60 protein-coding genes and 1 tRNA gene (2 of these 61 cut by a window edge) are annotated in these 53,839 nt (G+C 60.3%); 30 read left to right on the top strand and 31 right to left on the bottom strand.

Going from position 1 to position 53,839, the window contains the following annotated elements:
- On the top strand, window positions 1-200 hold the final stretch of the coding sequence (locus ACQY1K_RS01145; RefSeq protein ID WP_430258079.1) for an aminopeptidase. Its footprint begins 1,054 nt before the window's first position; only the last 200 of its 1,254 coding nucleotides appear in the window; the start codon falls outside the window, past its left edge; the stop codon is at window positions 198-200.
- 43 nt (window positions 201-243) lie between these two features.
- Here the strand turns inward: ACQY1K_RS01145 and ACQY1K_RS01140 are convergent, their stop codons facing one another.
- From ACQY1K_RS01140 to ACQY1K_RS01130, 3 genes are all read right to left on the bottom strand, one after another.
- Window positions 244-579 carry a hypothetical protein gene (locus tag ACQY1K_RS01140; protein ID WP_430258078.1) on the bottom strand — a complete coding sequence of 112 codons (336 nt, stop codon included), beginning with the start codon at window positions 577-579 and terminating at the stop codon, window positions 244-246.
- A 123-nt stretch (window positions 580-702) separates the two neighbouring features.
- Complete coding sequence (gene xseA / locus ACQY1K_RS01135) at window positions 703-2,316, bottom strand: exodeoxyribonuclease VII large subunit (RefSeq protein ID WP_430258076.1); 1,614 nt, start codon at window positions 2,314-2,316, stop codon at window positions 703-705.
- 71 nt (window positions 2,317-2,387) lie between these two features.
- Window positions 2,388-4,193, bottom strand: coding sequence for a hypothetical protein (locus tag ACQY1K_RS01130; RefSeq protein WP_430258074.1), 1,806 nt, complete (start codon window positions 4,191-4,193; stop codon window positions 2,388-2,390).
- Between the two features lie 152 nt (window positions 4,194-4,345).
- Here ACQY1K_RS01130 and ACQY1K_RS01125 point away from each other — a divergent pair, with 152 nt between their 5' ends.
- The 4 genes from ACQY1K_RS01125 to ACQY1K_RS01110 are packed head-to-tail and all read left to right on the top strand — an operon-like array spanning window position 4,346 to window position 6,797.
- Window positions 4,346-5,347 (top strand): glycosyltransferase, encoded by a 1,002-nt coding sequence (locus tag ACQY1K_RS01125; protein ID WP_430258073.1) that lies wholly within the window; start codon window positions 4,346-4,348, stop codon window positions 5,345-5,347.
- Entirely contained in the window at window positions 5,344-6,042 is a 699-nt protein-coding gene (locus ACQY1K_RS01120) for a class I SAM-dependent methyltransferase (protein WP_209902880.1), read from the top strand. Before ACQY1K_RS01125 ends, ACQY1K_RS01120 begins: the two co-directional genes overlap by 4 nt.
- Before the next feature lie 12 nt (window positions 6,043-6,054).
- Window positions 6,055-6,417: a transporter gene (locus ACQY1K_RS01115; RefSeq protein WP_192087644.1), complete on the top strand. Its 363-nt coding sequence runs from the start codon at window positions 6,055-6,057 to the stop codon at window positions 6,415-6,417.
- Between the two features lie 8 nt (window positions 6,418-6,425).
- A complete protein-coding gene (locus tag ACQY1K_RS01110) occupies window positions 6,426-6,797 on the top strand; it encodes a hypothetical protein (RefSeq protein ID WP_192087645.1) in 372 nt (123 codons plus the stop codon).
- Here the strand turns inward: ACQY1K_RS01110 and ACQY1K_RS01105 are convergent.
- The gene (locus ACQY1K_RS01105) at window positions 6,794-7,780 is read right to left on the bottom strand and encodes a Gfo/Idh/MocA family protein (protein WP_430255745.1); all 987 of its coding nucleotides are present in this window, start codon (window positions 7,778-7,780) and stop codon (window positions 6,794-6,796) included. The two genes, ACQY1K_RS01110 and ACQY1K_RS01105, sit on opposite strands and share 4 nt — an antisense overlap.
- Window positions 7,781-7,971: 191 nt before the next feature.
- Between ACQY1K_RS01105 and ACQY1K_RS01100 the strand changes: the two genes are divergently transcribed.
- Genes ACQY1K_RS01100 through ACQY1K_RS01090 form a run of 3 tightly spaced genes read left to right on the top strand, consistent with a single transcriptional unit; the run spans window position 7,972 to window position 10,257 of the window.
- Window positions 7,972-8,922: an aldo/keto reductase gene (locus ACQY1K_RS01100; RefSeq protein ID WP_430258071.1), complete on the top strand. Its 951-nt coding sequence runs from the start codon at window positions 7,972-7,974 to the stop codon at window positions 8,920-8,922.
- Window positions 8,923-8,982: 60 nt separating this feature from the next.
- The gene (locus ACQY1K_RS01095; protein WP_430258070.1) at window positions 8,983-9,978 is read left to right on the top strand and encodes an aldo/keto reductase; all 996 of its coding nucleotides are present in this window, start codon (window positions 8,983-8,985) and stop codon (window positions 9,976-9,978) included.
- A gap of 54 nt (window positions 9,979-10,032) precedes the next feature.
- The gene (locus ACQY1K_RS01090) at window positions 10,033-10,257 is read left to right on the top strand and encodes a DUF3072 domain-containing protein (RefSeq protein ID WP_062454087.1); all 225 of its coding nucleotides are present in this window, start codon (window positions 10,033-10,035) and stop codon (window positions 10,255-10,257) included.
- 107 nt (window positions 10,258-10,364) lie between these two features.
- Here ACQY1K_RS01090 and ACQY1K_RS01085 read toward each other — a convergent pair whose 3' ends face one another.
- Window positions 10,365-10,982: a hypothetical protein gene (locus tag ACQY1K_RS01085; protein WP_430258068.1), complete on the bottom strand. Its 618-nt coding sequence runs from the start codon at window positions 10,980-10,982 to the stop codon at window positions 10,365-10,367.
- On the opposite strand from ACQY1K_RS01085, the gene ACQY1K_RS01080 reads away from it, so the two are divergent.
- The gene (locus ACQY1K_RS01080; RefSeq protein ID WP_430258067.1) at window positions 10,975-11,208 is read left to right on the top strand and encodes a hypothetical protein; all 234 of its coding nucleotides are present in this window, start codon (window positions 10,975-10,977) and stop codon (window positions 11,206-11,208) included. The genes ACQY1K_RS01085 and ACQY1K_RS01080 overlap by 8 nt on opposite strands.
- Here ACQY1K_RS01080 and pheT read toward each other — a convergent pair.
- From pheT to infC, 6 genes are all read right to left on the bottom strand, one after another.
- Entirely contained in the window at window positions 11,205-13,640 is a 2,436-nt protein-coding gene (gene pheT, locus ACQY1K_RS01075; protein ID WP_430258066.1) for a phenylalanine--tRNA ligase subunit beta, read from the bottom strand. The two genes, ACQY1K_RS01080 and pheT, sit on opposite strands and share 4 nt — an antisense overlap.
- Window positions 13,637-14,080, bottom strand: a complete 444-nt coding sequence (locus ACQY1K_RS01070) for a GFA family protein (RefSeq protein ID WP_430258065.1) — start codon at window positions 14,078-14,080, stop codon at window positions 13,637-13,639. The genes pheT and ACQY1K_RS01070 overlap by 4 nt, the downstream gene beginning before the upstream one ends.
- Before the next feature lie 26 nt (window positions 14,081-14,106).
- Complete coding sequence (gene pheS / locus ACQY1K_RS01065; protein WP_062454092.1) at window positions 14,107-15,189, bottom strand: phenylalanine--tRNA ligase subunit alpha; 1,083 nt, start codon at window positions 15,187-15,189, stop codon at window positions 14,107-14,109.
- A 152-nt stretch (window positions 15,190-15,341) separates the two neighbouring features.
- Window positions 15,342-15,746 (bottom strand): 50S ribosomal protein L20, encoded by a 405-nt coding sequence (rplT, locus tag ACQY1K_RS01060; RefSeq protein WP_062454093.1) that lies wholly within the window; start codon window positions 15,744-15,746, stop codon window positions 15,342-15,344.
- A 42-nt stretch (window positions 15,747-15,788) separates the two neighbouring features.
- Window positions 15,789-15,992, bottom strand: a complete 204-nt coding sequence (gene rpmI / locus ACQY1K_RS01055; protein ID WP_046793986.1) for a 50S ribosomal protein L35 — start codon at window positions 15,990-15,992, stop codon at window positions 15,789-15,791.
- A 197-nt stretch (window positions 15,993-16,189) separates the two neighbouring features.
- The gene (gene infC / locus ACQY1K_RS01050; protein WP_062454094.1) at window positions 16,190-16,726 is read right to left on the bottom strand and encodes a translation initiation factor IF-3; all 537 of its coding nucleotides are present in this window, start codon (window positions 16,724-16,726) and stop codon (window positions 16,190-16,192) included.
- Window positions 16,727-16,945: 219 nt separating this feature from the next.
- Here infC and ACQY1K_RS01045 point away from each other — a divergent pair, with 219 nt between their 5' ends.
- Entirely contained in the window at window positions 16,946-17,746 is an 801-nt protein-coding gene (locus ACQY1K_RS01045) for an alpha/beta fold hydrolase (RefSeq protein WP_113167008.1), read from the top strand.
- A gap of 135 nt (window positions 17,747-17,881) precedes the next feature.
- Window positions 17,882-18,496 carry a transglutaminase-like cysteine peptidase gene (locus ACQY1K_RS01040; protein WP_430258064.1) on the top strand — a complete coding sequence of 205 codons (615 nt, stop codon included), beginning with the start codon at window positions 17,882-17,884 and terminating at the stop codon, window positions 18,494-18,496.
- Window positions 18,497-18,621: 125 nt separating this feature from the next.
- Here ACQY1K_RS01040 and mbfA read toward each other — a convergent pair whose 3' ends face one another.
- On the bottom strand, window positions 18,622-19,605 hold the full coding sequence (gene mbfA / locus ACQY1K_RS01035; RefSeq protein WP_430258063.1) for an iron exporter MbfA: 984 nt from the start codon (window positions 19,603-19,605) through the stop codon (window positions 18,622-18,624).
- Window positions 19,606-19,859: 254 nt separating this feature from the next.
- On the opposite strand from mbfA, the gene ACQY1K_RS01030 reads away from it, so the two are divergent.
- Together ACQY1K_RS01030 and ACQY1K_RS01025 are read left to right on the top strand one after the other, a co-directional pair.
- Complete coding sequence (locus tag ACQY1K_RS01030) at window positions 19,860-20,966, top strand: TRAP transporter substrate-binding protein (protein ID WP_325263836.1); 1,107 nt, start codon at window positions 19,860-19,862, stop codon at window positions 20,964-20,966.
- Between the two features lie 161 nt (window positions 20,967-21,127).
- Complete coding sequence (locus tag ACQY1K_RS01025) at window positions 21,128-22,228, top strand: TRAP transporter substrate-binding protein (protein ID WP_113109343.1); 1,101 nt, start codon at window positions 21,128-21,130, stop codon at window positions 22,226-22,228.
- Between the two features lie 93 nt (window positions 22,229-22,321).
- On the opposite strand, the gene ACQY1K_RS01020 is transcribed toward ACQY1K_RS01025, so the two are convergent.
- Window positions 22,322-22,489, bottom strand: a complete 168-nt coding sequence (locus ACQY1K_RS01020; RefSeq protein ID WP_092663866.1) for a hypothetical protein — start codon at window positions 22,487-22,489, stop codon at window positions 22,322-22,324.
- A gap of 143 nt (window positions 22,490-22,632) precedes the next feature.
- Between ACQY1K_RS01020 and ACQY1K_RS01015 the strand changes: the two genes are divergently transcribed.
- Window positions 22,633-23,250: a TetR/AcrR family transcriptional regulator gene (locus ACQY1K_RS01015; protein WP_430258062.1), complete on the top strand. Its 618-nt coding sequence runs from the start codon at window positions 22,633-22,635 to the stop codon at window positions 23,248-23,250.
- 48 nt (window positions 23,251-23,298) lie between these two features.
- Window positions 23,299-24,540, top strand: coding sequence for an MFS transporter (locus tag ACQY1K_RS01010; RefSeq protein WP_430258061.1), 1,242 nt, complete (start codon window positions 23,299-23,301; stop codon window positions 24,538-24,540).
- A gap of 40 nt (window positions 24,541-24,580) precedes the next feature.
- Here the strand turns inward: ACQY1K_RS01010 and ACQY1K_RS01005 are convergent, their stop codons facing one another.
- Complete coding sequence (locus ACQY1K_RS01005; RefSeq protein ID WP_430258060.1) at window positions 24,581-25,102, bottom strand: N-acetyltransferase family protein; 522 nt, start codon at window positions 25,100-25,102, stop codon at window positions 24,581-24,583.
- Between the two features lie 17 nt (window positions 25,103-25,119).
- Window positions 25,120-25,698, bottom strand: a complete 579-nt coding sequence (locus ACQY1K_RS01000) for a helix-turn-helix domain-containing protein (protein WP_430258852.1) — start codon at window positions 25,696-25,698, stop codon at window positions 25,120-25,122.
- A 172-nt stretch (window positions 25,699-25,870) separates the two neighbouring features.
- On the opposite strand from ACQY1K_RS01000, the gene ACQY1K_RS00995 reads away from it, so the two are divergent.
- The 4 genes from ACQY1K_RS00995 to ACQY1K_RS00980 all read left to right on the top strand — a co-directional run bounded on the left by ACQY1K_RS00995 (window position 25,871) and on the right by ACQY1K_RS00980 (window position 32,179).
- Entirely contained in the window at window positions 25,871-27,118 is a 1,248-nt protein-coding gene (locus ACQY1K_RS00995) for an MFS transporter (protein WP_062454103.1), read from the top strand.
- A gap of 72 nt (window positions 27,119-27,190) precedes the next feature.
- Complete coding sequence (gene lepA / locus ACQY1K_RS00990; protein ID WP_062454104.1) at window positions 27,191-29,014, top strand: translation elongation factor 4; 1,824 nt, start codon at window positions 27,191-27,193, stop codon at window positions 29,012-29,014.
- 220 nt (window positions 29,015-29,234) lie between these two features.
- On the top strand, window positions 29,235-31,913 hold the full coding sequence (locus tag ACQY1K_RS00985; RefSeq protein WP_430258059.1) for a PAS domain-containing protein: 2,679 nt from the start codon (window positions 29,235-29,237) through the stop codon (window positions 31,911-31,913).
- Window positions 31,886-32,179 carry a response regulator gene (locus tag ACQY1K_RS00980; RefSeq protein ID WP_430258058.1) on the top strand — a complete coding sequence of 98 codons (294 nt, stop codon included), beginning with the start codon at window positions 31,886-31,888 and terminating at the stop codon, window positions 32,177-32,179. Before ACQY1K_RS00985 ends, ACQY1K_RS00980 begins: the two co-directional genes overlap by 28 nt.
- Window positions 32,180-32,231: 52 nt before the next feature.
- Here the strand turns inward: ACQY1K_RS00980 and ACQY1K_RS00975 are convergent, their stop codons facing one another.
- The 3 genes from ACQY1K_RS00975 to ACQY1K_RS00965 form a co-directional block, all read right to left on the bottom strand.
- Window positions 32,232-32,483: a hypothetical protein gene (locus ACQY1K_RS00975; RefSeq protein WP_062454106.1), complete on the bottom strand. Its 252-nt coding sequence runs from the start codon at window positions 32,481-32,483 to the stop codon at window positions 32,232-32,234.
- A 158-nt stretch (window positions 32,484-32,641) separates the two neighbouring features.
- Window positions 32,642-32,935 carry a hypothetical protein gene (locus tag ACQY1K_RS00970; RefSeq protein ID WP_430258057.1) on the bottom strand — a complete coding sequence of 98 codons (294 nt, stop codon included), beginning with the start codon at window positions 32,933-32,935 and terminating at the stop codon, window positions 32,642-32,644.
- A 126-nt stretch (window positions 32,936-33,061) separates the two neighbouring features.
- Complete coding sequence (locus ACQY1K_RS00965; protein ID WP_062454108.1) at window positions 33,062-33,250, bottom strand: YegP family protein; 189 nt, start codon at window positions 33,248-33,250, stop codon at window positions 33,062-33,064.
- A 50-nt stretch (window positions 33,251-33,300) separates the two neighbouring features.
- On the opposite strand from ACQY1K_RS00965, the gene ACQY1K_RS00960 reads away from it, so the two are divergent.
- The 3 genes from ACQY1K_RS00960 to ACQY1K_RS00950 all read left to right on the top strand — a co-directional run bounded on the left by ACQY1K_RS00960 (window position 33,301) and on the right by ACQY1K_RS00950 (window position 34,715).
- Window positions 33,301-34,209, top strand: coding sequence for an NAD(P)-dependent oxidoreductase (locus tag ACQY1K_RS00960; protein ID WP_430258056.1), 909 nt, complete (start codon window positions 33,301-33,303; stop codon window positions 34,207-34,209).
- Window positions 34,210-34,225: 16 nt separating this feature from the next.
- Window positions 34,226-34,537 carry a SelT/SelW/SelH family protein gene (locus tag ACQY1K_RS00955; RefSeq protein ID WP_430258055.1) on the top strand — a complete coding sequence of 104 codons (312 nt, stop codon included), beginning with the start codon at window positions 34,226-34,228 and terminating at the stop codon, window positions 34,535-34,537.
- A gap of 91 nt (window positions 34,538-34,628) precedes the next feature.
- Window positions 34,629-34,715, top strand: a tRNA-Leu gene (locus ACQY1K_RS00950).
- Between the two features lie 123 nt (window positions 34,716-34,838).
- Here the strand turns inward: ACQY1K_RS00950 and ACQY1K_RS00945 are convergent.
- From ACQY1K_RS00945 to ACQY1K_RS00930, 4 genes are all read right to left on the bottom strand, one after another.
- Entirely contained in the window at window positions 34,839-35,207 is a 369-nt protein-coding gene (locus ACQY1K_RS00945; protein WP_062454111.1) for a hypothetical protein, read from the bottom strand.
- Window positions 35,208-35,310: 103 nt separating this feature from the next.
- Window positions 35,311-36,159, bottom strand: coding sequence for an NlpC/P60 family protein (locus tag ACQY1K_RS00940; protein ID WP_430258054.1), 849 nt, complete (start codon window positions 36,157-36,159; stop codon window positions 35,311-35,313).
- A gap of 48 nt (window positions 36,160-36,207) precedes the next feature.
- On the bottom strand, window positions 36,208-36,561 hold the full coding sequence (locus ACQY1K_RS00935; protein ID WP_113166920.1) for a MarR family transcriptional regulator: 354 nt from the start codon (window positions 36,559-36,561) through the stop codon (window positions 36,208-36,210).
- A gap of 73 nt (window positions 36,562-36,634) precedes the next feature.
- On the bottom strand, window positions 36,635-38,029 hold the full coding sequence (locus ACQY1K_RS00930; RefSeq protein WP_430241287.1) for a leucyl aminopeptidase family protein: 1,395 nt from the start codon (window positions 38,027-38,029) through the stop codon (window positions 36,635-36,637).
- A gap of 155 nt (window positions 38,030-38,184) precedes the next feature.
- On the opposite strand from ACQY1K_RS00930, the gene ACQY1K_RS00925 reads away from it, so the two are divergent.
- Entirely contained in the window at window positions 38,185-39,036 is an 852-nt protein-coding gene (locus ACQY1K_RS00925) for a tetratricopeptide repeat protein (RefSeq protein ID WP_430258053.1), read from the top strand.
- A 175-nt stretch (window positions 39,037-39,211) separates the two neighbouring features.
- Entirely contained in the window at window positions 39,212-39,751 is a 540-nt protein-coding gene (locus tag ACQY1K_RS00920; protein ID WP_156461795.1) for a hypothetical protein, read from the top strand.
- A 5-nt stretch (window positions 39,752-39,756) separates the two neighbouring features.
- Here ACQY1K_RS00920 and ACQY1K_RS00915 read toward each other — a convergent pair whose 3' ends face one another.
- The 9 genes from ACQY1K_RS00915 to ACQY1K_RS00875 all read right to left on the bottom strand — a co-directional run bounded on the left by ACQY1K_RS00915 (window position 39,757) and on the right by ACQY1K_RS00875 (window position 48,655).
- On the bottom strand, window positions 39,757-40,695 hold the full coding sequence (locus ACQY1K_RS00915) for a type II secretion system F family protein (protein WP_062580105.1): 939 nt from the start codon (window positions 40,693-40,695) through the stop codon (window positions 39,757-39,759).
- A gap of 48 nt (window positions 40,696-40,743) precedes the next feature.
- Window positions 40,744-41,757 (bottom strand): type II secretion system F family protein, encoded by a 1,014-nt coding sequence (locus ACQY1K_RS00910; protein WP_062578693.1) that lies wholly within the window; start codon window positions 41,755-41,757, stop codon window positions 40,744-40,746.
- A gap of 35 nt (window positions 41,758-41,792) precedes the next feature.
- A complete protein-coding gene (locus tag ACQY1K_RS00905) occupies window positions 41,793-43,289 on the bottom strand; it encodes a CpaF family protein (RefSeq protein ID WP_062578692.1) in 1,497 nt (498 codons plus the stop codon).
- Between the two features lie 27 nt (window positions 43,290-43,316).
- On the bottom strand, window positions 43,317-44,606 hold the full coding sequence (locus tag ACQY1K_RS00900; RefSeq protein WP_209902840.1) for an AAA family ATPase: 1,290 nt from the start codon (window positions 44,604-44,606) through the stop codon (window positions 43,317-43,319).
- Window positions 44,607-44,631: 25 nt separating this feature from the next.
- Window positions 44,632-45,348 carry a CpaD family pilus assembly protein gene (locus ACQY1K_RS00895; protein ID WP_430258052.1) on the bottom strand — a complete coding sequence of 239 codons (717 nt, stop codon included), beginning with the start codon at window positions 45,346-45,348 and terminating at the stop codon, window positions 44,632-44,634.
- 13 nt (window positions 45,349-45,361) lie between these two features.
- Window positions 45,362-46,924, bottom strand: coding sequence for a type II and III secretion system protein family protein (locus tag ACQY1K_RS00890; protein WP_430258051.1), 1,563 nt, complete (start codon window positions 46,922-46,924; stop codon window positions 45,362-45,364).
- Between the two features lie 13 nt (window positions 46,925-46,937).
- The gene (gene cpaB, locus ACQY1K_RS00885; protein WP_062454122.1) at window positions 46,938-47,744 is read right to left on the bottom strand and encodes a Flp pilus assembly protein CpaB; all 807 of its coding nucleotides are present in this window, start codon (window positions 47,742-47,744) and stop codon (window positions 46,938-46,940) included.
- 119 nt (window positions 47,745-47,863) lie between these two features.
- Complete coding sequence (locus tag ACQY1K_RS00880; RefSeq protein ID WP_062454123.1) at window positions 47,864-48,382, bottom strand: A24 family peptidase; 519 nt, start codon at window positions 48,380-48,382, stop codon at window positions 47,864-47,866.
- A gap of 102 nt (window positions 48,383-48,484) precedes the next feature.
- Window positions 48,485-48,655 (bottom strand): Flp family type IVb pilin, encoded by a 171-nt coding sequence (locus tag ACQY1K_RS00875; protein ID WP_062454124.1) that lies wholly within the window; start codon window positions 48,653-48,655, stop codon window positions 48,485-48,487.
- A gap of 415 nt (window positions 48,656-49,070) precedes the next feature.
- Here ACQY1K_RS00875 and ACQY1K_RS00870 point away from each other — a divergent pair, with 415 nt between their 5' ends.
- The 6 genes from ACQY1K_RS00870 to upp form a co-directional block, all read left to right on the top strand.
- On the top strand, window positions 49,071-49,469 hold the full coding sequence (locus ACQY1K_RS00870; protein WP_092664131.1) for a pilus assembly protein N-terminal domain-containing protein: 399 nt from the start codon (window positions 49,071-49,073) through the stop codon (window positions 49,467-49,469).
- A 157-nt stretch (window positions 49,470-49,626) separates the two neighbouring features.
- Window positions 49,627-50,280, top strand: a complete 654-nt coding sequence (locus ACQY1K_RS00865) for a TadE/TadG family type IV pilus assembly protein (RefSeq protein ID WP_430258050.1) — start codon at window positions 49,627-49,629, stop codon at window positions 50,278-50,280.
- Window positions 50,280-50,870 carry a TadE/TadG family type IV pilus assembly protein gene (locus ACQY1K_RS00860; protein ID WP_062454127.1) on the top strand — a complete coding sequence of 197 codons (591 nt, stop codon included), beginning with the start codon at window positions 50,280-50,282 and terminating at the stop codon, window positions 50,868-50,870. The genes ACQY1K_RS00865 and ACQY1K_RS00860 overlap by 1 nt, the downstream gene beginning before the upstream one ends.
- 114 nt (window positions 50,871-50,984) lie before the next feature.
- A complete protein-coding gene (locus ACQY1K_RS00855; RefSeq protein WP_430258049.1) occupies window positions 50,985-52,205 on the top strand; it encodes a phosphopentomutase in 1,221 nt (406 codons plus the stop codon).
- On the top strand, window positions 52,202-53,188 hold the full coding sequence (locus ACQY1K_RS00850) for an adenosine deaminase (protein ID WP_430258048.1): 987 nt from the start codon (window positions 52,202-52,204) through the stop codon (window positions 53,186-53,188). The genes ACQY1K_RS00855 and ACQY1K_RS00850 overlap by 4 nt, the downstream gene beginning before the upstream one ends.
- Window positions 53,189-53,247: 59 nt before the next feature.
- Window positions 53,248-53,839, top strand: partial view of a uracil phosphoribosyltransferase gene (gene upp, locus ACQY1K_RS00845; protein ID WP_062454129.1) — the 5' portion only. It continues 38 nt past the right edge of the window; only the first 592 of its 630 coding nucleotides appear in the window; its start codon is at window positions 53,248-53,250; the stop codon falls past the right edge of the window.

Below are 53,839 nucleotides of genomic sequence, written 5' to 3'. Positions count from 1 at the left end.
GCCATATCGCGCTGGGCCAGTGCTATTCGAAATGCTTCCTCGATGGAGCTTCACTGACGCCGGAGCAGATCAGGACGCAGGGCGGCAATTCGAGCCTCATCCACATCGACTGGATGATCGGATCCGACAAGGTGGATATCGACGGCATCAGGGCCGATGGTTCCAAGGTGCCCGTTATGCGCGCCGGCGAATGGGCCTGACCCACGAGACGCGAGGCCCGGGTTTGCCGGGCCTTTGCCACTATCAACGGTAATAGACGACCTTGCCGCCATTGGCAGCAGTTTCCACCGACAGGACGTTGTGGACCGCAATGCCGCGGGCTTCGAGCGAGCGCATCAGGCTGCTGTCGGCACTGACTTCCGCCTGGGCCCGGCGCATGATGAAGTCGTTGCCGGAACCCGACCACTCGGAATACCCGTCCTTGCGGCTGGTGAGCGAGCCGGACTGGATGGCGATGACGTTGTCGTCATAGGCCTTGCCGAAGATGATCTCCGATGCCCTCGTCTGTCCGGCCAGTGCCGGAGTGCCGAAAGCTGCCGCCGAGAGGATCAGCAACGAGGTCGCGAATGCTTTTTTCATGGCCATGGTCTCCGTTTGCAACTGCCGAGGAAACGCAGCTTGCAACGCCGTGTTCCGCTAAGGTCTCTTCAAGAGAAGATAGGAAGTCTTGGCGGAGATTTGAATGGCGCTGTCGCCCAAGGGTTAGAACAGCGTGCCCTGCTTGGCAGGCTCTTCGGCTGCTTCCGGCCTCGGCAGCTTCTTTTTCGACTGAGAAGGCCGTGCGGCAGATGACGGATCTTCGGTTGGGGCCTCGCCGCCCGTGACGGCCGAGATACGGCCGTCGGCGAATTCGACGGAAATCGCCCGGCCCTCGCCAATGCCGGCGGCCCGTGTCAGGGGGTGGTTGTTCTCATCGCGGATGACGGCAAAACCGCGTTGCAGGACGTTCTTGTAGGACAGCGACTGCAGGACGCGATCCTGCGCCGAGATGGCCGAACGGCTGCGCGCGAGCGTGTGCGACATAGCGGTATCGGCATGGCGCCCGAACGATACGAGATGTTGACGCTCGCGCTGGATCTGGCCGAGCAGCCGCGCGGGCAGAGATTTCAGCGACGCTTCGAAACGCGACAGACGCCCGCGTTCGCTCAACGCTCTTCTCTCCAGGCAACGATCGGCCCGTAGCAGCCGGTCGTTCAAAGCCTGGCGTTGTTGCTGGAGCCTGCCCGTCAGGAGATCGAGGCGCAGACCGGACGAGACACGCTCGAACGCGCGGCGCTTGACGACCGTCGTGCGCTCCAGCCCGCGGCCGAGGCCAGCCGCGGCTTCATCGAACCGTCGGCGCGGAAGTGCCAGCAGCTGGTCGAGCGACGGAAGCGCGCGGACGAGCGCCCGCAGCGACTGTTTGCGGTGGTCCATCTGGCGCGCTGCGCAGCCCCGCAGTCGGGCGGCCAGGCTGGCGAGCTGAGCTTCGAGATCCGCCTTCACGGGAACAGCCATTTCGGCGGCGCCTGTCGGCGTCGGTGCGCGAACATCGGCGGCGTGATCGAGGAGCGTCCAGTCGGTCTCGTGGCCCACGGCCGAGATCAGCGGTATCCGGCTTTCGGCTGCAGCGCGCACGACGATCTCGTCGTTGAAGCTCCAGAGATCTTCCAGACTGCCGCCACCGCGGCCGACGATCAGCACATCTGGTCTTCGGATGGCGTCACCTGGCCCGAGCGCGTTGAACCCGCGGATGGCAGCGGCGACTTCCTCGCCGGACCCCTCGCCCTGAACCTTGACGGGCCATAGGACCACATGGACGGGAAAGCGATCGGAAATGCGGTGCAGGATATCGCGGATGACGGCGCCGGTTGGCGAGGTCACCACGCCGATGACACGCGGCAGATAAGGCAGGGGCTGCTTGCGGTCCTGATCGAACAGGCCTTCGGCACCGAGCTTGCGGCGGCGCTCCTCAAGCAGCGCCATGAGCGCGCCGGCGCCTGCCGGCTCGAGGTTTTCGATGACGATCTGATATTTCGACGAGCCTGGAAATGTGGTGATCTTGCCGGTCGCGATCACTTCCATGCCTTCTTCCGGCCGGAACCGCAGGCGCGAGAAGGTGCCCTTCCAGATGACCGCATCAATGCGCGAGCGGTCGTCCTTCAGCGAGAAATAGGCATGACCGGAAGAGTGCGGACCGCGATAACCGGAAATTTCTCCCCTCACCCGCACATGATCGAACGCATTTTCCATCGTGCGCTTGATTGAGCCGGAAAGCTCCGACACGGAAAATTCGGTGAGGTTCGTCGGCGATTCTTGGGCGATAGGGCTCGTCATGCCCTTTGTTCTAACCGAAGGCTGCGCCGATTTCATCCGTCTTTCCGGATCATCCGACGCTTAATCTCGCGCTAGTCTCGAACAACCCGATAGATCATGAACCCATCCAGCGGGCCTGTGGCCACAGGCTGCAGGTATGGTGGCACGTCACTCCGGGCGAGCGCGGCATAGAGGCCGTCAGGTTTCATCGCGATCAGCCGCTCGGTCTGCGGATCGCTCTTGCAGAAGGTGAGAGCCGTGACACCGGCACCATCGATAAAGGCCTTGGATTCGGCCGGTTGCGCGAGGCCGATATGCAGTTCGGTCAGCATGCCGCCCTGATTGCGGTGATAGGGCGCGGACAATGCACGATGTCGCGTGAAGCGAATGATCTCCGCGCCGCTGTTGGAGGGAGAAGCGATAACGCCGACCGGAAGGGCATTCAGCGCGGACCATGTCTGCGGCCCGCCGCATTCTCCTTCTTCACCTGCGTTATCGGTGGAGAGGATATTGAGGTCGACGGCGCCGACGCCCTCTTTCACGAGAATGCCCACGACGCCCCAGACGACCGGAACGGACGCGAGGACCGTGACGATATAGGCCGCGGCAAGACCTGGATTGTTGCGGTCCGCATTGGCCCGGACGCGGATATCGGCGATCAGCAGAGACAGCGGCAGGATGCTGAGGAGGTTGGAAAAGATCGTCCCGCGCACCTGAATGGCAGCGACGGCGAAGGAAACCAGGAGCAGAACGAGAAGCACGACGTGGGTTTCGACCTTGCTGCGGCAGGCGATGCGGGCAACGCAGACGAGAATGGCGAAAAGGCCCACGGCATAGAAGCCGCCGACGAGCTCGGGCGTGTCGCGCATTTCAGCCACGATCGAGCGTGCCTCGGATACGCCGTTCAGCCAGAGTTCGACAAGCAGCGGATCAAGGTTTGCCAGCGGATTGCCGAGGCATTCCGGCGCAATTGCGCGGGCTGCGGCAAGAAGGGCGACGCCGGCGACCGCCAGCATGGCGAAACGCAGCAACCGTTTATCGGGCAAGGGCAGGCTTGCCAGAATGAACAGGCCGGCGCCACCGATTGCCGTCAGCGAATAAAAGCCGAAGGAAAGATTATCGCAGGTGACGACCGCATAGCGATAGGGTGGCACGGTCGCGAAAAAGGCGGCGGAGATCGCAAGCGTGAGGCAGAGGCCGAAGGCCCTGGCGGCCCCGGCGAACGACCTGCCGTGCCAGGCCCATTGCAGCACGACGCAGATGCAGGCGGCCGCGACGAAAGGGACCGTTTCGGCACCGACGGCGATCGCCAGCGCCGCCGCAATGCCGGCGACGGCATAGCTTGACCGGCGATACTGCGGATCGACCAGCATGGCAGTGACCCACATGGCAAGCGCCAGCTGGACGTTATGATGATCGAGCGCGCCCGGCTGGAACTTGATGTTGGTGAAAACGAAGATCGCGCCGATGCCGAGCGCCAGATGCAGGGTGACCACGCCGCCGATCCGGCGGCCGGCAAGGCCGAGCGGGACGAACAGGAGGAAGGAGACGAAAATCGGCCAGACTGTTGCCGCGACACCTTCGGCCAGCGGCATTGCCATGAACAGCGAGAAGAACTTGATCAGTGCCGCGATCGGCAGGTCGACCAGCCGCGACCAGTGCATGAGCGTGCCGTCGGCAAGGCCGAGCCGGTACTGCGTCATGTCGAACCAGCCCTGGCCGCCGAGGAGATCGCGGACTTCAACCAGCCGCATGATGTCGTCGTTGTCGGCACCGATCAGATCGGTCGCGGTGGGCAGCTTGATGACAAGGGCCATGATCGAGATTGCAAGCCAGTAGATCATCACCACGGGCGCAAGCCTCGACGATATCGCACCGCGCCCGCTAACGACCTGCATGTCTTCCCCACCTCCGACCATGATTTCCGGGGCTTTCGCATTTTCGCCCCGAAATATTCCAGCCCGAAACCTAGCCTTAACCTTCCCAAGAAATAGTAAAGCGGTGAAGCGGCGTGTGCCGTCTGCGGTCTTCTTTGTATCGAGTGAAAACCATGACCGATGCCCTGACGGGTGATCTGAAGATCGCCGTTCTTCTGCCCTGCTACAACGAAGCATCGACGATCGAAGCGGTGGTAAATGGCTTCCGGCAGGCCCTGCCGGATGCCCACATCTACGTCTACGACAACAATTCGACCGACGGCACCGCGCTGAAAGCAATGCTGGCCGGCGCCGAGGTGATGCGCGAACGGCGCCAGGGCAAAGGCCATGTGGTGCGCCGCATGTTTGCCGATATCGACGCCGACATCTATCTGATGGCGGATGGTGACGGCACCTATTCTCCAAAAGACGCGGAAGAGCTGATCCGCACGCTCCTGACCGAGCGCGCCGACATGGTTGTCGGCACCCGCCGCGGCGTTCATGCGGATGCCGGACGCCAGGGCCATGCGACCGGCAATCGGCTGTTCAACATTCTCTACCGGACGATCTTCGGACGCGACTTCACCGATATCTTTTCCGGTTACCGCGCCTTCTCGCGTCGCTTCGTCAAAAGCTTTCCGGCCGTGTCCGGCGGGTTCGAGATCGAGACGGAAATGTCGGTGCATGCATCGCGTCTGAAACTGCCGATCTGCGAGATTGAGCTGGATTACGGACGGCGTCCGGAAGGATCGCATTCCAAGCTTTCGACCTTCCGCGATGGCGCGAAGATACTCTGGATGTTTGCAATGCTGATGAAGGAAACACGGCCCTTCGCATTCTTCGGCACGATCAGCGCTGCCTTCATGGCGGCAAGCCTCGCCTTCATGGCGCCGGTGCTGGTCGAGTATTTCGAGACGGGCCTGGTCGAGCGGATGCCGACCTGGGTCTTCTCGCTGGTGCTGATGCTGATCTCGTTTCTGGTGTTCACGGCCGGGCTCATCCTCGATTCCCTATCGCGGGCACGGTCCGAGCAGTTGCGCATCCACTATATGAGCATGCCGGCTGGCTTGATCGCCACGGCGCCTGCCGTGGCCCCGGTCCAACAACCGAAGCGCCGCCGGAGCCGTGCTGCATGAACAGGGAAACTACCAACCGCATCCGCTTCGTCATTGAGGATCTGCTGCCGCCAATCCTGCGCGACTCGAGGCTTTTTCTCTGGCTCGCCAAGCGCGTCTGGGGCGAGCATATGTCCCATCTCGCCCGGTTCCGGGAACGCGCGCCGTTCCTGACCGCCGAGGAATATGCCGAGCTTTACCGCAACCATCCGCGCGTGCATGCGGGAACCGACAATTCCGCCGCCTGCATCCGACGGATCAACGCCATGGTCGAGGGCACAAGCGTTTGCGATGTGGGTTGCGGCACGGGATCGCTGCTTACCCATATGCGCGCCGCCCATCCGGATCTGCGCCGCCTGGTCGGCGTCGATTTCGTCGTCGACGATGCGGCCGACATCAAGGGTGTCGAGTATGTGGCCGCGAAGATCGAGAGCCTGCCTTTCGCCGACGGCGAGTTCGACACGGTCGTGTGCACGCACGTGATCGAGCACGTCCTCGACTACAAGCAGGCGATTACCGAACTGCGACGCATCGCGAAAAAGCGGTTGATCATTGTCGTCCCGCGCGAGCGGGAATACCGCTACACGTTCAACCCGCATTTCAACTTCTTCCCCTATACCTACGCTTTCCTGCGCGCCGTCCATCCGGTGCCGACGGTCTATGTGTGCGAGGATATCGGCCGCGACATCTTCTACAGCGAAGAGCGGTTAGGCTGAGGAATTCGTCTCATGTTCGCGTCGCTCACCCCCGTCACCTGGATCGGCCTTCTCGGCACGCCACTGCTGATCGCCATGGGCCAGGTTCTGTTCAAGATGACCAGCAATACGGCCGGGGATTTTTCGTTGCGCGGACTTACGGCGCTTGCCGCCAACCCGATCCTGATCGCGGCGTTGGCGCTTTACGGCTTCGGAACGATCGTCTGGATCTACGTCCTCAAATCCGTGCCTCTGACGATCGCCTATTCCTTCATGGGGCTGACCTTCTGTTTCGTGCCGCTGCTGGCGCATATCGTCTTCGGCGAACCGCTTACCCTGCGTTACGGGCTGGGAGCCGGACTGATCTTTGCCGGCCTCCTGGCGATCAACGGCTGAGGCCGGGCATGCGCACCGGGATCCGCCTCACCCTCCTGCTGCTTGTGCTGATCCTTGCCGATGGAGCGCTGCTGCTGGCCTTGACAAGGGTAGTCGACATGGGAGCGCTTGCGGCACGCCTTCTCTCGCTCGGGCTCGGGATTGCCGGGACGATCTTTTTGAACCGGCTCCTTCCGGCGCCGGTTGCGCTTGCCAAGCGGCCTGGCCTTCGACCTTTGTTGGCCGTCGTCGTTCTGCTCAGCTACGGGATCTTCGCCGTGTTGACGATCCGAGCGCAACAGGTCCAACCGCTGGCGCATTTTGGCGCGTCCTGGCTGGGAGCGGTGGCGTTCCTCATCGCCGGACTTTGGCGCATTCGCCGGTGGCGGGAAGAAGACTAGACCGTCTCCCAGCCGTCGGTTTCACCGGCGCGGTAGATCGCGTCGATGAAGCGCTGGTTGAGAAGCGAGTTCTCGAGCGTCACGATGTCTGCCGCCTCGCCCATGGCTGCCTTCGCGAAAGCTTCTGCCTGGCGGCGATACTGGCGGCTGTCGGGGAAGCGGAAGATCTGCGAGACGTTGTGCTTCTGGTTGGTGAGTTCGATCTCTTCGGCGCCCCAGCGGTCGGCATTGAAGGGAGACTTGACCTCGATCGTGCCCTCCGTGCCGTGGAAGACCATGAGCTGGCGGCTCGCCATCTGGGTAGAGATGTAGAAGCTCATTTCGAATGTCTCGAAGGCTGCCTTGACGCTTGCATAGATATCCGTGCCGAAATCCGGGTCGCGCTCCACCTTGGCCTGGACTCGAACCGGTTCTTTACCGGTGACAAAGCGGGTCGCGATCGTCGGATAGACGCCGATATCCGGCAGCGCGCCGCCGCCGAGTTCCGGGATGTTGCGCATGTTGTCAGGATCGCGGTTGAAATAGCTGAAGGCGCCCTGGACATGCTTGAGGTCGCCGATCGCGCCCTCCTTCAGAAGGTCGCGCACTTTGTGCCAGACGGGCGCATAGGTGACCATGAAGGCTTCGGAAATCAGGACGCTGTTGTCATCCCTTGCCGCTATCAGTCGCTCGATCTCGCTCGCCTTCAGCGCGATCGGCTTTTCGCAGAGAACATGCTTGCCGGCCTCAGCCGCCTTGATCGACCATTCCACATGCTGGCTGGTCGGCAGCGGGATATAGACGGCATCGATCATGTCGGAGGCCAGCATCTCGTCATAGGATCCGAACGCATGTGGCACGCCGAACCGGTCCGCAAATGCGCGCGCCTTGGCAATGTCACGGCTGGCAACGGCGCTGACCACGCAGTTTTCGGCGTCTAGCAGTGCGGGAACGACAGCGTCCCGTCCGATTTTCGCCGTCGACAGGATTCCAAAACGCAACATAGTAGTGCCTCCACACATTCACAGACAGTCATTGGGAGGCTAACCTAGGGCCGCTTGGTCGGGCGGGCAACTGTCGTTGTCGGCAGTGCTGAAACCTTGTGCCCGCTTGTCGGTTTGACAGTCGATCCAATCAGCCTAGTTTCATCCTTCAGCACTCATCGCTTCCCCACGTCATCTATCTGGAGACCATCATGGACATGCGCTTGCTCGGCCGTACCGGACTTTCCATCTCGCCCGTCGTTTTCGGCGGCAACGTGTTCGGCTGGACCGCGGACGAAAAAACCTCTTTCGAGATGCTGGACGCGTTCTTCGAGGCGGGGTTCAATACGATCGACACCGCCGACGTCTATTCCGCATGGGCGCCGGGACATCAGGGTGGCGAGAGCGAGACCGTGATCGGCAACTGGCTGAAGCGCGGCACGGTGGCCCGCGACAAGGCGGTTATCGTCACGAAGTTCGGTTACCCCACCATGGGCGACGACAAGAAGCTGAAGGCGAAGTGGGTGGTGGAAGCCGTCGAAAAATCCCTGCAGCGGTTGCAGACTGACTATATCGACCTCTACCTCTCGCATTTTCCCGATGACGATACGCCGCACGAAGAGACGCTTGGCGCTCTTGCGAAGCTGAAGGATGCCGGCAAGGTGCGCGCGATCGGCTGCTCGAACTTCAGTGCCGAACAGCTGCAGGCTTCTCTCGACGCTGCGGACAAAAACGGCTTGCCCCGTTACGATGTGCTGCAGCCGGAATACAATCTCTATACCCGCAAAAAGTTCGAAGGCCCGCTTGCGGACCTTTGCATCGCAAAGGATATCGGCGTCATCAGCTACTACGCGCTGGCGGCTGGCTTCCTGACGGGCAAGTATCGCAAGGCCGAAGATGCCGAAGGCAAGACGCGCGGCAATCGCATGCACGACTATATCAACGACCGGGGCCTGAAGGTGCTTGCAGCTCTGGACAAGGTTGCCGCGGAAACCGGCGAAAGCCTGGCTGCGATTTCGATTGCCTGGGTTGCCGCGCGGCCGGGCATTACCGCGCCGATCGCCAGCGCCACCAGCCTGAAGCAGCTCGAAGCAATCCTTGCGGCCGGCAGACTCACGCTCACCGACGCGCAGATGGCGCTGCTCAACGAGGCCGGTGCCTGATCGATCCCTCCGGCGGACCTCCCGCCGGACCCTCCTCAAAGCCCAACCTGGAGAATCCCCGTGCAGACACGCAAGCTTGGAACTGAACTGACGGTCTCGGCGATTGGCCTTGGCTGCATGGGCATGAGCCATGCCTATGGCGGGCAGGATGAAGCAACGTCGATCACGACGCTCCACCGCGCCGTCGAGATCGGTGTCAATTTCTTCGACACGGCCGAAGTCTATGGTCCCTACATAAACGAGGAGCTGGTCGGCAAGGCGTTGAAGCCGTTCCGCGGCAAGGTGGTGATCGCCACCAAGTTCGGCTTCAAGATCGATCCCACTAAAAAGGACTCAAGCGCAATGTCCGGTCTCGACAGCCGGCCGGAGCAGGTGCGCGCGGTTGCCGAAGCCTCGCTGAAACGCCTCGGCGTTGACGTCATCGATCTCTTCTACCAGCACCGCGTTGATCCTGATGTGCCGATCGAGGAGACGGTAGGAGCGATGGCGGAGCTGGTGAAGGCAGGCAAGGTGCGCGCGCTTGGCCTGTCGGAGGCAAGCCCTGACATCATCCGGCGCGCCCATGCGGTGCACCCGATTGCGGCGCTGCAGAGCGAATACTCTCTCTGGACCCGCGATCCCGAGGGCGATGTGCTCGATACCTGCCGTGAGCTGGGGATCGGCTTCGTGCCGTTCAGCCCGCTCGGCCGCGGGTTCCTGACCGGCAAGATCCAGAACACGTCGGAATTCGGCGAGGGTGATCTGCGCCGCACCATGCCGCGCTTCGAGGCTGAGAATATGGAGGCGAACCTGGCGCTGGTCCGGCTTGTCGAACAGATGGCGTCGGAAAAGGGCATCACGGCGGCGCAGCTTGCTCTTGCCTGGGTACTCGCCAAAGGCGACTTCATCGTGCCCATTCCCGGCGCGCGCAAAATCCCCAATCTGGAGCAGAATGCCGGAGCGGCCGACGTCGTGCTGACCGCCGACGACGTGAAGCGCCTCGACGACATGCTGTCTCCCGACAAGATCGCCGGTGCGCGTTACGGCGGACAGGCGGCATGGACACCGCGCCGCTGATGGAACTTCGTTTCACCGAGAACGTTTAAGGAACATCCAAACGGTGAGGAAACTATGAGCGACATACATAACCCGAAGACTGACCCGGATCCCGCATCGAACACCGAGAAGGACCCGGATGACTGGGTCACCGGTGACGAGCCGATGACCGGCGCCCAGGGCTCCTATCTTAAGACCCTCAGCGAGCAGGCGAAAGAGCCCGACGCTTTCGCCGAAGATCTGTCCAAGGCCGAAGCCTCCAAGCGAATCGATGCGCTGCGCGAGAAGATGAAAATGTGAGTGTTGAGCCTTCCCCGGGTTCTGCTATCGTAGAGCCTGGGGAGGGCCTCGTCATGTCCGAAGAGCAGGCAGTGCAGTCGGTCGTGCATTCCTATCTCGATGAGGCACTATCGCCTCAACTTCGGAAAGCCCTGGTACCACTCCGAATGGTCGCCACCATGGTTGGCCATTCCGGCCTTTGTCAGGAGTCCCCTCGGCTGGGCATAGCTCGTGATCCGCCGAATCGGCCGCTCATGCCACTGGATGTTGAAGGCCCAGAGTTTTGGGAAAAAGCAGAGCGAGGCATAGGGCAGGTGATCGTGGATCCACCAGGCGAGCTTTCGCCAGTCGCCCTCCTCGCTGACATTGTCGATCAGCCAAGGGACGACGATACAGGCCGTTGCCCCCATACAGCCATCGGCATCGCGAAGATCCCAGATATGGTCCGCAGACGAGGCAGCATTGGTGGCGCAGTTCAGTCCCCTGATATTGCCGAATGCGTTGACTTCAGCTGCGCGGTAACCTGAGCGCACATGCAGCCGGCCGAATGTCGCCTGCAGCGGTTCCAGCAACTCTTCACAAAGGCGCCGCCCCGCCTCGATCGCCAGATGCGGATCGTCAGGGACATTGGCCAGGCCATAGACCGCGGCAATCTCGGAAAACAGGAAATCGCGGAAGAAGAAGTTTTCCGATAGCCTGACCCGGCCTAGCTCCTCCAGCCCCTTCATGGAATTTGGCTTGCGCACCGGCCCTTCCTTCACGATTCTTGTGAAGTTACCACGCCCGGTTGAAACCCGCAAAACCAATACCAAAAGCGAAAAGGCCGCCTTTATCCAGGCGGCCTTTGCGGGATTTGCGGCTCTCCTCGGCGATCTGCATGAGGAGAGCTACATCTATGTTCAGGACGTTCGTGCCGCATGCTATGGATATGGCGGCAGGACACAGGAATGGCGTTTCCAGCGCGCCAGTTAGGCGCGCAGAACGCCGCCGGTGACCTTGACGACATTGGCGACGATCTTCGCCGTGAGTGCCTCGAAATCCTCGTCCGTCAGCGTCTTGTCGACCGGCTGGATCAGGATCTCGATCGCGACCGACTTCTTGCCCTCGCCCACAGACGCGCCTTCGAAGACGTCGAACACGTTGACGCCCGAGATCAGCTTGCGGTCGGCACTGGTTGCGGCCTTGACGATGGCGCCGGCTTCGACGGTCGATTCCACCACGAAGGCGAAATCGCGCTTGACGGCCTGGAAGGGCGATAGCTCCAGCGGCGGCTTGGTTCGGGTCGCCTTCTTCTTCGGCTCGGCCATGGCGTCGAGATAGACTTCGAAGCCGCAGAGCGCGCCGGAGACATCGAGCGCCGACAGCGTCTTCGGATGGAATTCGCCGAACGTGCCAAGCACGATCTTCGGACCCATCTTGATCGTGCCGCAGCGACCCGGATGATACCAGGCGGGGCCACCCTGTTCGACCTGCACGTTCGACATGGGGAGACCGCAGGCTTCGATGACTGCCAGCGCATCGGCCTTGGCGTCATAGACATCCACCGGCTTGCCGCCGCCCTTGGCACCGTTCGACCAGAGGCGCCCTGCGCCGTTGATCGATGCCGTGCCGCGGCGGATACCGCCGGCAACGCGACGCTGGCCTTCCGGCGTGTCGTTCTCGTAGGTGCCGGAGACTTCGAAGATGGCCACATCGCCCAAACCCTTGTCGGCATTGCGCTGGGCAGCGGTCAGCAGACCCGGCAGCAGCGAGGGACGCATGTCCGACATATCGGCGGCGATCGGGTTGGCGAGCTTCAGCGACGGTGCGCCGCCGCCGAACAGCTTTGCCTGCGCCTCCGGAATGAACGACCAGGTGACGGCTTCCAGCATGCCGCGGGCAGCGAGTGCACGCTTGGCCGTGCGGGTGCGGATCTGCAACGTGGTCAGGATCTTGCCGTTGACGCTGCCGATGCTTTCGAGAGGCTCCGGCTTGATGTGATCAACGCCGTGGATGCGCATGACCTCTTCGACGAGATCAGCCTTGCCATCGACATCCGGACGCCAGGACGGGACCTTGACCGACACGCGTTCGCCTGAACCTTCAACCGTGAAGCCCAGACGATCGAGGATCTGGCGGCTTTCCTCCGACGAGATCTCAAGGCCGGTCAGGCGCTTGACCTCGGCGAAGGGGAAATCGACGATCTTCGGCTCATATGCCGTGTACCCGACGACCTTTGCTTCGGCAGCCGTGCCGCCGCAAAGTTCCAGCACCAGTTGCGTGGTGCGGTCGAGGCCGGGCAGCATATAGGCTGGATCAACGCCGCGTTCGAAGCGGTAGCGGGCATCGGTGATGATGCCGAGCGCGCGGCCGGATTTCGCGATGTTGATCGGGTCCCACAATGCCGATTCGATCAGAACATCGACGGTGTTCTCGTCGCAGCCGGAATGCTCGCCGCCCATGATGCCGCCGATCGATTCGACGCCGTTGTCATCGGCGATGACGACGTTGCTGGGCGTAAGCTTGTACTCGCGGGTATCGAGCGCCAGGATCGTTTCGCCTTCGCTGGCGCGGCGAACGACCAGATCGCCCTTGACCTTGGCGGCATCGAAGACGTGCATCGGCCGGCCCTGGTCGAAGGTCATGTAGTTGGTGATGTCGACCAGAGCATTGATCGGACGCAGGCCGATCGCCTTCAGGCGCGTCTGCATCCATGCCGGGCTTGCACCGTTCTTCACGCCTCGCACAAGGCGGATGCCGAAGCCGGGGCACAGGTTGTCATCATCGAGATCGATCGACAGGCCGACCGAGGTCTCGCCTTCGAGCTTGAGCTGGGGTTCTGCGCGCTGCTTCAGCGTGCCGAGGCCGGATGCGGCAAGATCACGGGCGATGCCATAGATCGAAGTGCAATCGGGACGGTTCGGCGTCAGGTTGATCTCGATCATCGGATCGTCGAGGCCGGCATAGGCGGCGAAAGAGGTACCGACCGGGGCATCTTCGGGAAGATCGATGATGCCGTTATGATCTTCCGACATGTTCAGCTCCTTTTCGGAGCACATCATGCCGTGGCTTTCGACGCCGCGGATCTTGCCGATGGCAAGCGTCACATCGATACCCGGAACGTAATCGCCCGGACGCGCAAGCGCACCGACCAGGCCGGCGCGGGCATTCGGCGCGCCGCAGACGATCTGCAGCGGCTTGCCGCCGTTCACATCTGGACCGGCATCGACGGAAAGAACCTTCAGGCGGTCCGCCTCCGGATGTTTTTCCGCCGACAGGACCTTTGCGATGACGAAGGGCTTGTAGGCTGCCTTGTCATCGACATCCTCGACTTCCAGCCCGATCGCCGTCAGGCGCTCGCAGATCTGCTCGAGATTGGCATCGGTTTCAAGGTGATCCTTGAGCCAGGACAGCGTGAATTTCATCGGTTTTCTCCTGAAGGTCTCTGCACGGTCATGGTTTCCAACCGTGGCAGGCCGTCATCGATATGGAAGAAAGGAAGCTCTTCGCGCACGTAACCGTGCACGCTGGGCGGATAGTTTTCCGGCGCATCCATGGCGCCGAGCATAAAGTAGATCCGGTCGGCGAGCCGCTCATCGGTATAGGCAATCGGTGCGCCGCAGGTCGCGCAGAAGCTGCGTTTGACGGGTGCTATGCCGTAGCTCGATCCGGTCTCGCCTGCGAAAGTCACGTCGTCGGTTTCGAACCCGACAAATGCCGCGACAGGCGCACCGGTTGCTTTCCGGCAGTCGGTGCAGTGGCAGTAACTGGCGTAGATCGGGTCAGCGATGACCTCAAAGCGGATCGCGCCGCAGCGGCAGCCGCCACGATGCACCCTCTCTTGTCGCGTGACCATCTCACTCATGGCAATTCCGTCCGCAATGGTTCCGGTTACTGGCTCAACCCACCAAACAATGTCGGCATGTCGAGCGGGCGGAAACCGTAGTGGTTCATCCAGCGGACGTCGGCATTGAAGAAGTCGCGCAGGTCCGGCATGCCGTATTTCAGCATGGCGATACGATCGAGGCCCATGCCCCAGGCAAAGCCCTGATACTCGTCCGGATCGAGCCCACCGGCGCGGAGCACATTGGGATGCACCATGCCGCAGCCGAGGATTTCCATCCAGTCGGTGCCTTCGCCGAACTTCACGATCGGGCCTGAACGGTCGCACTGGATATCGACTTCGAAGGACGGTTCGGTGAACGGGAAGAAGGATGGGCGGAACCGCATCGTCACCGACGGAACTTCGAAGAAGGTCTTGCAGAACTCTTCCAGCACATAGCGCAGATTGCCCACATGCGCCTTCTTGTCGACCACGAGGCCTTCGACCTGATGGAACATCGGCGAATGGGTCGCGTCGGAATCCTGGCGGTAGGTCTTGCCGGGAATGATGATGCGGATCGGCGGGTCCTGCGCTTCCATGGTGCGAACCTGGACCGGCGAAGTGTGGGTGCGCAGCACCTTGCGCTCGCCCTTTTCATCCGGCTGGAAGAAGAACGTGTCGTGCATTTCGCGGGCGGGGTGGCCTTCCGGGAAATTCAGCGCGGTGAAGTTATAGTAATCGGTCTCGACATCAGAGCCCTCGGCGATCGAGAAGCCCATGTCTGCGAAGATCGCAGTGATTTCATCGGTGATCTGGCTGATCGGGTGAATACGGCCGCGCTCGGCCGGAGAGGAGCGCACCGGCAGCGACACATCGAGAGTTTCGGCCTTCAGGCGCGCGTCGATCGCTGCGTCCTTCAGCATCGTCTTGCGGCTGGTGATCGCCTCAGTGACCTCGGTCTTCAGCGCGTTGATTGCGGCGCCGCGGGTCTGGCGTTCTTCCGCAGACATGCCGCCGAGTGTCTTCAGGAGCTCGGAGACGGAGCCTTTCTTGCCAAGCGCGTTGACGCGCACGGCTTCGATCGACGCCTCATCGCTGGCACCTTCGATTTCAGCCAGAAGCGAGGTTTTCAGATTTTCCAGATCGGACATGATGTGTTCCGTTGATGCTCGGACAATGAAGCGGATTCGAATGCGACTGCTGGCGGACAAAACATGAAAGCCGACAAAAGAAAAACCCGCGCCAGCTCACTGCCAGCGCGGGTTCCCCAAACTCTATCAGCTACAAGCTTGGGAAGCGCTGGTTACTTGACCGCGCTTTCAAACTCGTTCTTCGTGCCGGCGTCCTTGAGGTAGGCCAGAGCCGTCTTGGAAGCTTCGACGAGAGCGCCGAATGCTGCAGGCTCATGGATTGCCAGGTCAGACAGGACCTTGCGGTCGACTTCGATGCCAGCCTTGTTGAGGCCGTCGATGAAGCGGCCGTAGGTCAGGCCGGATTCGCGCACAGCGGCGTTGATACGCTGGATCCAGAGAGCGCGGAAGTTGCGCTTCTTGACGCGACGGTCGCGCGTTGCGAACTGACGCGAACGATCGACTGCTGCCTTTGCGGCGCGGATGGTATTTTTGCGGCGGCCGTAGAAGCCCTTGGCTGCCTTGAGTGTCTTGGTGTGCTTGGCGCGGGAAGTTACGCCACGTTTTACGCGTGCCATGTCATGATCTCCTTAAAACTGTTCCAAATCGTCGAATGAGTCTTAGAGACCGTTCGGCAGGTAGTTCTTGATAACCTTCTTGCCGTCAGGCTCAGCGAGGATCATCGTGCCGCGTGCATCGCGGATGAACTTGTTGGAACGCTTGATCATGCCGTGGCGCTTGCCAGCAGCGGCGGCAACGACCTTACCGGTCGCGGTTACCTTGAATCGCTTCTTGGCAGCCGATTTCGTCTTCATCTTGGGCATTTTGCTACTCCATAATTGTATCGGAACCACAGACGATGCGAATTCCAAGCATTTTGAACTGCCACGGCATGCCCTGCCGGACCGTTCGGACGCGCGCTTATAACCGCAGAGGATTAAAAGCGCAATGGGATAAGAAGAATGGCGTGACAACGCCGATACCCTGACCTTCTAAAGGCACGGGGCGATTGGCGTGGCGCTTACTTCGGCGCCAGCACCATCATCATCTGGCGGCCTTCGAGCTTGGGCTCGGCTTCCACCTTGGCGATTTCGACAGTGTCTTCTTTGACCTGCAGCAGAAGCTTCATGCCGAGTTCCTGGTGGGCCATTTCGCGGCCACGGAACTTCAGCGTCACCTTTACCTTGTCGCCTTCCTCAAAGAACCGGTTCATCGCCTTCATCTTCACCTCATAGTCATGGGTGTCGATGTTCGGGCGCATCTTGATTTCTTTGATTTCGACGATCTTCTGCTTCTTGCGCGCTTCAGACGCCTTCTTCTGGTTCGCGTATTTCAGCTTACCAAGATCGAGGATCTTGCATACCGGCGGATCGTTGTTCGGCGAGATCTCGACGAGATCGAGTCCGGCGTCCTCGGCCATCTTGAGGGCCTGGTCGGTCGGTATCGCACCGAGATTCAAGCCTTCGGCATCGATAAGCTGGACCTTGGGAACGCGGATTTCCCGGTTTGAGCGCGGGCCTTCCTTGACGGGGGCATCGGCTTTGAATGGTCTGCGAATGGTCGTGTTCTCCTAGATAATTTCAGCACGCAGCAACGACAATTCCTCGCTTGGCTGCAGCCGAAAGCGGAATGTCGTCATCACTGGATAGATGTCAATACCATATACGCGGGGAAAAATCACCTGCTGCAATCGTCTGACAATGTGATTTATAGATGCCCGCCTTTCAGGATGCCTCTGTTTGACGCAATCGGAGGCTGCGACGTCAAGGAGACCCACATGTCAGCGACCGCCCCATCAGACCTTATCCGCATTCCGGTTGGCACCGCAGAGACAATGCGCGAGATCGCAATTCTCGTCAGGCAGGCATCCGCTTCCAACGACAACGCGGCCTTCGTCTGGCTCGGCGGCTACCGATCGGACATGACGGGCACCAAAGCCGTCGAACTTGACGCGCTGGCCGAGACGCTCGGCGCTGAGTGCATCCGCTTCGACTATTCCGGCCACGGCGCCTCAGGCGGTGCGTTTCGTGACGGCACGATTTCCCGCTGGCTGGAAGAAGCTCTTGCCGTTCTCGACCACACAAAGCCGAAAAGCGTGGTCTTGGTCGGCTCGTCGATGGGCGGCTGGATCGCGCTTCGTGTGGCACAGGAACTGAAGAAGCGCGTCGGGTCACCCAAAGTCGAGGGAATGGTGCTGATTGCCCCCGCCCCCGATTTTACGGGGGAGCTGATCGAGCCGCATCTGACGGAAGAGCAGCGACAGTCGCTTGCTGTCAACGGCTATGTCGAGGAACCCTCCGAATATAGCAGCGAACCTGATATCTACACCCGCGACCTGCTTGAGGATGGAGCACGCAACCGAGTACTGACCGGCATTATCGAAACCGGTTGCCCCGTGCATATCCTTCAGGGAATGAACGACCGCGACGTGCCTTATGAACACGCGCTGAAACTCATGGAATTCCTGCCTGCCGACGACGTGACGCTGACGCTTGTACGTGACGGTGATCACCGCCTTTCCAGGCCTCAGGATATCGAAAAAATGAGGGGTGCAATCATGGGCCTAATAAATAAATGAGTAAATTTTGGGCTGATGCGAGAATGCAGCATTGTTAACCATAAAGCAGTTTTAATGAAGATTAACAAAACCTGAACGATTGACTTGACCCCCATTCGGCCCTTAACTTTTCGTTAGGACTTTAAGGGACGGGTCATGATGAAAGCCTTGCTGGTACGGCGCTTTGCGGTGATCCTTTTGTGCGCGCTGGTGCCTGCGGGCGCCGCAATGCCGGCTCCGCGGTCGATTGCATCGATGGTGACCGGTGACGTGACGTCGCAACCGATCGGCCATTTCGAGTTCTGCCAGCGTCTGCCCGCGGAATGTTCTCTGAAGAGCCGGTCGGCGCCCGCTCCCAAACTCAACGAAGACAGCTGGCAAACGGTTCGCCGGATCAACCTGGAAGTCAACGAGCGCTATATAGCCAAGACCGACATGGATGCTTACGGTCGGGAAGAGTTCTGGACCTATCCGACCATCTTCGCCGACTGCGAGGATTTCGCGTTGCAGAAGCGCAAGGAACTCGCCGAAGCAGGCTTCAGTTATTCCGACCTTCTGATGACGGTCGTGCGCAAGCCGGATGGAGAAGGTCACGCCGTTCTGACGCTTCGCACTGAGGATGGAGATTTCATTCTCGACAATCTTGATAACGATGTCCTGCCCTGGACAGCTACGCATTACACTTTCCTGAAGCGCCAGGCTTCGTTCAACGCAGGGCGTTGGGTCACCATCGAAAATGGCCGCGATCTTCTCGTCGGCGCTCTCCGGTAAAGCCATCCGTTCAGACGACGGTCCGCATCATCTAGCAGAAATGATAAGACCCGCCCTGCTTTGCAGCGGCGGGTCTTCTTTTTTGCTGTCGATGCGCCGGCTGCGGCGAACCGATAACCAGCGCGCTATCCGTTGCCGATCAGGATACCTGCGGCCAGGACCAGCGAGCCGCCGAACACGACCTGGAAGACAGCCTTGAAGAACGGTGTCTCCATGTAACGGTTCTGAATGAAAGCGATCGCCCAGAGTTCGAAGAAGACGATGATCGCGGCAACGATCGTGGCCGTCCAGAAATGCGGAATGAGATAGGGCAGCGTATGGCCGAGCCCGCCGATGGCGGTCATGATGCCTGAGGCAAATCCACGCTTGATGGGCGAGCCTCGACCGGAAATCTTGCCGTCGTCGTGTGCGGCTTCGGTAAAGCCCATCGAGATACCCGCACCGACCGATGCGGACAGACCGATCAGGAAGGTCGACCAGGTATCGCCCGTGGCGAATGCTGCCGCAAAGATCGGCGCCAGTGTCGAAACCGAACCGTCCATAAGGCCGGCAAGCCCTGGCTGGACATAGGTCAGGATAAACTGACGCCGGGCAGACAGGTCTTCTTCCGAACGCGTTTCCTCGGGTACGTGCTTTTCGCTGAGCATCCGGGCGATGTCTTCATGCCCGTCCTCCGCCAAGGCCAGATCGCCCAGGAGCTGCCGCGTCGAGGCATCCGATACCCTTTTGGCGGCCTCGCGATAGAACCGTGCCGCCTGGCGCTCCATCGCTTCCGTCTGTTCGCGGATCTTGTCGAGCGGCAGATTGCGCATCAGCCAGTCGGGCTTGCGGGCGTAAAATCCCTGCACATGCTCTCTGCGGATCAGCGGAATGTTCTCGCCGAAGCGGGAGCGAAACATCTGGATCAGCATGTTCTTGTGCGTCTGCTCGACCTCGGCCATGTCCTCGAACACCTTTGCGGAGCTCGGATATGCCTCTTTCAGGTTCTTCGCGTAGGAGAGATAGATGCGCGCATCCTCCTCTTCCGACGAGATGGCAAGAGCGAGGATTTCCTCTTCGCTCAGCGACAAAAACGCCCGGCGGGACCCGGGCACCAAACGAGTGAACATCGAAGCTCCTTATTAGAATAATTCTAACCTAACTTTTTTGTGTGAAAGTTCAAGTCACTCCAAACCGTGCCCTTCGATCCGTTTGAGAAAAAAATTCGCGCGCAATATTCGCAAACCAATGCTGCAGCGCAGCGCAACTTCCTGCACTTTTTACTTGCCGGTGACGAAATGATCGGATTAAGAGCAGACGCCGGTGAGGACCGGTGAAATGAAGTTACCGGCCGTCAAGGGCCAGTCAGAAAGGCATGACCCGTATGAACCGCAGACATTTCTTTCGGCAGGCAGGGACCGCCGGAATCGGCGCAGTTGCAGCCGGGGCTTTGGCCGCTCCCGCGATCGCGCAGGAAAGCCCCAAGCTCACCTGGAGGATGACATCCTCCTTTACCAAGAACACCGACATCCTCTGGGCCGCATCCACCGATATCGCGCAAAGCGTCAAGGAAGCGACGGACGGCAACTTCACCATCCACACATTCGCGGCCGGCGAAATTGTGCCCGGCCTTCAAGCGGCAGACGCTGTTTCCAACGGAACCGTCGAAATGGCGCATACCTGCTCCTACTATTACATTGGCAAGGATCCGACATTCGCGCTCGGCACGTCGGTGCCCTTCGGTCTCAATGCCCGCCAGACGAACTCCTGGTTCTCGATCGGCGGGGGCAACGACCTGCTCAACGAATTCCTCGGCAATTACAATCTCTATGCGCTGCCGGCCGGCAATACGGGTGCCCAGATGGGTGGCTGGTTCCGCAAGGAGATCAACACGATCGACGACCTGAAGGGTCTGAAGATGCGCATCGCCGGCCTTGCCGGCCAGGTGATGACCAAGCTCGGCGTCACGCCGCAGCAGATCGCCGGCGGCGACGTTTATGCGGCGCTCGAAAAGGGCACGATCGATGCGACCGAATTCGTCGGTCCGTATGACGATCAGAAGCTCGGCTTCGTGAAGGTCGCGAAATACTACTACTACCCGGCATGGTGGGAAGGCGGCCCGGCCGTCCACGCCTTCTTCAACCGCGACAAGTTCAACAATCTGCCGAAATCCTATCAGCGCATTCTGAAAGATGCCTGCGCCAACGCCAACATGAACATGCTGGCGCGCTACGATGCTAGCAACGCCAAGGCGCTGCGTCAGCTGGTGTCGGAAGGTGCCGTGCTGAAGGCCTTCAACCAGCAGATCCTCGATGCCAGCTATGCGGCGGCGCAGGAAACCTACGCGGAGCTCACGGCCAAGAACGCCGCCTTCAAAAAGATCTACGACAGCCAGCAGGCCTTCAAGAAGGATGCCTACCTCTGGGCGCAGATCGCCGATTACACCTACGACACGTTCATGATGATCCAGCAGCGCAACGGCAAGCTTTGATCATCAAGCGCACCTGCTCGATCGAGAACCCCGGCCCAGCCCGGGGTTTTCCTTTTGCGGCAAGGCAAACACTGTCGATTCCTCTTGTCGGAGCCGGGAAAAGAGCTTTAAGACCAAGACGGCTTGAACGAGATTTTTCAGACATCTCAGGAGGATATTTCATGGATCGCAGACGTTTCCTGCACAATGCTACCACTGCCGGCATCGGCGCCGCGGCTGCCGCGTTGGCCACGCCGGCAATCGCCCAGGAGCGTCCGAAGATCACCTGGCGGCTGACCTCGTCCTTTCCAAAGAGCCTGAACATCATCTTCGATGCGGCGACCCAGATTGCCAACAGCGTCAAGAATTCAACGGACGGCAATTTCACCATCCAGACCTATGGCGCCGGTGAACTGGTGCCGGCTCTGCAGGCCGCCGATGCGGTTGCCAACGGCACGGTCGAGATGGCGCATACATGCTCCTATTATTACATCGGCCAGGATCCAGCCTTTGCGCTCGGTACCGCCATTCCGTTCGGCCTCAATGCCCGCATGACGAATGCCTGGTTCCTGAACGGCGGCAACGACCTGATCAACGAGTTTCTCGCGCCGCGTGGCCTTTACGCACTGCCGGCCGGCAATAGCGGCACGCAGATGGGCGGCTGGTTCCGCAAGGAGATCAACACGATCGACGACCTCAAAGGTCTGAAGATGCGCATTGCAGGCCTTGCCGGCCAGGTGATGCAGAAGGTCGGCGTGACGCCCCAGCAGATCGCCGGCGGCGATGTCTATGCGGCGCTCGAAAAGGGTACGATCGATGCGACCGAATTCGTCGGTCCGTATGACGATCAGAAGCTCGGCTTCGTCAAGGTCGCCAAATACTACTACTACCCGGCATGGTGGGAAGGCGGCCCGGCCATGCATGCCTTCTTCAACCTGGAAAAATTCAACAGCCTGCCGAAGAGCTACCAGCAGATCCTGACCGATGCCTGCGCGGCAGCCAACATGAGCATGCTTGCCAATTACGACGCCCATAACGCTGTCGCCCTGAAAAAACTGGTCGGCGAAGGCGCTATCCTGAAGGCCTTCAACCGCGACATTCTGGATGTCTGTTTCAAGGCTGCGATGGAAACCTATGCCGAGCTTTCTCAGAAGAGCCCAGCCTTCAAGAAGATCTATGATCACCAGCAGGCGTTCAAGAAGGATTCCTATCTCTGGGCGCAGGTGGCCGAATACAGCTACGACACGTTCATGATGATGCAGCAGCGCGCAGGGACGCTTTGAGCATCGAATAAAACGATGAAAGCCCCGCACGCGACGGGGCTTTCGAAACTTTTGAAAGCTTCGGCCTATCTTTTCAGACGGGCCTCAATGACCTTAGCTACCGGTATTCGGTCGATTGCTGCCGACATTGGTATTTGTCGAAGCGGTCTTGCCGTCGGCGCTCTGGCCGTAATAGGTACCACCGAGGTGGCCGCCGGAACTGGTGTTTTCCACCTGGCGTTCTGCGCGCTTTACAGCCTGTTCTACGTCACTCTTGCTCATAATGTCCTCCAGCTTTTGGGGTTGGTGACGGTGTTTCCAACTCAACTCTCAAAGATCTGTTCCCGAAAAACCGACATCTCGCTTGACGACAACATAATCCGATCCTATTTGGAAACGATCATTTCCTAATTAGGCAATCCGCTATGACGACCGAAACCCTCAACGATACAGCGCGAATGGCAGGCCGCCCGCGCGAGTTCGAAATCGAGGCGGCGCTGGACAAGGCGATCGTCGTGTTTTCCGAGCAGGGTTATCACGCGACGTCGATTGCGGACCTCAAGGACGCGATGGGGCTGACGGCCGGAAGCCTCTACAAGGCGTTCAAGGACAAGAAGGCGATCTTTCTCGCCTCCTTCGATCGCTACAAGCAGGTGCGCAACACAGCCCTTGCAGACGCGATAGCCGTTGGTGGCAATGGCCGCGAACGCATGCGTCTTGCGCTGCATCACTATGCAAACTCGGCGCATGGCGAACTTGGCCGACGCGGATGCCTCGTCGTCGGCGCTGCCGTCGAACTTGCGCTTTTCGATCTCGAAACGGATCGGCGCGTGAAACTATCGCAAGCACGAATTGAAGGTCTGTTCGAAAACCTGGTTCGGGAGGGCCAGGCGGACGGATCGATTTCGGATCGGAGCGATCCCGAGGTGACGGCGCAGTTCTTCTACGCCGTGATCCAGGGACTGCGGATCGCGGGAAAGGCCGGACAGGGCCAGGAACGCGCCATCGCCACCGTGGAAACCGCGCTCAGAATTCTCGACTGACAGCACGTCTGTTTTCTCCCTCCCCTTTTCTCCTCCCAAGAGCCAGCCATGACATCCCCAGTTTCTTCTCCCGCTCGTCGGGCTTCGCCGGACGCCGAAACGGCGGCCACATCGCCAAGCGCAGCGCCCACCCTCTCCCCGGTAATGGCCTTCACCATGGCCGCCGCGGCCGGTCTGATCGCCGCCAACCTTTATTATGCGCAGCCGCTTGCAGGCCCGATTGCCGCATCGATCGGCCTTTCCGAAAGCGCCACCGGCCTGATCGTGACGCTGACGCAGATCGGCTATGGTCTCGGCCTGCTGTTCATGGTGCCGCTCGGTGATCTCGTCGAGAACCGCCGGCTGATCATCCTGATGATTTCCGCCACGAGCGTTGCCCTGATCGCGGCCGGGCTTTCGACGACGCCGCTTCCCTTCCTCGCGGCATCGCTTGCGATCGGCATCACCTCCACTGCGGTGCAGATGATCGTGCCGTTTGCGGCAAACCTTGCACCGGAGGAGAGCCGCGGCCGGGTCGTTGGAAATGTCATGAGCGGGCTGATGATCGGCATCATGATGGCGCGACCCGTCGCGAGCTTCATTGCAGGATTATCGTCGTGGCATACCGTGTTCTTCCTGTCGGCTGCGGTGATGGTTGCCGTCGGTCTGGTGCTGTCCGTCCGCCTGCCGAGACGCATGCCGAAGACGACACTCCGCTATCCGGGCCTGATCGCGTCGATGGGACGGATCTATACGACGCAGCCGCTTTTGCGCCGACGGTCCTTCTACCAGTTCGCCCAGTTCTTCGCGTTCAGCCTGTTCTGGACGGTGACGCCGCTGCTGCTGGCAGGGCCCGCTTTCCAGCTGGGACAGGGCGCCATCGCCATCTTCGCGCTTGTCGGCGTCGCCGGTGCCGTTGCGTCTCCGATCGCCGGACGGTTGGCCGACCGCGGACTTGGCAGGCCGGCAACCGCCTTCGGCATCCTCGCCGTCGTTGCCGCCTTCCTGATCACCCATGTCGCGCCCGAAGGTTCGACCTTTGCGCTGGTGATGCTGGGTCTGGCCGCCATCGCTCTCGATTTCGGCGTGTCGATGACGCTGGTGATCGGCCAGCGATCGATCTACGGCCTTGATGCAGAGCTGCGCAGCCGTTTGAACGGCCTGTTCATGGCCACCTTCTTTGTCGGTGGAGCACTGGGTTCGGCGATCGGTGCCTGGGCCTATGCGCAAGGCGGCTGGCTCGCCGCATCGGCGATCGGCCTCGCCCTGCCGGCCGCAGCCTTTGCCTATTTCCTCACGGAAAAACGATGACGAGATATGGCCCGCGTGTTTTGCGGGCCACTCATGGCGCTTACCCGATCCGCTTGTAAAACAGCGTCGTGCCGCAGAGGCCACCCTGCGGCCACAGGGCGTAGTCGGGAATGACGCCGACGCGTTCCCAGCCGAAGCGGGGATAGATGCGTTCCGCATCGCTGCCGGTTGCGGTGTCCAGCACCAGAAGCGTGCGTCCCTGCCGTGCGGCTTCCGTTTCGACGGCCTCCATCAGCATGCGCGACAGGCCGAGGCCGCGGGCATTGTGATGGACGAGGAGTTTCATCAGGTCTCCCCGATGCGGCTGGTTCGGTTTCGACGCAAGACCGATCTGGACGGTGCCGACCGCTCGGCCGTCGACCTCTGCGACAGCCAGAATGATGGCGCCCTTTTCCACCTCGTCGGCGATGCTGTTCCAGTATGCGGTCGCATCGTGAGGTTGGAAAGGCAGCATGAAGCCCAGCGATGCGCCGCCATTGATGCAATCGGACAGGATGTCACTGAGATCGGGGATCGCAGCGCGGGTGGCGGCGGCGTCGAGTATACGGATGGTCGGGGTCATGCATTGCTCCTGTGGCGTCAGCGGCCGCGGTTGAGGATCACCGCATAGCGGGCGGGGCGATCACTCGGATTGTGGAATTCGAAGGCGTCGCCGATATCCATGAACAGGCAGTCGCCGGGCATGAGACGGTGGGTCACGTCCGGAAGCACCATGTTCAGTTCCCCCTCGAACAGCCAGACATGCTGGGTCATCACCCGGCTTTCCTCGCGCGGCGGGAAACTGACACGTGCACCGGCCGGAAACTCCACCTCGACGATATCGATCGGTGTCGGCATGCCCGGCGGCGAGACGGAGCGGCGCAGATATCCGGTGGTCGGATCGCGCCACAGCCTTTGCTCGGTCTTCTTCGACAGAGGTGATGATGACGGCTCGTCTGGCGCAAAGAAGGTGGAGAGGCTTTGCCCCAATCCCTCGCAGAGCCTTGCCAGCAGCGCGGCTGTCGGGCTCGCCTCTGCCCGTTCGATGCGCGAAATCATCGCCCGGCTGACACCGGAGCGCACCGACAGTTCGTCCAGCGTCAGCCCTGCAGAAGCCCGTAGCGCCTTCAGCCTTTCGCCAATCGCCAGTTCGATTTCGCTGTCTGAACTTTCCATTATGAGAGATATAAATTCTCTCTTGGTGGAATCAAGCGAATTGCGAAGGCTGGATGAATTTTACAGGTGATGGCGTTTCCGCGATAGCGAATGTCCCATTCGATACGCTATGGATCGTCGACCAAGGCAGCCGCGACGGAAGCGCCGAGGGTCCACTAAAATCAGGGATTTCGCAATGAACGGACAAGCGGCTGTCTCGCCCTTTTCAATCGCCAGCATCGTCGTCTCGATGACGATCGCCGCGATCGGAAGCGGCATCATGTTCGCCTATGTGCCGTTCATGCTGACAAGGTCGGAAACGCCCTGGGCGGCAGGCGCTGCGGTGACGGCCGTCGCATTCGGTGGGCTCATCGGCTGCGTGCTCGGCGGACCGCTGATCAAGCGGGTTGGACATGCGCGGCTGTTTGCCTGCTCGATGGCGATGGTCATCATCGCAGCCGTGCTGATCGCCGCTGACCTTCCCGCCTATATCTGGATTTTTGCGCGCGGCATTTACGGCGCCGCCGCCAACGTCAACTTCATCATCGCCCAGAGCTGGCTCAACCACGCCGCCTCCAACGAATGGCGCGGCAAGGCGATGTCGTTCTTCTACATGGCCTATGTTCTGGGCCTCGGCTGCGGCAACTGGATCTTCGGCCAGATCCCGACCGACGGCAATCTTGCGCCGTTGGCGGTGGTTTTCTTTACCGCGCTTGCGATCCTGCCAATCGGGCTGACCCGCCTGCCGAACCCGCCGGCCCCGGCGCGCGTCAATGTCGATATCAAGATGGCCTGGAAGATCTCGCCGGTCGGTCTCGTCGGCGTGCTCGCCTCGGGTGGTCTTTCGATGGTGGTGCAGGGTTTTCTGCCGATCTATGCCTCCACCAACAACGTGTCGCAGACCGATGTCGCGATGCTGATGTTCGTGATGCAGACGGGACTGCTGTTCGTGCAATATCCGCTCGGCATCCTGTCGGACCGGATGGACCGACGCTTTGTGCTATTGATCACCTGCGTGCTGATCGTGTTTGCCGGCTTCGGAGCGTTTTTCTCCTCCTTCTCGCATCTCTATATTCTGATGATCGTCTTCCTGATTTTCGGAGGATCGGTGGAGACCGTGTATTCGGTGGCCAACGCTCATGCCAACGACCGCGCCGACCCCGGCGATTTCGTGCCGCTGTCCTCGACGCTTCTCGTTGCATGGTCGACGGCTGCGACGATCGTGCCGCTGATGGTGACGATGCTGACGCCTGTTCTCGGCGGAAAAACCTTCATCGTTGCGGCGATGGCGGTGGCTGTCGTCTATGGCCTGTTCGTGCTGCAGCGGCTGAAAGAACGCGGTCCGGCACCCGAGGCAGAGCGGGAGAGCCACGAAGTGCGCAGCGCCCAGCTTCCCAATGCAGCGGCGCTGACCGAACCCGGCGCCGTAAATCCCGGAAATTAACGCCTTTCATCCTCAACGAAAGGTTATCTTCCCTCTTTGCGGCAGACACGGGCGCTGCTATATGCGCGAGCCATGAGCACCAATTCCCGCACGCCGCTTGACCATATCCGCAATTTCTCGATCGTGGCCCATATCGACCACGGCAAATCGACGCTCGCCGACCGTCTGATCCAGACGACCGGCGGCCTTGCCGAACGCGACATGTCCGAGCAGGTTCTCGATTCGATGGATATCGAGCGCGAGCGCGGCATCACCATCAAGGCACAGACCGTGCGCCTGCACTACAAGGCGAATAACGGCGAGACCTACGTTCTCAACCTGATCGACACGCCCGGCCATGTCGACTTCGCCTACGAAGTGTCGCGCTCGCTGTCGGCCTGCGAAGGATCGCTGCTGGTCGTCGATGCCAGCCAAGGCGTCGAGGCACAGACGCTTGCCAACGTCTATCAGGCGATCGACAACAATCACGAGATCGTCACGGTCCTCAACAAGATCGACCTGCCAGCCGCCGAACCGGACCGCATCCGCGACCAGATCGAGGAAGTGATCGGCATCGACGCCAGCCAGGCTGTGCTGATCTCGGCAAAGACCGGCCTCGGCATTCCCGACGTTCTGGAAGCCATCGTCCACCAGCTGCCCCCGCCGAAGAGCGAGATGGGCGACAAGGGTCCGCTGAAGGCGCTGCTGGTCGACAGCTGGTACGACACCTATCTCGGCGTCATGGTTCTCGTTCGCATCCTTGATGGCGTGCTGACCAAGGGCCAGACCATCCGCATGATGGGCACCGATGCCAAGTATCAGGTGGAACGCGTCGGCGTTCTGACGCCGAAGATGCTGGCCGTCGATAGTCTCGGCCCGGGCGAGATCGGTTTCTTCACCGGCTCGATCAAGGAAGTGGCCGATACGCGCGTCGGCGATACCATTACCGAAGACAAGAAGCCGACCGCCAAGGCACTTCCGGGCTTCAAGCCTGCGCAGCCGGTCGTGTTCTGCGGCCTGTTCCCGGTCGATGCGGCCGATTTCGAAGACCTGCGTGCCGCGATGGGCAAGCTGCGCCTCAACGACGCTTCGTTCTCGTTCGAGATGGAATCGTCTGCGGCTCTGGGCTTCGGTTTCCGTTGCGGCTTCCTCGGACTGCTGCATCTCGAAATCATCCAGGAGCGTCTGGAACGCGAGTTCAACCTCGATCTGATCGCAACCGCGCCTTCGGTGGTCTATCAGCTGACCATGACCGACGGTTCCGAGCGCGAGCTGCACAACCCGGCCGACATGCCTGATGTCGTCAAGATCTCGGAAATCCGCGAACCTTGGATCAAGGCGACGATCCTGACCCCGGACGACTATCTCGGCGGCATCCTGAAGCTTTGTCAGGACCGCCGCGGCATCCAGACCGAGCTTACCTATGTGGGCAAGCGCGCGATGCTGACCTATGAACTGCCGCTCAACGAAGTGGTGTTCGATTTCTACGACCGTTTGAAGTCGATCTCCAAGGGCTATGCCTCGTTCGACTACCACCTGCACGGCTATCAGGAGGGCAACCTCGTGAAGATGTCGATCATGGTGAATGGCGAGCCTGTCGACGCGCTGTCGATGCTGGTGCACCGGACTGCTGCCGAAAAGCGAGGCCGCGACATGTGCGAGAAGCTGAAGGATCTGATCCCCAGGCACATGTTCAAGATCCCGATCCAGGCAGCCATCGGCGGCAACGTGATTGCCCGCGAGACGATTTCTGCGATGCGCAAGGACGTGACGGCGAAGTGCTACGGCGGCGACGCCACCCGCAAGCGCAAGCTGCTCGACAAGCAGAAGGAAGGCAAGAAGCGCATGCGGCAGTTCGGCAAAGTCGACATTCCGCAGGAAGCATTCATTGCAGCGCTGAAGATGAAAGACGATTGATTTGCACAGGGGCTGGTTCGAAAGAACCGGCCCTTTTTACTCGCCGAATGCTCGGTCAGCCGGATCATTTCGGGACAGGAATCAAAAGATCTGGGCCGGACCGCGATAAACGAACATATCGCGCCGTCCAAAGTTTGATAATCTGCAAAAATTGCTTTGAAAACCGCCGATTGACGGCATATTACCGGCGCCTATTCCATCACACGCATTTGGTGACGTCATGAACTATCAGGTCGTATCCGCGCATTGGCCTATTGGCGGAGGCGAGACCGGCGAGCTCATACGCCAGTTCGACTGGACGAAGACGTCTCTCGGGCTGATCAAAGACTGGCCTTCGCATCTGCGGATCAAGGTCAACTCGATGGTCAATTCGCCGATCCCGCAGGTTTTGATGTGGGGCGACGACCATGTGATGATCTACAATGACGGCTACAAGGAGATTGCCGGGGATTATCATCCACGCGCGCTCGGTGACAAGGTTTCCGCTGTCTGGCCGGAAATCTGGGAATGGAACAAGACAATCCTTGAAGCCGGCTTTCGGGGAGAGGTCCAGTCCTTCCGCGACCAGGTCATGGTGCTGAACCGTCATGGATCGCCTGAGGATGTCGTCTTCGATCTGTTCTACACGCCGATCTACGACGAAACCGGCAAGGTAGACGGTGTCCTGTGCACGGTGCTCGAAAACACCGAGAAGGTGCACGCGCTGAACGCCTTGGCTCAGAGCCAGGAAGAGCTCAGCCGCCTTACCAACGCGCTCCCCATCCTCGTCGGGTTCCTCGACCGCGACCATGTCTATCGCTTCGCCAATGACGGTTATCAGGAGTGGTTCGGACTTGCCGCCAGCGACGTGATTGGCAAGCACGCCGCGGAGGTGATCGGCAACGCCTATTACGCCGCCCGCATACCATTGCTTCAAAAAGCGCTCTCCGGCGAACGGGTGATCACGGACACGGTGATCAAACGTCCTGACGGAGAAGAACGGACAGCCGAAATCCGCTACGTTCCGCGCTTCACCTCCAAGGGTGAGATCGACGGCATCTATGTGCTGATCATCGATATCGAGGACCGCAAACAATCCGAGAACGCACTTCGTCGCAGCAATGAACGGTTCCGGGCCGCGGTCGCGGCCATCCATGGCGTGCTGTGGACCAACACCGCCGACGGCCGGATGCTGGGCGAACAGACGGCCTGGGCCACGCTGACCGGCCAGCGTTTCGAGGAATACCAGGACTACGGCTGGGCAGATGCCGTGCATCCCGACGATCGGGAAGGTTCGGTCGCCAGCTGGCAGGCAGCCGTCGCGTCCAAATCCACCTATGTCTGGGAACATCGCGTCCGCCGCCATGACGGCCTCTATCGTACCTTTGCCATCCGCGGCGTGCCGATCATCGGTTCCTCGGGCGACATCGAGGAATGGGTCGGTGTCCATACCGATATCACCGAGCAGCGGGAAGCCGAATCGAACCTGCAGGACCATGCCAGCAACCTGGAACGGCAGGTCCGCCACCGCCTGCGGGCAGAGGAACAGCTAAGACAGCTGAACGAAAGCCTGGAAGCGCGCGTCGAATCGGAGATCGCGGAGAGGCGCCAGGCCGAACGGGCATTGCAGCAGGCGCAGAAGATGGAATCGATCGGTCAGCTGACCGGGGGCGTTGCGCATGACTTCAACAACCTGTTGCAGGTCGTTGCCGGCAATCTTCAGCTCCTGGCCAAGGACATTGTCGGCAATGCACAGGCGGAACGGCGTGTCGGCAATGCGCTTGCCGGCGTCAGCCGCGGTGCAAAGCTTGCCAGCCAGTTGCTGGCTTTCGGCCGCCGGCAGGCGCTGGAGCCACGCGTCATCAACATCAGCCGCTTTATTGCCGGAATGGACGATCTGCTGCGCCGGTCGCTCGGTGAGGCGGTTGAGGTCGAGGTAATTGCCAGCGGCGGGCTCTGGAACACCTATGCCGACCCGACACAGGTCGAAAACGCGCTTCTGAACCTCGCAATCAACGCACGTGATGCGATGGAGGGGTCCGGCAAATTGACGATTGAGGTGGGCAACGCCTTTCTCGACCAGGATTACGCTCGCACCCATGTGGAAGTCACGCCCGGTCAATACGTGATGCTGGCCGTGACGGACACGGGCGCCGGCATGGCGCCAGATATTCTCGATAAAGTGTTCGAGCCGTTCTTTTCCACCAAGCCAGAGGGCAAGGGAACCGGATTGGGACTGTCCATGGTCTACGGCTTCGTCAAGCAGTCCGGCGGGCATGTGAAGATTTACAGCGAGGTGAACGAGGGCACGACCGTGAAGGTCTACCTGCCGCGGTCCGTCGCCGATGAGGACCGCGAAGTGGTCGTCCAGGCCGGCCCGGTCGTCGGCGGCTCGGAAACCGTGCTGGTCGTGGAAGACGACGAGGCGGTGCGCAACACTGTTTTCGAGACGCTGACCGATCTCGGCTACCGCGTCCTGACGGCAAAGGATGCACAGGCCGGCCTTAACGTGGTCGAGAGCGGCATTCCAATCGACGTCATCTTTACCGACGTCGTGATGCCGGGCCCTCTGAAGAGCCGCGAAATGGCGCGTCGCGCAAAGGAGCGCCTGCCGCATCTCGCGGTGCTATTCACCTCCGGCTACACTGAAAATTCCATCGTCCACGGCGGCATTCTGGATGCCGGTGTCGAGCTCTTGTCCAAACCCTATACCCGCGAGGCTTTGGCGCGCCGTATTCGCCATGTCATCGCCAACCAGAAGCAGGTGGACCAGGCGACCGCGCCCAGGGCGGAAACAGTCAAGCCCGTTGCCGAAGTTGCCGCCGCGACGCCGAAAACGCTGACGATCCTGCTGGTCGAAGACGACTTTCTGATCCGGGAAACACGGCCGAGATGCTTGCCGAACTCGGCCATCAGGTAATCGAGGCTGGGACAGGAAAAGAAGCGCTGGTCGAGCTCGAAAGCAATTCGATCGATGTCCTGATCACCGATATCGGCCTGCCGGATACAGTCGGGGGTGATCTGGCGGTGCGTGCCGTGGCGGAAAAGCCCGACCTGACCGTCGTGTTCGCAACGGGAGAGAGCCACAAGCCGGGCAACGCGCCACCCGGCTCCCGCCTTCTGCAGAAGCCTTATAACGAGATGGACCTTGCGGCGGTTCTGGCAGGCGTCAACGCGGGTTCGTAGTACGGATCCCCGCATGGCCGGGGCCTGTTGCCTGCATCACGCCCCGGCGCCTTCAATGTTTCGCCGGGAGGAAGGGATGCGGAAGGTCCGCCGGTGTGATCCAGACGCAGCCGTCGAATGCCACTTCCCCATGGTCCAGTTTGCGGCTGGCGATCGTCTCCATCAGGGAGAGCTTTGATCGCACGCTGCCGATTCCGTCATCGTTGAGGACCCGGACCGCCTGGCAGGTGGGGCCATCCCGCATCACGATTAACGTATGATGGCTGTTCTCGACGATTTTGTTTTCGATGGTAACGAGCTTCATGCTCTCTCCTTCGACTGACGGATGGGGTTGAGGCGTCATCGAAGGGTCGGCAAATTTGGTTAACAAAGGGTTAACGACGCGGGGGGGGCGTCCCCCGCAAACGAAAAACCGCCCGTCCTTGCGGACGAGCGGTTCGATCGATGGTCTTTCCCTGCCTGTTACGGCTGGGTCGTACCGCCCGTTGCCGGTGCAGCAGGAGCCGGTGCGGCCGGAGCAGGTGCTGCTGGCGTTGCCGGAGCAGGTGGTGCCGGTTCCGTGACAGCAGGCGGCGTTGCGGTCGAGGATGTCGTGGCAGGATCGGTGGTCGAGCCACCCATCTGCGACCAGACAAACGCGCCGACGACGATAACTGCCAGAATGGCTACCCAGCCCATCCAGGAAGAGCTTTTGCGCGTCTCCGGGGTGGTGCGAAGGTCAGGGCGGGTGTTATTCGAGTTTGGATCGTAAGCCATGTTTGTTTCCTCCGTTTCAGTAGAGACAATGCGACCACAGGGAATTTGTTCCAAAGATCTGCGGATCGGACATTGTGTCTGCGCTAAAACCTTACGTTGGAATGCGGCAGACGAACGTTCAAACCGTCAAACGGTGGCGGTTGTACCGTCTTCGGTTGTGGCACCAGGCGCATTCTTCTTGATCGATTCGATCGCGTTGATTGCCGACGCCTTCTGCTTGTATCCTTCAGAGATAAACATCGTTTCGCCGTTCGACGCTTTGAAGCGGAAACGGAACTCGCCAGTCTTGTCCTTGTAGACCTGAAACTTGTACAATTTAGCCTCCCTCAGCTGACCCTAAACAAGAAGATGCCACTGGATAAGGGATGGAACAAGAGGGATATGCGCCTGCCATGAAGGAAACGGATTTGAACAAAGAACGTGTCGGTATCGTCGGTCTCGGACGGATGGGAAGCGCCATGGCAGCCCGCCTTGCACAACAGGGCTTCGCTGTCACCGGCTGGAGCCGAAGCGACGCTTTTGGTGCGCGGCAGAGGGCTCTCGGCATTGATGCCGTTGAAGACCTTTCCTCCCTAGCAGAGCGTTCCGACGTCATCATTCTTGCCCTGATCGACGATCAGGCAGTGCATGATGTGCTTAACACACTCGCGGCCACGGCCCTTACGGGCAAGCTGATCGTCGATACCAGCACGGTCAGCCCTATGACTCTGCGGAGCCACCAGGAGGCCATCGGTCGATCGGGCGCCGCCCTCCTCGACGCGCCGATCGCCGGCGGCCCGGAGATGCTGCTTCAGGGAAAGGTCGGGCTTTATATCGGCGGCTCGCCTGAAGACCACGAGCGCTTCCGGCCCGTTGCGGAAACGCTTTCCGACCGTGCGCTGCATGTGGGGAAACTCGGAGATGGCGCATCGGCCAAGCTCGTCAACAACATGATGCTGATGGGACTGTGGCAGAATCTCAAGGAGGCACTGCTGCTAGGCAAGAGCGCCGGCCTCTCTTCAGCGAAGATCCTAGAAATCCTTGCGGGAAGCCCGGCTGCGAGCCCGGCGATGAAGAGCAGGCTTCCTGTCATTTCAGGTGAGACGGACACGGTCGGGTTTCCTGTGTCGGGTGCGGTGAAGGATGCGCGGCTGGTGCGCGATTTTGCAGAGGAGCTCGGGATCTCCATCCCTGCGATCTCGGCGTCGCTTGCAAGCTTCGAGGCGGCGCTCGCCGCAGGCTATGGCGCCGCAGACCTTGCGACCATGGTCAAACTGGTTGCCGACGCGGATTAAACAGGAGTTCAGTTGCATGCCCGACAAACCGCATATCACCATTTTATACTGCACCCAGTGCAACTGGCTGCTACGGGCGGGCTGGCTGGCGCAGGAACTGCTGCAGACATTCGGTGATTCGCTGGGCGAGGTCGGGCTTATCCCAGGCACCGGCGGAGCATTCGAAATCCGCATCGACGGCGCGTTGATCTGGGAGCGCAAACGCGATGGCGGTTTTCCTGGTCCCAAGGAATTGAAGCAGCGGGTTCGCGATATCCTCGACCCCGACCGGGACCTTGGCCATATCGACCGACACCAAGCCAAAACCGAAGTCGACACCGCAGGTTAGGACGGTTTTCGAAAGTTTTTCGGGGCCTGACATGAAAACTTCAAAAACCCTGTTGACTTGACCCGGTGTCCCTCGTACATCGCTCTCCGTCGCCCAGATGGCGGAATTGGTAGACGCGCCAGCTTCAGGTGCTGGTACCCGAAAGGGTGTGGAGGTTCGAGTCCTCTTCTGGGCACCATTCCCATTTAGAAATATGCAGTTAGCTCGTGTGTGAGATCCTCACACGCGGCTTTTCTGCTGTTGAAATTTTCGGATCTCAAGTAGTTCCTGCGGGTGGAATGAACGCGTAAACACCTCCGCTCTACTTCGGAAGATGCCGCGGGTTGATGCCTGGGACCCAGTGCGTATTCGGCATCTGCGTGCCCGTATAGCGAATGCCGTTGTTCGTTTCGCAGTGATACAGCCGCCGCGGCACGTCGTCCCAGAAGCGGGCGCCCGGCCCTGACCTCAATTCCGAGACGTAGCCGATATCACTGGTGCACGAATAGGAATCAGGATCCGACTTGACGAGGCTTTCCGTCGGTTTCACGCCGGGCAGGTTCTTGAAGAAGGTCTGGGGCGACTGGGTGAACACGTCGCCTTCCGCAGCCATCGTGTCATCAGGAACAAGGGCCGTTACGACAACCCCCATCAGCATCGCGGCTGGTAAAATCCATGCACCCTTCAGCATTTTTCTGTCCCTGTCGGCACTCTATCGCCTTCACGAAATAAGAGGTGCATCGCCACGGTGCCAGCGGATGCGATCCCACATTTGCGTGATCGTTGCGCCCGGATCATGGAAAGCGGCGGTAATCGGTCGGCTGTCCGTAGAGCCAGCCTATCCGCTCCACAGCGGCTTTGAAATTTTCGCGCGCCACAGTCATCGTGTGGCCGTTGGCGTGGAGCAGGGTTTCCGGGTCTTCCATGATTCCGACATGGCTCTTCCAGAAGACGAGATCGCCGCGGCGGAGATCCTCGGCATCGATCCTCTCACCAAAGGCTGCCTGCATGTCGCTGTCACGCGGTACCGATTTGCCGATCATCGCCATCGACAGCTGGACGAGGCCGGAGCAGTCGATGCCGAAGCCTGTTCGGCCGCCCCAGAGATAGGGCGTTTCCAGGAACCGGAGAGCGACCGCGACATAGTCGTCGCCGGCAACTTCCGAGATCGGCAGGCAGTGGTCGGCAATTACGGCGCCGCCGCCGGCCAGCGTGAAATAGTGGGTGCCGCGGGTTTCGCTTTTGCCGACGATCGTCACGCGGCTGCCCATCGACAGTGCGCGAAGCGGCGGCTTGCGCAATTCCGGGCCCGGATAGACGAAGGTGCGCTGCGTCACGATACGGTGCGTCGCTTGCTCGACGACATCGAGCATCACGTCCGGCAGGTAGCCGACATAGCCATCCTGATCGGCCTGGACCCAGACGAAGCCGTCCTTGCGGTCGAAGACACGCACGGTTTCGCCGAACAGAAGTTGCGTATCGATCCCGCTTTCCAGATCCGGTGAAGGTCGAAGCGGGGCAACGGGGACGGCGATTTGCGCCGCAACGCCCTGCACGAAGCGAGCGGAATCGACGCGACCTTCGAGCGCCGCATCGGCAAGGTCGGCACGGAAGGCATGGAGGCGTCTGTCGAGATCGGTCATCTTTGTGTGTTCCAGGGTCAGATCGGAGTTATCAGCAGGTTCGTTGCACTATGCGGCAGCCGTGGGGCGGCTTTCACGGATGATGAGGTCGCCGAGATTTTCGAGGTAGAGGGCGCCGGCAACGGTCCGCTTTATCACGACATTGCGGCGATCGCGCTCGTCCCTCACCCGATCGACCAGACCGAGCGCACCCATCGTATCGAGTGCGCGGGTGATCACCGGCTTGGTGACGTCGAGGGTGGCGGCCAAGCCACGTACCGTGTGGGGCGGCGGCACGAGATAGATATGCAAGAGGATCGACAACTGGCGCAGGGTAAGATCCCGCTCGTCGCGCTTCACCTGTTCCAGCGAAACGCGATGCCAGAGGCCGAGTGCCTGCGTTGCGGTTAAGTCTGCGGCCATCCCGCCTCCAAGATTGCGTGTCGCGTCCATCTTAGGTGCGAGATCTTACCGCTTCGTTTGATGCCCCGCGATCTTACCTCGCCGCCATATCCTTGATGACCTTGTAGAGCGCCCGGATCGCGAATGCTTCGCCGCCGACGGAGGCATGCGGCTTGTCCGCTGCAACCCAGGCATAGATATCGAAATGCACCCAGCTCTTTGCGGCCGTGACGAAGCGTTTGAGAAACAGCGCCGCGGTAATCGCACCGGCCATGCCACCGGAAGGCGCGTTCGTGATGTCGGCGGCGCGAGACCGGATGTCCTTGTCGTAGCCCATCCACAAAGGCAGTCGCCACATCGGATCCGCCTGCGAGCCTGCTGCTGCCGTAAGTTTGGCTGAGAGCGCCTCGTCGTCGGTGAAATAGGGGGCGAGTTCTGTGCCGAGCGCGACGCGTGCGGCACCCGTCAGCGTCGCCATGTCGATCAGCAGGTCCGGCGGGGTCTCGTCCGCATAGGCGAGCGCGTCGGCCAGCACGAGCCGGCCTTCCGCATCGGTATTGTCGATCTGGACGGTGATGCCCTTGCGGCTCTTGTAGATGTCGCCGGGACGGAAGGCGTTGGATGAGATCGAGTTTTCAACCGCGGGCACCAGAACCTGAAGATCGATCGCCAGGCCTGCATCCATGATCATCAACGCAAGACCCATGACATTGGCGGCACCGCCCATGTCCTTCTTCATCAGCGCCATGTTGGCGGCGCCCTTGATGTCGAGACCGCCGGTATCGAAGCACACGCCCTTGCCGACCAGCGTGACCCGCGGATCGCCCTTTTTGCCCCAGCGCATCTCGAGGAGACGCGGCTGCGAGGCGCTGGCGCGACCGACCGTGTGGATGAGCGGGAAGTTCTGTGTCAGCAGGTCATCACCGACGATCGTGGTGACGGTTGCGCCGTACTGCGCGCCGAGCGCCCGGAAGGCTGCGTCCAGTTCGTCCGGCCCCATCTCGTTGGTCGGGATGTTGACGAGATCGCGGGCGAGGAACACACCGGCAAGCTGGCGCTCGAGATCTGCCGCATCCGCAGAAGCTCCAATGGCGAGGCGGACATCCTTCGACTTTTCAGTCTTGTAACGGCTGAAGCAATAGCTGCCGAGACCAAATCCGAGCGCGAACTGCTCGGGCGATACGCCCTCGCCTTCCAGATGCCAATCACCTGGCGGAAGCAGCTTTGACAGCTTTCCCGCGACGAACGGTTGCTCCGACGGGTTCTTGCCCAGTCCGAACAGCGCGCCGGCAACGCCGCCGTCCTTGCCCGGCAGCAAGGTGAATGCGCCGGCTTCGGCCTTGAAGCCTGCAGCCCTCGCCCAGTCGGTGACCGCCGCGTCGAGACGACCGTTCTCCAGATCCGCGGGCGTGACGGCATGGACGGGCCGGGTCGCAACACCCATAGAGCTGAACAGTGCTGGACGGACGGTATGCTGGTATGGGGTCATGGCAGCCTTCGCAAGGATCTGGAAACGTTCATTTTAACGGATCGTTAGGGTTAACAGTTTATTCCTTTCTTTCAAATGTGTTCGCAAAGCGCCGACGACAATCGGGTGCTAGACCGGACGACGATTGAACGACGCCCCCAACGAGATCGCCATCGATGACTGCATCTGTCGCCACCCCGTCTCGCTCGTCCCGGCTGTTCGCGCTCGCGCCGCTTGCGCAGGCAACCGCGATCGTTCTTCTGGCACTGTCTGTGACGGGGTGTACCACGAGCAAGCGCGATACGCTGACGACGGGCTCGATTCCCCAGAGGATCTCCGCTGCGCCGCTGGATGGCATGAACGCAAGCGAACTCGCTGAAGCGGAACGCTCCATCGGCGCTGCTTATGTCAAGAACCCGAGCAACAAGGATATCGGCCTGCGCTATGCCAACGTTCTCGGCATGACCGGCAAGAACACCCAGGCACTCGCCGTAATGCAGCAGGTCGCGATTGCGCATCCTGCAGACCGCGATGTCCTTTCCGCATATGGCAAGGCACAGGCAGGTGCCGGCCAGCTCGAACAGGCACTGACAACGATCAACCGCGCGCAGACGCCTGACCATCCCGACTGGCGCCTCTATTCGGCGGAAGGTGCCGTTCTCGATCAGCTCGGCCGCTCGCAGGAAGCTCGCGCGAAATATCGCCAGGCCCTGAACACACGGCCGAACGAGCCGACGGTCATGTCCAACCTCGGCATGTCCTACGTTCTCTCCGGCGATCTGAAGACTGCCGAAAGCTACATGAAGAACGCCTCGCAGCAGCCGGGTGCCGACAGCCGCGTTCGCCAGAACCTGGCGCTCGTCGTCGGTCTGCAGGGTCGCTTCGCAGAGGCTGAAGGCATTGCCCAACGCGAACTCTCCCAGCAGCAGGCCGATGCCAACGTGACCTACCTGCGCTCCATGCTCTCCCAGCAGAACTCCTGGCGCAAACTCGCCGACAGCGACAAGGGCACGACGACGGTCAATTGAGCCGCGAAACCCAAAATAACGCTACAAATCCAATCTGGTATTGCGTGTTCAGAAACGTTTGCAGCCCGAGATGGAAGTCCAATTTAAGATTGTGTCCCGAATTCTTCTCTCGTATTGAAATTCTGTAAGGCGAGCCCGTAAGCTCACAGATTACGACGGAAGATGGGAGGTATTCTTGAACAATGGCGAGCCTGGACCAATCCACGGATCCACGACACTTACACAAACTGATAACCTGAACATGCTGAGGCACACCATCGTTCGCCACAGTGCGATATTTGCTGTCTGTATGTCCTTGCCCGTGCTTGGAATTGGACTGTATTACTACTCAGTCAGCGGCATCGCGCCTATTTCCGAATTCCCGTTGGAAGCAATCCGGCTATCTGTACAGAATGCGTGGAAACCCCTTCTCGTGGGCTTGATCGGTTACCCTGTATTATTAACGGTTTGCTGCACCGTGAAATGGGCGTTCTTGCCGAAAGCGAACAAGGCCATCGCCTACGCCATTGATGAAAACGGCATGACTGCCAGTGATGCTGCCGGTGCCATGCTCTATATTCCATGGTCGATGGTCAAACGTGCAACAAGGACGCGAGCCCATCTGGTCATGAGGCTCAAGTCTGGCGGGTTGCGGTTTGCATCGTGGAAAGCCTTCAACTCCGAAGATGCCGAAAGACTCTGGCAGCTTGCTCGTGCAAAAACATTGATCAGGTAATTTTCTCAGAACCGGTCTGAGACCTGGATGCCGGCCGGGCCGAGGATGACGGCGATGAGGACGGGCAGGAAGAACAGGATCATCGGGACCGTCAGCTTTGGCGGAAGTGCCGCGGCCTTCTTTTCTGCGTCATTCATGCGCTCGTCACGGCCTTCCTGAGCCAGAACGCGCAAAGCCTGCGCGATGGGCGTACCATAGCGTTCGGCTTGGATCAGCGCCTGCGCCACGGCCTTCACAATATCAAGCTGAGTGCGGATGCCGAGGTTTTCGAGAGCCGTGCGCCGATCCTGAAGGAAGGACAGCTCCGCCGTGGTCAACACCAGTTCTTCCGCCAATTCAGGCGATTGGGTGCCGATCTCCTCGGCCGCCCGACGCATGGAGGCTTCGATCGAGATCCCTGACTCGACGCAGATCAGCATCAGGTCGAGCGAATCGGGCCAGGCTCTCTTGATCGAATGCTGCCGCTTTTTCATACGGTTGGAAATATAGATGTTGGGAGCGTAGAAGCCCAGATAGCCGAACCCGATGGCCGCCAGCATGCGGATGGCAATCGGTTTGGATTCCAGATTGCCAAGCACGAAGATCCACACCGCGGCTGCTGCGAGGAAGCAGAACGGCAGGATGAAACGCGCCGCCAGGAACAAGTTGAGGGCGTTCTGGGTGCGCAGACCTGCGGCGCGCAGCTTGTTGACCGTATTGGCGTCCACGAGCGCTTCGCGCAGATTGAACCGGTCGACGATGTGACTGGCCGAACGGTTGTTCTGGGTGCGCAGCGATGCTTTCGACAGATCGTTCATTCTTGCGCGCTCGCGGGCGCGGATTGCGTCGCGCTCGGTCGAAACCGCTTTCATGCGCTTGTCGAGCGTTCCCTTTTCCATGAAGGGGATCGCCAGCGTGTAGCAGGTCGCAAACACTGCGACGGCGACCAGAAGCGCAAACAACATGGCCGGATCGGTTAAAGTGGCGGCGAGATCCTTCACGTGCGGTTCTCCTCAGATCTCGAAGTTGATCATGTTGCGCATCACGAAAATTCCGATGCCCATCCAGACTGCGGAGAAGAGCATGATGATATGGCCGCGTGGGTCTGTAAAAAGGATCGATATGTAGTCCGGCGAGGTCAGATAGACGAGCGTCGACACGACGAAGGGCAATGAGCCGATGATCCACGCGGAAGCCTTGGCTTCCATCGACAGCGCCTTCACCTTGGCCTTCATCTTCTTGCGCTCGCGCAGGACGCGCGAAAGATTGCCGATCGCTTCGGAAAGATTGCCGCCAGCCTGGCTCTGGATGGCGATGACGATGGCGAAAAAGTTGACTTCCGAAAGCGGCATCGTCTGCAGCATGCGTGCGCAGGCTTCGGGGATGCTGAGGCCGATCTGCTGGGAGTCCACCACGCGCCGGAACTCGGTCTTGACCGGCTCCTGACCATCCGACGCGATCAGCCGGATGGCATCATTGAGCGGCAGTCCCGACTTGATCGAGCGAACCATGACATCCAGCGAATTGGCGAACTCGTCCAGGAACTTGGCCTGACGGCGTTTGATCAGGAAACCGACGACCCAGCGCGGAAACCCAAGGCTCGCCGCAAACGCGGCACCGGTGGCGCCAAGCAGCGGCAAGCCGGCGATCAACGTCACCAGAAAGACGAAAAGTCCGAACAAGGCGCTGTAGACGTAGAAGCGTGGGACGGTGAGAGACAGACCGGTCTGCGGCAGCCGCGCCTTCAGGCTGCGGTCGCCCATCTTCTTGTTTTTTTCCTGCTGCTGCTTTTCGAGGTCCTTGAGACTGTCCTGGACCGACTTGCGGCGCTTGGAAAGCTCCTGGACCCGATCCCGCGATGCCTTCATGCGGGTCAGGTCGGTTTCCGCACTCTTGACCCGGCTCAACCGCGCATCGGTCTTTTTCTCGACCTCGATGCGGGAAAACAGCAGCGCATAGCAGACCGCACCGGCGGCTACGGCCGCCAGAGCGATGATCAACACAACGGTCATATCCAGTCCGAACATCCGTCGCTCCCCCGAGACCTATCTCTGATCCGCTCTCAAGATTTTACCATTTCCATCGCGTCGAGAGCTGCCGCCAGACGGCGCTCCTCGCCGAAGTAGCGTGCGCGATCCCAGAAATGCGGCTTGGCAATACCGGTCGATGCGTGGCGGCCGATCAGGCGACCATTGGCATCCTCGCCTTCGATTTCGTAGCGCATCAGGTCCTGGGTGACGATCACGTCGCCTTCCATGCCGATCACCTCGGTAATCTGGGTGATGCGGCGGGAACCGTCGCGCAGACGTGCCGCCTGGATGATGATGTCGACCGATCCGGTGATGATCTCGCGAACGGTCTTAGCCGGCAGGGTGAAGCCGCCCATGGCGATCATCGATTCCATACGGCTCAGGCATTCGCGCGGTGTGTTGGAGTGGATCGTGCCCATCGATCCGTCGTGGCCCGTGTTCATCGCCTGCAGAAGGTCGAACACTTCGGGTCCGCGCACTTCGCCGACGATGATGCGTTCCGGGCGCATACGCAGGCAGTTCTTGACGAGGTCGCGCATGGTGATCTCGCCCTCACCTTCGATGTTCGGCGGCCGGGTTTCGAGACGCACGACATGCGGCTGCTGCAATTGCAGTTCGGCCGTATCCTCGCAGGTGATGACGCGCTCGTCCTTGTCGATATAGCTCGTCAGGCAGTTCAAAAGCGTGGTCTTGCCAGAGCCGGTACCGCCGGAAATGACGACATTGCAGCGGACGCGGCCGATGATCTGCAGAACAGTTGCGCCTTCAGGCGTGATCGCTCCGAACTTGACCAGCTGATCGAGCGTCAGCTTGTCCTTCTTGAACTTGCGGATGGTGAGAGCAGGCCCGTCGAGCGCCAGTGGCGGCGCGATGACGTTGACGCGCGAACCGTCCGGCAGACGGGCGTCGCAGATCGGCGAGCTTTCGTCGACGCGGCGGCCGACCTGGCTGACGATGCGCTGGCAGATCGACAGGAGCTGCGCGTTGTCGCGGAAGCGGATCTCCGACTCGATCGTCTTGCCGCCGACTTCGATAAAGGTCTGGCCAGCGCCGTTGACCATGATATCGGCGATGTCGTCGCGGGCCAGAAGCGGCTCCAGCGGACCATAGCCCAGCACGTCGTTGCAGATGTCCTCGAGCAGTTCCTCCTGCTCGGAAATCGACATCGCGAAATTCTTGATCGTGATGATGTCGTTGACGATGTCGCGGATTTCCTCGCGCGCGCTCTCGGCATCGAGCTTGGCAAGTTGCGACAGATCGATCGTATCGATAAGTGCTGAAAAGACCTGGCTCTTGGTATCGTAATACTGTTCGGTGCGGGCCTGGCGACGACGGCCGGCGGCCGGTGGCGCAAGCGGTGGCGGTGCGACGGCTTGGCGTACTCCGCCTGTATCGCGCACGGGCTCGGCCAGAATCTCCGGTGCTGTGGATTTCATGGCCGATTGCGGCGTCATGGCAGGCGGCGCAGAGACGGGCGGCATCAAGCCGACGCTCTTCCCAGAACCTTCGTTTCCGCGCTTTCCAAACATGATTTGATCCAGTCCCTAAACGTCTGACTATTTGCGGCCGAGAATCTGCATGACCTTGCCGAGACCGCCCTTTTTCGCCTTCTTCATGGCCACCCGACCGGTGACGATGTGAGCGATCTGCGAGAAGGTTTCGGCCATCGGAGATTTTGCGTCGATCTCCGAGATCATCCGACCGCTGTTTGCGGCATTGCCGAACAACTGCGCATCGAAAGGCAGGATGGCGATCGGTTCGATTTCAAGCGGCTCGACGAAATCGGCAGGCGCAATCTCCGGGCGCTTCGGCATGCCGACCTGGTTGAGGATGAGATGCGGAGCGCGGTCGTTGGGACGCAGCTTCTTCAGCGCATCGATCATGTTCTTGGTGTTGCGCAGGTTGGCAAGGTCGGGAGCGGCGCAGATGACCACCTCGTCCACCGACGCGAGAACCGAACGGGTCCATTCCGACCAGCCATGCGGGATATCGAGAACAGCCACGGGCGCCGAGCGCTGCAGGACCTCGATGATCGGCTGGAAAGCCATGCTGTCGAAATCATAGGCCCGGTCGAGCAGCGAGGGGGCGGCCAGAAGCGAGAGGTGTTCGGAGCATTTGGTCAGCAGGCGATCGAGAAAAACTTCGTCGAGGCGCTCGGGTGCAAACACCGCTTCGGCAATACCCTGGGCCGGATCCTGATCGAAATCGATATTGGCGGTCCCGAACGGCAGGTCGAGATCGGCAAGAATGGTTTCGGTGGAGAACAGGCTGGAAATGCCGAATGCGCAGTTATGCGCAATGGTCGATGCACCGACGCCACCCTTGGCGCCGACAAAGGCGATCGAACGGCCCAGAGGTTCGGCTTCCGGATCGACGAAAATGGCCGAAATCGATGCCAGCATGTCCGCCATCTCGACAGGACCGACAAGATATTCCGATATGCCGTTGCGGATCAGTTCGCGATAAAGCGGTATATCGTTATAGCGCCCGATGACGATCACACGGGTCGTCGGGTCGCAGACTTCCGCAAGCGGTGTCAGCTCGTGCAGCAGGTTTCTTGGCTCCGCATCGGTCTCGAGAATGACCAGATTCGGGGTTGGTGACGACGCAAACATGTTGGCGGCTGCAGCAACGCTGCCGCTTGTGACACGCAAATTGACTTTTGCCATGCGCCGGTCGCGGCCCATGCGGTCCATCATCCGCTGCATGGTGTCGCTTTCGCAAAAGGCGTGGATGGAAATGCGTGGAAGAGGCCGCAGGGCCTCCATGTCGCCGTTCCGCTCCGGCTCGGCGCCCGAGATCTCCTCCTGGCCGGAACCGCGAATTTCGTAGTTGATCGCGCTCATGGTTCTCTCCGGTTCAAGGCCGCCGTCAGTTGCCGTTGATGTTGATCGTCGTGCCGCTGCCACTGTCGCTGCTTGTCGTCTCGCCGCGGTAACTGCGGATCACACCGGCGCGCTGCGTGGCATCGATCGGCGTCATTCCGCGTGGAGCAATCAGGTCCGACGGGCTGGCGATCTGGGCGGCCAGATTGTTTTGCGAGGCGCAACCGAAATTGTACCAGTTGCTGTTGTTGTAGGTATCGTTCGACAGGTCTGCCGGCCATTTGCCGCACTGGCCGGTCATCGCCTTTGTCGTGACGAAGGAAAGCCGGATCGGGGCCGCATCGCCGGTCGGCGAGGCTCCATAGCTCGTCATCAGGATGCGCTGTGGCTTGATGCCGTTGGCGATCAGGGTGCGGCGAACGTCGCCGGCCAGATGCGATGCGGCACCGGCATTGTATGAGCCCTGCGGCACCTGGACCTGGATGACGCCGGCAGGCGAGGATACGAACCGCTGTGCGAAACCCTTCACCGTGTCGCGCAGTCCGATCGTCAGGCGAACGTCGCCCGATCCAATCGGAATATCCAGCGACGATTCACCCTCCGCCAGAACGATCGGATGACGGGTGCGGTAGTCGTCTGGAACCGAGCCGGTCGTCATGTTGTTGCCGCAGGAGGACAAAAGCGCGGCAAGTGCCGCAATGCCAAGGCCAGACCGGATTTGGCGACGCTTTGCAGCGGAGGCCGATGTCGATGTGATGGTCATGATCGATCCCCGCTTACTTGTAGATGAAGCCGACGGAGCCATGATACTGGCTGCCACCGCTTTTGGCCGGCTCATTGCGGCCGTAGATCTTGTTGACGCGGTTCAGGAAGAAGGAAGCCGCGTCGTTCTCAGGATTGAAGTTGTCATCCGGGCGGGCGATCTCGTTGCGGGCCACAGGCCTTACGAGATAGGGCGTCGCGATGATGACGAGTTCGGTCTCGTTGCGGATGAAGTCCTTGCTGCGGAACAGCGTACCGAAGACCGGAACCTTGGAGATGCCCGGCAGTCCAGACATCGCCTGGCGGACATTGTCCTGCACGAGGCCGGCGATGACGATCGAACCACCGGAGGGAAGCTCGACCGTGGTTGAGGCTTCGCGCTTGCGGATCGACATGTATGTGTTGCCCGGAACGCTCAGGCTTGTGCCGTTGCCCGTCGTTACGGAACCCTCATAGGTCGGCTCCGAAACATTGGTTTCGATATTCAAACTGATACGGCCAGGCGACAGAACGATCGGCTTGAAATTCAGCTCGATGCCATAGTCCACGGTGGTGATGGATCGGTTGACCGTCGTCTTGCGGGTTTCGTCGTCAACGTTGACTTCCTGCTCCGCTGGCAGTCGATACTCGCCGCCAACATAGAATTTAGCCTGCTGACCCGAAATCGCCGTCAGGCTTGGTTCGGCAAGCGTGCGCATGACGCCGGCCTGTTCCATGGCATTCATGGTTGTGGCGAGAGTGGCTGCACCAACGGAGCCAGACAATGCCCCCTGGCTTCCCAGACTGACAGCATTCCCCAGATTCGCAGGATTGAAGAAGGAAAAGCTACCCTTGTTGCCGCTGATCGAGCCGTTGAAACCAAGCTGTTTCAGGACCTGGCGGCTGACTTCCGCAACCGTGACCTTGAGCGTGACCTGGTCTTCGCCCTCGATCGTCAGCAGGTTGACGATCTGCGACTGCTGGCGGTTTTCGGCGAAGATATCCGCATCGCCGTTATTGCCCTGTGCGGTGATGTTGCGGGTAGTTGCTTCACCGCCCTTCAAGAAGGCGCGCGCGAGCTTTTCCGCCTGCGACGAATCCTGCGGCGTGCGCACCGTGCCCGACAGCACGATGTTGTCGGAGATGATCTCGACCTTGATGTCGGATTCCGGCAGGAACCGGCGAAGGTTCTGCTGCAGACCGGAGATGTCGCGTTCGATCTCTACGTCGAGACTGACGATCTCCTCGCCGTTCGGGCCGAACACAAAGATATTGGTCTGGCCGACAGTCTTCCCGAACAGGTAGATGCGGCGCGAGGTTCGCGTGACCGCATCGGCAAGCGAAGGATCGGCGACCAGTATGTCGTGCGCATCGGCCGGGAGATCGACAACCAGCGCCTTGTTCAAACCGAGTTGGACACGGCGTTTCACGCCCGGGCCGCCTTCGTTGATGCGGATAAGGTTGGCATCGGAGGCGGCGACCGCATCGCGGACCGACAGACCGACCGGCGCGTATCCGCCTGGAAAGCCCGATACCGACAGGCAGAGGGCTATCCCGGCGACCGAGGACCTACGAATTCTGGCTCTTAGCTTGCTCATGTGCCCGCCCCGTTCACTTCGTCTGCTGTGAGGCAGAACTTTTGACGATCGCCCCTGATTTGATGACCTGGACCTCTGCCTTGCCGCCGCCATGCAGCAGATAATCTGCTGCAACCGTATCGGCTTCCTGGGCATCCGCGACCGAACGGAGAGCAAGCGTCAGGCGCTCTGCCATCTGCTGCGCCACCGTGATGATCTTTGCCTGATCGGGGGTCAGTTCCAGCGTGGCGGTCGTTCCGACCACCGACTTGCTGCCATCCGGCGCCTCCTGGATCTGCTGGTCGATCGCGAGCACCCGGACGTTGTTGAGGACGTTTTCGGTGATGAAATTGCCGCTGTCCTTGTTCTCGCGCACCATGATCACGTCGACGCGGTCATTGGGGAGCACGAAGCCGCCAGCCCCGGTGGCGACGGAAATTTCGGTCGCGACAGCGCGCTTTCCGGACGGAAGCAGCGAGGACATGATGCGGCTGGAGGAGTCTGCAATCTTCTCGGCGCGGATCGGCTCGCCCTTGAAGATCGGCAGGCGCACGACGGAGCCGGCGACATCGGCGATGGCATCCGGCCGGGCGTCGCTCGTGATAAAGCCTTCGACGACGCTGCCGTTCGGCCACTCTACCCACTGAACCGACTTGTCATTGAGCCGGCTGCCGACGGGAATGTTCTCAGCCGAAACGAGAACTTTCGTCGTCGGCTCCCGCTGGATGACCGTCTCGACGAGGTCCGGGCCCTTCTGACCAGTAAGGCGCATCGCCAGCAGGCCGGCAAGACCTGCCGCTACAACTGCGACTGCGAGAATCATAAGACGAGCGGGCTTCATGAGCTTCCTCGGAGGAATACAAATCAATCCTCGAGAGCATGCGCCGGAATGGTGTAATTATGGTTAATAGGAAGCTTACGATTTGGGTTAACGCAATGTTACCCTGCCGTGCGCGTCGATTAGCTTGCGGCCAGAAGCACAAGATTGACGACAGGCGACTGCTGGAAGGTCAAGTAGCCGCCGATCGCGATCGCGATACCATACGGAATCTTGCTTTCTGTCACCAGCGAAGCCGGCAGGCGAATCCCCATTGCCATTGCTGTATTGGCGTTTGCTCTCAACAGCAGGAAGATGAGTGTAATAAATCCGCCGACGAAGGCGACGGTGACCAGAAACGAAATCAGGGCGGGCGTAAAGCCGAACCAGATTGCCGTTGCCGTCAGAAGCTTGGCATCGCCGCCACCCATAACGTTCATCGCAAACAGCATGAAGCACACAGCAAACACAGCGGAAGCTGCGGCAATACTCATCCCATAGTCCGCCCATCCGAGACCGACCAGCGGTGCGAAGACGAGAAACGAAACGAGGATAGCCGCAGACAGCTTGTTCGGGATCTTCATGGTGAAAAGATCGCTGATGGCAGCGAGCGCAAGACAGAATGGAACGATCAAGGTTACAATGACAACCATTTCAAGCATCCTTTTTGCGCCGCGTCCCTCGATCTTATGTATCAAGGCCTAAAGCTGTAAAACCGCCCCTGGTGGGGCGGTCTACACTTAGACATCACGGTTGTTAAGAACTTACTGCTGGTTCAGCTTGGTAGCGAGGTTCTTGAACTGGTTGTTCAGAGCGCCGCCGAGCGTGGTCGCACCGGCGATCAGGGCCACGGAAATGAGAGCTGCGATGAGGCCATACTCGATGGCGGTCGCACCAGACTCATCCTTCATAAAACGAGCAAAAATCTTGGACATGGAATCTCCTATTCCCACCTACGGTTCAGCACTTACCGACAACTGTTTTCCGCTGTTCGGATAACCCAAACTAACCCCAGACGATTGCTATCGACTTAACGAAGAACCTTTCCAAAGTGTTAACTCCCCTGATACGGCACATTGGGTAAACAACCCACCAACAGCATCATTCAAATCGAAAACTGCGTCCCCGAACATTATATTTACCTAATAAAATATCATAAACATGCGGATATGGGATATTTGCAGCCGCATTTTTGCACGGAAATGCCGCTCTTGTTCCTGTCATCATTGGTTAACGTTTCGGAAAGCTCAGCCTCGAGATGTTTACTTAAGGCTTCATTCACCATTCCACGCCATCTTTGAGACACGACTGTTCATCGATTCAAAGGCCACCACGATGGTTGTGCGCAAAATGCTCGTTGCCTTCGCATGCCTTTGCGGCATTGCCACAAGCCTCAGCGGCCCGGCATTGGCGCAGGAAGACGGCCTTGTGCGCGTGTTCATGAATCACGCGCGGGTGCTGAAACTGGATAGGCCAGTGGCCAAGGTGATTGTTGGCAACGCGGAAGTCGCCGACGCGACCGTGGCCGACCCGACAACCATCGTCCTGACGGGCCGTGCGTTTGGAACGACCAATCTCGTCCTGCTCGATGAGGACGGCAATGCAATTGCCGACGAACGTATTCTCGTCTCCATTGACGAAGGCAATACGGTTCGCGTGTACCGTCAGACCGAGCGCTCTGTTCTCTCCTGCACGCCCAACTGCGAGCAGCATGTGGAATTCAAGAATACGGCTGGTGCAACGCCCTGACGGCCTTGATCTGACACGACGCCAGACAGAAAATTGCCCAGCTGCGTCGCCCGACCTGCTCTACGTGGACACAGGTGCCTAAACTCTAATCCCATTCGGCAACGGAATATCAATATTCCCCTCCTAGTATCGCGGCTCGAATGGACCGGGGGCGGCAATGCATCAGAACGATAGGCACACTGACGGCGCTGGCGCGTCGCGCGTGCCGGCGACGCACTCTCGGCGTCCATGGCGCCGGTTCAGCCGGTCCACGGATGGTGCCGCGGCGATCGAATTTGCGCTCCTGGCCATCCCCTATTTCGTGATCGTCTTTGCCATCATCGAAACCTTTGTTGCCTTCGCCGGCGAGCAACTGGTTGCCAATGCCGTCGACACGATGGCCCGCAAGATCAGAACAGGCAACATCACCTACGCTCTCGGCCGTCCCGGCACCGATATGGACCGGACGAAATTCCGGACCGCGTTCTGCGGCGAGATTGCGATCCTGATCAAATGCGATGCATCGGAAATCGCGACCCCGAACAAGCTCTGGCTCGACGTTCGCAGCTTTACGACCTTCTCAGCGATCCCGAAGACAGTGCCCCGGACACCCGCAAACACGACATTCGGCGAACTGGATACGGCCTCCATCAACTACTATTCGCCGGGCGGGCCAAAGACCGTCAATATGCTGAGGGCCTATTACAAATGGGAGGTCATCACCGATCTGGTGCGGCCCTACATAACCAATGTCCGGCCAACCAACGGGACACGGCCCAACTACTTCCTGATCGTCGAGACGGCTGCATTCCAGAACGAGGACTATCCGTGATGGCGACCCCAACAACCAGGCGGGCTGCACAGACCGGATGGCTCTGCCGCTTCAGGGCATTGATCGTTGACACGAAGGGCGCGGGCGCCGTCGAGTTCGCGTTGATCGTGCCGCTTCTGATCTTTCTCTACATCACGGCATTCGAGCTGACGATTGCGCTCAGTGTCTCCAAGCGAACCGCGAGTTCCGCAAGCACGATTGCCGACATCACGACGCAGCAGGCGAGCGTGACCCCGACGTGGCTTGCCACAATGAAGGATGTGACGGGCAGCATCTTTGCGCCCTACGCGCCGCAGAACCTGAGCCTGAAGATCACCGGCGTGCAGCTGGACGCAAACAGCAATCCGACCGTTGCCTGGTCGTGGGATCAGTCTAACGGCAAGCCGTACGCGGTGGGCAGCACCGTCAACGTTCCGAGCGACATGCGCACAGCCAGCACGTTTCTGGTGCGTACAGAGCTATCGGTTACGCACAAGTTGCTGATGATCATGCCGGGACTGCTTCCGCCTCAGCTCCAGACGATCACGCTCAGCCGCCAGTACTACTACCGTCAACGCGTCGGAACCAGTATCGACTGTAACGGCTGCTGACGCGGTCCTCTGCTTCCCCTTTGCCAACATGATCGCGCGACTATATGTATCGCCATCCGGGCAGGTGATTTGTGTCACTTGTCCGCACAGGCGATTTCAATTTCCGGGTGACAGATGGCACGGGCCTTCCTCTTCGTTCTCGATTCCTTCGGCGTCGGCGGCGGCCAGGATGCGCAGGCGTATCATGACCTTGGCTCCAACACGTTCGGCCATATTGCCGAATTCTGTGCCGCCGGTGCCGCGGACCGAGCCGGCTTGAGGCAGGGACCGCTCAGCCTTCCGAACATGTCCTCGCTCGGCCTGCTCGAAATCGCAAAGCTTGCCAGCGGCGACTACCCGATCGGCATGCAGCGGCCCGAACGCGTTTTCGGCCTTCACGGCGCGGCAAACGAACTGTCGCTTGGCAAGGACACGCCGTCGGGACATTGGGAAATCGCCGGCACGCCGGTCACCTTCGACTGGGGTTATTTCCCGACCGAAGGCGATGCGTTTTCGCCCGAACTCGTCGAGGCGATCTGCCGCGAAGCCGATATCCCGGGCATTCTCGGCAACTGCCATGCTTCGGGCACAGACATCATTGCAAAACTCGGAGAAGAGCATGTCCGGACGGGCAAGCCGATCTGCTATACATCGAGTGACAGCGTCTTCCAGATCGCCGCGCACGAGACCCATTTCGGGCTGGAGCGGTTGTTGAAGCTGTGCGAGACCGTGCGGACGCTGCTCGATCCCTTGAATATAGGAAGGGTGATTGCCCGACCATTCACTGGCGAGACGCCGGAGACGTTCGAGCGAACCGGCAACCGGCGCGACTATTCAGTGCTGCCGCCGGAGCCGACATTGCTCGACCGGCTGGTTTCGGCGGGCCGAACCGTCCACGCCGTCGGCAAGATCGCCGATATCTTCGCGCACCAGGGCATCAGCCGCGTGATCAAGGCAAACGGCAACCACGCCCTGATGGATGCGACGCTCGACACGATGGCGCAAGCCGAGCAAGGCGATCTCGTCTTCACCAACTTCGTCGATTTCGACATGCTCTACGGACACCGTCGCGACGTCGCGGGCTATGCGGCCGCGCTCGAAGAGTTCGACCGGTCTCTTCCGGAAGTGCATCGCCGCCTCCAGCCGGGCGATATGGTGATCATCACCGCCGACCACGGCTGCGATCCGACCTGGCGCGGCACCGACCACACACGCGAGCGGGTGCCGATCATGGCGTTCGGTCCCGGCATTCGCTCCCGCTCGATCGGGCTCAGGCCGACTTTCGCCGACATCGGTGAGACAGTCGCTGCCCATCTCGGCATTCCTGCCGGAAGACACGGATGGAGTTTTCTGTGACGAAGAACTTTGTGAAGGCCGAGATCCACTGCCACATCGAAGGTGCCACGCCCCCGCATCTGGCACGGACGCAAGCCCAGAAATACGGCGTGGACATCGCCCCTCTCCTCTCCGGTGACACCTATACCTGGAAGGATTTTTCCGAGTTCATCCTGAGCTACGACGCCATCGCCTCGCTGTTCCGAACGGAAGCCGACTATGCGCTGCTGACGGAGACCTATCTCTGCGAGCTTGCCGCCTGCAACACGATCTACAGCGAGATCATCGTATCGCCTGATCATGGCGACCGCATCGGGCTCGGTGCCGACGCCTATCTCGCCGGTATCTGTGACGGGATCCATGCCGCGAAGGAAAAGACCGGGATCGAGACACGCATCATCGTGACCGGCGAGCGGCATTTCGGCCCTGACAGCGTGATTGCCGCCGCGGAATACGCTGCCCGATGCTGCAACCCGCTCATCACAGGCTTCAACATGGCCGGTGAGGAACGCATGGGTCGTGTCGCGGATTATGCGCGCGCATTCGATATTGCCCGCGACGCAGGGCTGGGCCTGACGATCCATGCCGGCGAAGTCTCCGGGGCATTCAGCGTGTCCGACGCGCTCGATCTCGTGCGTCCATCGCGGATAGGCCACGGTGTACGCGCCATCGAAGATCCCGCTCTGGTCGAGCGGCTGGTCGAGCTCGGAACCGTGCTGGAAGTCTGCCCCGGTTCGAATATCGCGCTGCAGGTCTTTCCGGATTTCGAGAGCCATCCCCTGAAAGCCCTGAAGGCTGCTGGTGTGCGGGTCTGCATCAATTCCGATGACCCGCCGTTCTTCAAGACTTCGCTTGCCCGGGAATACGACATTGCGGCGGAGGTCATGGGTTTTAGCGAAGCCGAAATCGATGCCATGACCCGTGTCGCGATAGAGGCGGCTTTTGTGGACGAGGCGACCCGCGCCGCGCTGCTTGCCAGGTTTGACGCTACAGCGACACAATGACGACTTGCGCGCGAGACCATTTTCCCGGATGAAGACACGGATAACAGAGAGGTAAAATTATGGACGGCGTGACTGTCATCGATCATCCGCTGGTGCAGCACAAGCTGACCATCATGCGCAAGAAGGAAACCTCGACGGCCGGCTTTCGGCGGCTGTTGCGCGAGATTTCCATGCTTCTCTGCTATGAAGTGACGCGCGATCTCGACCTCACCATGGAGACGATCGAGACGCCGCTGACGCAGATGCAGGCGCCCGTCGTCGAAGGCAAGAAGCTCGTGTTCGTGTCCATCCTGCGTGCCGGCAACGGCCTTCTGGAGGGAATGCTTGAGCTGGTGCCATCGGCGCGTGTCTCGCATATCGGCCTCTACCGGGACCATGACACGCTGCAGCCAGTGGAATACTATTTCAAGGCGCCTGAAAATCTCGATGAGCGATTGCTGATTGTCGTTGATCCGATGCTCGCGACGGGCAATTCGGCGATCGCCGCGATCGAAAAGCTCAAGGAGCGTGGGGCAAAGAACATCCGTTTCCTCTGCCTTCTTGCAGCCCCGGAAGGTCTCAAGAATTTCCAGGACGCGCATCCCGACGTGAAGATCTATACGGCTTCGATCGACAGCCACCTCAATGAAAAGGGCTACATCATGCCCGGCC

Source organism: Neorhizobium sp. IRS_2294, assembly GCF_050500145.1.
In the GTDB taxonomy this organism is placed as follows: Bacteria; Pseudomonadota; Alphaproteobacteria; order Rhizobiales; family Rhizobiaceae; genus Neorhizobium; species Neorhizobium soli.
Note: the sequence above shows the minus strand (reverse complement) of the source record. Positions and strands in the feature narration are given on the sequence as shown.

What these genes read in the sequence shown, in the direction of transcription:
- ACQY1K_RS01140 (WP_430258078.1), bottom strand. Translation starts at nt 579, where the DNA reads ATGAAAAAAGCATTCGCGACCTCGTTGCTGATCCTCTCGGCGGCAGCT.
- xseA (WP_430258076.1), bottom strand. Translation starts at nt 2,316, where the DNA reads ATGACGAGCCCTATCGCCCAAGAATCGCCGACGAACCTCACCGAATTT.
- ACQY1K_RS01130 (WP_430258074.1), bottom strand. Translation starts at nt 4,193, where the DNA reads ATGCAGGTCGTTAGCGGGCGCGGTGCGATATCGTCGAGGCTTGCGCCC.
- ACQY1K_RS01125 (WP_430258073.1), top strand. Translation starts at nt 4,346, where the DNA reads ATGACCGATGCCCTGACGGGTGATCTGAAGATCGCCGTTCTTCTGCCC.
- ACQY1K_RS01120 (WP_209902880.1), top strand. Translation starts at nt 5,344, where the DNA reads ATGAACAGGGAAACTACCAACCGCATCCGCTTCGTCATTGAGGATCTG.
- ACQY1K_RS01115 (WP_192087644.1), top strand. Translation starts at nt 6,055, where the DNA reads ATGTTCGCGTCGCTCACCCCCGTCACCTGGATCGGCCTTCTCGGCACG.
- ACQY1K_RS01110 (WP_192087645.1), top strand. Translation starts at nt 6,426, where the DNA reads ATGCGCACCGGGATCCGCCTCACCCTCCTGCTGCTTGTGCTGATCCTT.
- ACQY1K_RS01105 (WP_430255745.1), bottom strand. Translation starts at nt 7,780, where the DNA reads ATGTTGCGTTTTGGAATCCTGTCGACGGCGAAAATCGGACGGGACGCT.
- ACQY1K_RS01100 (WP_430258071.1), top strand. Translation starts at nt 7,972, where the DNA reads ATGGACATGCGCTTGCTCGGCCGTACCGGACTTTCCATCTCGCCCGTC.
- ACQY1K_RS01090 (WP_062454087.1), top strand. Translation starts at nt 10,033, where the DNA reads ATGAGCGACATACATAACCCGAAGACTGACCCGGATCCCGCATCGAAC.
- pheT (WP_430258066.1), bottom strand. Translation starts at nt 13,640, where the DNA reads ATGAAATTCACGCTGTCCTGGCTCAAGGATCACCTTGAAACCGATGCC.
- ACQY1K_RS01070 (WP_430258065.1), bottom strand. Translation starts at nt 14,080, where the DNA reads ATGAGTGAGATGGTCACGCGACAAGAGAGGGTGCATCGTGGCGGCTGC.
- pheS (WP_062454092.1), bottom strand. Translation starts at nt 15,189, where the DNA reads ATGTCCGATCTGGAAAATCTGAAAACCTCGCTTCTGGCTGAAATCGAA.
- rplT (WP_062454093.1), bottom strand. Translation starts at nt 15,746, where the DNA reads ATGGCACGCGTAAAACGTGGCGTAACTTCCCGCGCCAAGCACACCAAG.
- rpmI (WP_046793986.1), bottom strand. Translation starts at nt 15,992, where the DNA reads ATGCCCAAGATGAAGACGAAATCGGCTGCCAAGAAGCGATTCAAGGTA.
- ACQY1K_RS01045 (WP_113167008.1), top strand. Translation starts at nt 16,946, where the DNA reads ATGTCAGCGACCGCCCCATCAGACCTTATCCGCATTCCGGTTGGCACC.
- ACQY1K_RS01040 (WP_430258064.1), top strand. Translation starts at nt 17,882, where the DNA reads ATGATGAAAGCCTTGCTGGTACGGCGCTTTGCGGTGATCCTTTTGTGC.
- mbfA (WP_430258063.1), bottom strand. Translation starts at nt 19,605, where the DNA reads ATGTTCACTCGTTTGGTGCCCGGGTCCCGCCGGGCGTTTTTGTCGCTG.
- ACQY1K_RS01030 (WP_325263836.1), top strand. Translation starts at nt 19,860, where the DNA reads ATGAACCGCAGACATTTCTTTCGGCAGGCAGGGACCGCCGGAATCGGC.
- ACQY1K_RS01025 (WP_113109343.1), top strand. Translation starts at nt 21,128, where the DNA reads ATGGATCGCAGACGTTTCCTGCACAATGCTACCACTGCCGGCATCGGC.
- ACQY1K_RS01020 (WP_092663866.1), bottom strand. Translation starts at nt 22,489, where the DNA reads ATGAGCAAGAGTGACGTAGAACAGGCTGTAAAGCGCGCAGAACGCCAG.
- ACQY1K_RS01015 (WP_430258062.1), top strand. Translation starts at nt 22,633, where the DNA reads ATGACGACCGAAACCCTCAACGATACAGCGCGAATGGCAGGCCGCCCG.
- ACQY1K_RS01010 (WP_430258061.1), top strand. Translation starts at nt 23,299, where the DNA reads ATGACATCCCCAGTTTCTTCTCCCGCTCGTCGGGCTTCGCCGGACGCC.
- ACQY1K_RS01005 (WP_430258060.1), bottom strand. Translation starts at nt 25,102, where the DNA reads ATGACCCCGACCATCCGTATACTCGACGCCGCCGCCACCCGCGCTGCG.
- ACQY1K_RS00995 (WP_062454103.1), top strand. Translation starts at nt 25,871, where the DNA reads ATGAACGGACAAGCGGCTGTCTCGCCCTTTTCAATCGCCAGCATCGTC.
- lepA (WP_062454104.1), top strand. Translation starts at nt 27,191, where the DNA reads ATGAGCACCAATTCCCGCACGCCGCTTGACCATATCCGCAATTTCTCG.
- ACQY1K_RS00985 (WP_430258059.1), top strand. Translation starts at nt 29,235, where the DNA reads ATGAACTATCAGGTCGTATCCGCGCATTGGCCTATTGGCGGAGGCGAG.
- ACQY1K_RS00980 (WP_430258058.1), top strand. Translation starts at nt 31,886, where the DNA reads ATGCTTGCCGAACTCGGCCATCAGGTAATCGAGGCTGGGACAGGAAAA.
- ACQY1K_RS00975 (WP_062454106.1), bottom strand. Translation starts at nt 32,483, where the DNA reads ATGAAGCTCGTTACCATCGAAAACAAAATCGTCGAGAACAGCCATCAT.
- ACQY1K_RS00970 (WP_430258057.1), bottom strand. Translation starts at nt 32,935, where the DNA reads ATGGCTTACGATCCAAACTCGAATAACACCCGCCCTGACCTTCGCACC.
- ACQY1K_RS00960 (WP_430258056.1), top strand. Translation starts at nt 33,301, where the DNA reads ATGGAACAAGAGGGATATGCGCCTGCCATGAAGGAAACGGATTTGAAC.
- ACQY1K_RS00955 (WP_430258055.1), top strand. Translation starts at nt 34,226, where the DNA reads ATGCCCGACAAACCGCATATCACCATTTTATACTGCACCCAGTGCAAC.
- ACQY1K_RS00945 (WP_062454111.1), bottom strand. Translation starts at nt 35,207, where the DNA reads ATGCTGAAGGGTGCATGGATTTTACCAGCCGCGATGCTGATGGGGGTT.
- ACQY1K_RS00940 (WP_430258054.1), bottom strand. Translation starts at nt 36,159, where the DNA reads ATGACCGATCTCGACAGACGCCTCCATGCCTTCCGTGCCGACCTTGCC.
- ACQY1K_RS00935 (WP_113166920.1), bottom strand. Translation starts at nt 36,561, where the DNA reads ATGGCCGCAGACTTAACCGCAACGCAGGCACTCGGCCTCTGGCATCGC.
- ACQY1K_RS00930 (WP_430241287.1), bottom strand. Translation starts at nt 38,029, where the DNA reads ATGACCCCATACCAGCATACCGTCCGTCCAGCACTGTTCAGCTCTATG.
- ACQY1K_RS00925 (WP_430258053.1), top strand. Translation starts at nt 38,185, where the DNA reads ATGACTGCATCTGTCGCCACCCCGTCTCGCTCGTCCCGGCTGTTCGCG.
- ACQY1K_RS00915 (WP_062580105.1), bottom strand. Translation starts at nt 40,695, where the DNA reads ATGTTGTTTGCGCTTCTGGTCGCCGTCGCAGTGTTTGCGACCTGCTAC.
- ACQY1K_RS00910 (WP_062578693.1), bottom strand. Translation starts at nt 41,757, where the DNA reads ATGTTCGGACTGGATATGACCGTTGTGTTGATCATCGCTCTGGCGGCC.
- ACQY1K_RS00905 (WP_062578692.1), bottom strand. Translation starts at nt 43,289, where the DNA reads ATGTTTGGAAAGCGCGGAAACGAAGGTTCTGGGAAGAGCGTCGGCTTG.
- ACQY1K_RS00900 (WP_209902840.1), bottom strand. Translation starts at nt 44,606, where the DNA reads ATGAGCGCGATCAACTACGAAATTCGCGGTTCCGGCCAGGAGGAGATC.
- ACQY1K_RS00895 (WP_430258052.1), bottom strand. Translation starts at nt 45,348, where the DNA reads ATGACCATCACATCGACATCGGCCTCCGCTGCAAAGCGTCGCCAAATC.
- ACQY1K_RS00890 (WP_430258051.1), bottom strand. Translation starts at nt 46,924, where the DNA reads ATGAGCAAGCTAAGAGCCAGAATTCGTAGGTCCTCGGTCGCCGGGATA.
- cpaB (WP_062454122.1), bottom strand. Translation starts at nt 47,744, where the DNA reads ATGAAGCCCGCTCGTCTTATGATTCTCGCAGTCGCAGTTGTAGCGGCA.
- ACQY1K_RS00880 (WP_062454123.1), bottom strand. Translation starts at nt 48,382, where the DNA reads ATGCTTGAAATGGTTGTCATTGTAACCTTGATCGTTCCATTCTGTCTT.
- ACQY1K_RS00875 (WP_062454124.1), bottom strand. Translation starts at nt 48,655, where the DNA reads ATGTCCAAGATTTTTGCTCGTTTTATGAAGGATGAGTCTGGTGCGACC.
- ACQY1K_RS00870 (WP_092664131.1), top strand. Translation starts at nt 49,071, where the DNA reads ATGCTCGTTGCCTTCGCATGCCTTTGCGGCATTGCCACAAGCCTCAGC.
- ACQY1K_RS00865 (WP_430258050.1), top strand. Translation starts at nt 49,627, where the DNA reads ATGCATCAGAACGATAGGCACACTGACGGCGCTGGCGCGTCGCGCGTG.
- ACQY1K_RS00860 (WP_062454127.1), top strand. Translation starts at nt 50,280, where the DNA reads ATGGCGACCCCAACAACCAGGCGGGCTGCACAGACCGGATGGCTCTGC.
- ACQY1K_RS00855 (WP_430258049.1), top strand. Translation starts at nt 50,985, where the DNA reads ATGGCACGGGCCTTCCTCTTCGTTCTCGATTCCTTCGGCGTCGGCGGC.